Here is a 56,479-nt window from a genome sequence, read left to right as displayed (position 1 = left end):
ATGGGACATTCGCGGCGTCGAGAACCTGCGCAAAGACACCTCGTACCTGGCCGTGAGCAACCACCAGACCTGGGTCGACATCCCCGCGCTGATCGAAAGCCTCAACCGCCGCACGCCATTCTTCAAGTTCTTCCTGAAGAAAGAGCTGATCTGGGTACCGCTGCTGGGCCTGGCCTGGTGGGGGCTGGATTACCCGTTCATGAAGCGCTACAGCAAGGCCTTTCTGGAGAAGCACCCGGAGCTCAAGGGCAAGGACCTGGAAATCACCAAGGCCGCCTGCGAGCTGTTCAAGCGCCAGCCGGTGACCGTGGTGAACTACCTGGAAGGCACCCGGTTTACCGAGGCCAAGCGGCTGGAACAGCAGTCGCCGTATCGCTACCTGCTCAAGCCCAAAGCGGGTGGCGTTGCGTTTGTGCTGGCGGCGTTGGGTGAGCAGCTGGATGCCTTGCTGGATGTGACCATCGTGTACCCCGGCAACAAGGCACCGGGGTTCTGGGATTTGCTCAATGGCAGCATTAGCCAGGTGATTATCGACATTCAGGTGCGTGAGCTGGACCCGGCGTTGTGGGCGGGGGATTACGAGAATGATCCTGAGTTTCGACAGACGGTGCAGGCCTGGGTGAATCAGCTTTGGGTAGAGAAGGACCAGCGGATCGAGCAACTGCGGGCGGAAATGGGCTGAGATCTCATCGCCTGACCCAGGCGGACGGATTTGGCGGTGCTGACCGTTGGCTTGCGCTGAGCAGCGCGTCTGGTGGACTTCACCGAAACAGGCTGAGACCTGAAGCTGCTACTGATAAATCTGCCAGTTGTGCGTGGCCGCAGCGTGAACAAGACTGTCGCCCTTCTGTTTTTCGTGAGGCCAGGCCCAGTGTCGGTCATTCTGTTTGTTTATGGTCCTTATGGCCAACATGATTGCTCGACAGGCCAAACAGCTAAGTTGGGTTTCAACGGTGAGCGCTACGACCCGCTCACCCGCTCGTACGCACTGGGCCAAGGCTATCGCAACTATAGCCCGGCCTTGATGCGCTTCCAGAGCCCGGATGACCTCAGCCCGTTTGCACAAGGAGGGCTGAACGCCTATGCCTACTGCGTGAACGATCCCATCAATCTCTTAGACGCTACAGGGCATGCGCCCACCGCTGGGCAATTGCATGAGCGCATAAAGCAGATGGGGCTGAAGGTGCCTTCAGCCACCTCTCAAGTACACGGGCGTGCAAACGCATCGAAACGACAGAGTCTTCCGCGCCCCCTCTCAGCGTCAAGAGACGCCAAACCGAAAAAGACACTCCGCTTCAACGAAACCACAGAGACATTTTTCTACGAGGAAGAGCGGTCAAAATTCAAGCGCCAGCTCTACCAAGAGCGCAAGGCAATCATCAACTACATGGGAAGGGAATACAGGGTCTTTGAACTGTACCAGCGTGAATTGAACACGCTGCTGGCTCCCACTACCGAAGCCATGTTCAAACAATCCAAAAACCCCCGCGGGCATTTGGCGCTGATCACCTTTACCCAAAGCCAGTTAGATGATGCGCATGAGCGTCTCAGGCAGCTTAACAAGACGCTCAAAAGTATCCGTTTATAAGATAAGACGTGCGGCGGTTAACACCTCAATGGGTCAACGACTCATACCGACGGCATAACCGCAGGTGTCGGGGTAGTCCACAGGTTCCCCAGGTTCTGCAGCAACGACCCGGCAATCCCCTGCTGCCCCAGGTACTGCAGAATCAACGGCGCAAACTGCCCGATCATCCCGGTATCCATCCCCAGCGCTTTGAACGCAGTGTCCAGGTCGCTGCGGTTTTCCACGTTGCTGCCCAGCGCGTTGCTCAACGCCGACTGGCTTTCGCTGTTCTTGCCCAGTAACCCACCCAGCCCACTCAGCCCGCCCAGCGCATTGGCCCCGGCCAGCAGGTCCAGCCCCGGTACCGCCTTGGTCAGTTGGCCATAGTCCTCGCTGCTCAGGTTATTGCGCGCCAGCCCCAGCATCGCCCCTGCCCCACCCACGGCCTGTTCGGGAGTGATCTTGAGTTCGCTGCCCAGGGTGTTGAGCAAATTGGCCTGCGTCTCGGGCGCCTGCACCTGGCCTTGCTGATTCTGATGCTGGTTCTGCATGGCCGACACGGCGTTGGCAGCGTCGCTGAGGTTGAAGGCGAACACCGGGCTTGCGGCCAGGGTCATCAGGGTTGCCAGGGTAAATGCTTTCATCATCGGAAGAGGATCTCGTGGGCCGGGATGGCCTGTGAATCGAGCTATTTGACTCGTATTTTTGAAGTTTGTTCCCAGTCAACGGTCAAGACACAGAAACGGTGCCAAACCGACAAGAGGTCGATCATGAACTAGTAATTTTGCCAGTTGCGTAACAGCCAATGACACTCAAAACTGATTACCTGAGCCCAATCTTCGCATCACCGCTAAAAAAGGGATAATAAATGACAATCAATACCAAGCTTTCAATATTCTATCAAGCCAGAAATTTCCATACTATTATTAATGATGAGGACCACACGTCAATTTTCCAAGGCGATAGCAGGCCAATAGCGGAGCGCACTTCGAACGCTACAGATAACAACATATCGTTTTTTTCATTAGACACCTTGGGCACACCCGTAAACATCACCGGCAACGAGGGAACTTTAGAAAAGGTATTTTCTCCTTATGGATACACCGCTAAAAAACACCAAGAAAGCACTCTTATTGGTTTCGCAGGCGAACCTCTGATAATCACAGAAAAATATTTACTTGGCAGCTATCGATTATACAGTCCCGTTTTGATGCGTTTTCTTTCTCCCGACAGCCTCAGCCCGTTCGCTAAAGGTGGAGTCAACGCATTCTGCTACTGTGGAAACGATCCCATAAACTACTCAGATGCTTCAGGTTATTTTCGCATTCGTAGCTTCCTAGGGCATACATTCCGCCCCAAACTTCCAAAACTAACCTTTCCACAGAGCGACAATATAGCACCTCCGTCATATCAAGAAGCGATCAAGCCTATAGACAACTTTAAACCCCCAACTTACAAACAGGCACTGGCAATGTTCCCCGATGAGAGGTCTAATATAATCAGCACAGCTTCAAATTTATCTACGGAAAAATTTCAACCGCTCGTCAACCAGTACGAGTCTTATATAAAGCAACAGCAGGTAAAACAAAGCTTTGCAACTAATCAAGCCGCGGACCATTTTCGCAAGATGAACCGGTTAACCCACGGATCAGATTCATGGCTTTTTTACAATGTCGCGCGACAAAGAGAAATGGACAAAATTTGGCACTACGAACAAAAAATAGCAATCATCAAGAGTGAAAAACAAACACTTCAAGACTATCTAGCTACCCTTAGACACCGCTAACTCAAATTTGCCAGCGCCACAGCAAATTGCATTGCAGTCGATCAACTGGCTTGACTCTTCGCGAGCAAGCCCGCTCCAACACATGTGGCGAAAGGCTGGGGCTTGCTATTGGACAACAGCCATGAAAAAGCCCCTCGAATTGAGGGGCCTTTCTTGTTGGACGTTTATTACGCAGCACCCCACATCTTGTGCGGGTCAATCACAAACTTCTTCGGCACCCCCGCATCAAACTCACCGTATCCTTCCGGCGCCTGGTCCAGGTTGATCACCTGCACGCCCACCACCTCGGCGATGTTGATCCGGTCCCACATGATCGCCTGCATCAGCTGGCGGTTGTACTTCATGGTCGGAGTCTGACCGGTGTGGAAGCTGTGGGATTTCGCCCAGCCCAGGCCAAAGCGAATGCTCAGCGCGCCGATCTTGGCAGCAGCATCCACAGCGCCCGGGTCTTCGGTCACGTACAGGCCCGGAATACCAATACTGCCGGCCACGCGGGTAACCTGCATCAGCGAGTTCAGCACGGTAGCAGGGGCTTCGTGCTTGGCGCCCTCGTGGCCATGGCCACGGGCCTCGAAGCCAACGGCGTCGACGGCGCAGTCCACTTCCGGCTCGCCGAGAATATCGACGATCTGCTCATGCAGCGGGGTGTCCTTGGACAGGTCGACCACTTCAAAGCCCTGCGACTTGGCGTGGGCCAGGCGGGCCGGGTTCAGGTCGCCGACGATGACGCAGGCGGCGCCCAGCAAGCGAGCCGAAGCAGCGGCAGCCAGGCCGACCGGGCCAGCGCCCGCGACGTAAACGGTGCTGCCTGGGCCTACGCCGGCAGTCACGGCACCGTGGTAGCCGGTAGGCAGGATGTCGGACAGGCAGGTCAGGTCACGGATCTTTTCCATGGCCTTGTCGCGCTCGGGCAGTTTCAGCAGGTTGAAGTCGGCGTATGGCACCAGCACGTACTCGGCCTGGCCACCGGTCCAGTCGCCCATGTCGACGTAGCCGTAGGCACCGCCAGCGCGGGCCGGGTTGACGGTGAGGCACACGCCGGTGTGCATCTCTTTGCAGGAACGGCAGCGGCCGCAGGCGACGTTGAACGGCACCGACACCAAGTCGCCGATCTGCATGCGTTCGACGTCGCTGCCCTTCTCAACGATTTCACCGGTGATTTCGTGGCCCAGGACCAGGCCGACCTGGGCAGTGGTGCGGCCACGGACCATGTGCTGGTCAGAGCCGCAGATGTTGGTGGAGACCACCTTCAGGATTACGCCGTGCTCGATCTTCTTGCCGCGCGGGTCCTGCATTTTCGGGTAGTCGATCTTCTGCACCTCGACCTTGCCGGCGCCGAGATATACCACTCCACGATTGCCAGACATGCTCTTACCTCGCTTGATTTGTATTTATGCAGCGGTGGTTGAACGCGCCGCCATCCATGGGCGGCATGTGTTTCTGGAATGCAGGGAATTGTGGGCCGGATACGGCGGGATGCACTGACTGGGAGCGACAGGGAGATGCCTTTTAGCGGCAGGGGTGTCGCTGGAGGATATGGAGGAAAGTAACACAGGTGGTGACCTGCACCGGCCTCTTCGCGGGCTTGCCCGCGAAGAGGCCGGTGCAGGTGCTAGAGAACGACCGTCCGGTTGGCGTTCAGGAACACCCGCCGCTCGATGTGATAACCCACGGCCCGCGCCAGCGTCAGGCACTCGATATCACGCCCTTTGGCAATCAGGTCTTCCGGGTAATGGCTGTGGTCCACCACCTCCACGCCCTGGGCAATGATCGGCCCTTCATCCAGGTCGTTGTTGATGTAGTGCGCCGTGGCACCCACCATCTTCACGCCCTTGTTATACGCCTGGTGATAAGGCTTGGCGCCTTTGAACCCTGGCAGCAACGAGTGGTGAATGTTGATCGCCCAGCCATCCAGGCGCCTGCACAACTCGGGCGACAGCACCTGCATGTAGCGAGCGAGGATAACCAGCTCTGCGCCAGTCTCCTCGATCACCTGCAGCACCTTGCGCTCTTGCCCAGGCTTGTCCTTGGGGTCGAGCGCAAAGTGGTAGTAGGGAATCTTGTGCCAATGCGCCAGTGGCTCGAGATCAGGGTGGTTAGACACCACCGCAACCACATCCATGCCCAGCTGGCCGATGCGCTGGCGATACAGCAGGTCGTTCAGGCAGTGATCGGCCTTGGACACCATGATCACCACCTTGGGGCGGTGATTCGGTGCGGTCAGCTCGAACGCCATGCCGAACGCTTCGCTGCGCTCGGCAAGGCCGACCCGGAAGCCGGCCTCGTCGAAATCATCCGGCTGGCGGAACTCCACGCGAATGAAGAAGCGCCCCGACTGCCGGTCATCGAAGGAGTGGTGCTCCGTCACGTAGCAGCGCTGCTCGAAGAGGTAACGCGTCACCACGTCGACGGTGCCGAGCATGCTCGGGCAGTCGGCGGTGAGAATCCAGGTATCCGGTGCCCGACTCATGTTCTGCGCTCCTTAGGCTTCGATGCTCAGACCGTACTCGGCCGAAGCGTCCTGCAGCCACAGCCACCAGTAGTCGGCGAAGCTGCGGCGAATCACCAGTTCCCAGGTGTCTTCGGCGGTGCGGCGGATCACCAGTTGCGACTTGGCGAACACGGTGCCCACAGCCTTGCCCACCGGGAAGTTGTTCGGGTGAACATCATAGCTGGTGGATTTCATCAGCACTTCACGCACGTTGGGGCCGCGCAGTTCCAGCAGGCTTTGCCCGCCGCTCACGTTCACCACCTGGATGTGCTGGCCTTCAAGGGCTGCACGCAGCTTTTGTTCGACCGCCAGTTCCTGGCCACCGGGCACGATCAGCAGCCATTCATCCGGGCCGACCCATTGCAGCGACATGTCGTTGTTGGCGACCACGGTCAGGGCCACCGGCAGCTCCAGGCCCAGGGCCTTGTGCACGCCTGCGGCGAATTCCGGGTTGTGGCCATCGCCGCGAAGGGTGAGGTGGCCAAGGAACTTGCGTTCACGCAGGGTCACGCCTGCGTTCTTGCGGCCTTTGCCAACCAGGCTGGCCAGGTCGGCGTGGTGGAGGGGCGACTGGGCCTTGGCCTCGGCGCCGGGGTTTTGCTGGAAGACGTTGATAGCGCTCATTTCTTACCTGCCTTGAATTCTTGTTCGTCAGGGCAGCGCAGCACCGTTTTTTGGGCTGCGCCGCTATCCGGGGGCCTTTAGACGTTCTGCCGCTCACCCTTCGGATCGAAGAACACCGAAGACACGATCTCCGCCTCGATCACGCTGCCATCCGCCTGCGGCGAGTAAACGCGCTCGCCCATGCGCTTGAGGCCGCCTTTGACCACGCCCATGGCGAACGAGTAGCCCAGGGAGTTGGATGCGTAGCTGGAGGTCACGTGGCCAACCATGTCCATCGGGATCGGCTGTTTCGGGTCGAACACCAGCTGGGCGCCTTCCGGCAGCCACTTGGTCGGGTCGACCGGCTTCAGGCCTACCAGCTGCTTGCGGTTCTCGCGCACGCAGTCTTCACGGTTCATGCCACGCAGGCCGATCCACGAGAACGGCTTGTTGCGGCCCACGCACCAGCTCATGTTCAGGTCGTCCGGGGTCATCGAGCCGTCGGTGTCCTGGCCCACGATGATGAAGCCCTTCTCGGCACGCAGTACGTGCATGGTCTCGGTGCCATACGGGGTCAGGTTGTACTTCTTGCCTGCCTCGATGATCTTTTCCAGCACGCCCATGGCGTAGTTGGCCTGCACGTTCACTTCGTACGACAGCTCACCGGTGAACGAGATTCGGAACACACGGGCTGGCACGCCGCCCACGTTGCCCTCCTTCCAGGTCATGAACGGGAAGGCTTCCTTGTCCATGTCGATGTCGGTCAGCTCGCTCAGCAGCTTGCGGCTGTTGGGGCCGGACAGGGTCATGGTGGCCCAGTGGTCGGTGACCGAAGTGAAGTACACCTTCAGCTCTGGCCATTCGGTCTGGTGGTACAGCTCCATCCACTGCAGCACGCGGGCGGCGCCGCCGGTGGTGGTGGTCATGATGAAGTGGTTGTCGCCAACGCAGGCGGTTACGCCATCGTCGAAGACCATGCCGTCTTCCTTGCACATCAGGCCGTAGCGGGCCTTGCCCACGTCGAGCTTGGTCCAGGCGTTGGTGTAGATGCGGTTGAGGAACTCGCGCGCGTCCGGGCCCTGGATGTCGATCTTGCCCAGGGTGGAGGCGTCCAGCAGGCCCACGCTGTCGCGCACGGCCTTGCATTCGCGGGCCACGGCGGCATGGATGTCTTCACCGGCTTTCGGGAAGTACCACGGACGCTTCCACTGGCCGACGTCTTCGAACTCGGCGCCGTTCTTCACATGCCAGGCATGCAGGGCGGTGAAGCGAACGGGCTCGAACAGGTGGCCACAGTGACGGCCCGCTACGGCGCCGAAGGTAACCGGCGTGTAGTTGGGGCGGAACATGGTGGTGCCCATTTCCGGGATGGTGATGCCGATCGAACGGGCGGCGATGGCCAGGCCGTTGATGTTGCCCAGTTTGCCCTGGTCGGTACCGAAGCCCAGCGCGGTGTAGCGTTTGACGTGCTCGACCGACTCGAAGCCTTCACGGGTGGCCAGTTCGATACCGGCGGCGGTCACGTCGTTCTGTTGGTCGACGAACTGCTTCGGCCCCTTGGTGCCTTTGTCGTGCGGCACCAGGAACAGCGCCACGGTGGCCTCTTCCTTGCGTGCAACGGTTTTTGGCAGGGTGCCGACGGTTGCCTTGAAGCCTGCTTCGGTGGCTGCGCGTACGCCGCCTTCGAAACCATCGGCAATCACGTCGCCAAGGGCGTACACGCCATTGATCCCACCCACGCACTCGCGTTTCTGCGGCGCATCGCCCGGCACGAAGCCGAGGATATCGTCACGCCATACCGGGCGACCGCCCAGGTGCGAGGCCAAGTGAACGATCGGGCTGTAGCCACCGGAGCTTGCAATCAGGTCGCACTCAAGGGTTTCGCCTGGGCTGGTGACTTTGTGCGCCTGCACATCGATGGCGGCGACGCGGGCGCCAGTGACGTGCTTGCTGCCTTTGGCTTCGACCACAGCGCTGGAGGTAAGGATGCGAATGCCTTTGGCACGTGCCTCTTCAACCAGCGAACCACGTGGGTTGTGGCGGGCGTCGGCAATGGCGACCACTTGCAGGCCGGCGTCGTGCCAGTCCAGCGCGGCGCGATAGGCGTGGTCGTTGTTGGTCGACAGCACCAGCTTGCGGCCCGGGGCCACGCCGTAGCGGCGAACGTAGGTAGAAACAGCACCGGCCAGCATGTTGCCCGGCACGTCGTTGTTGCCGTACACCAGCGGGCGCTCGTGGGCGCCGGCAGCCAGTACCACGCGTTTAGCGCGTACACGGTGCACACGGTGGCGTACCTGGCCGATCGGGGCGCGGTCGCCGAGGTGGTCGGTGAGGCGCTCGTGAATGGTCAGGAAGTTATGGTCGTGGTAGCCGTTGACCGTGGCGCGTGGCAGCAGGGTCACTTCCGGCAGGCCTTCCAGCTCTTTGACCACAGCGCTGACCCAATCGGCAGCAGGCTTGCCGTCGAGGGTTTCGCGGGTGTCGAGCAGGCTGCCGCCGAACTCTTCTTGCTCGTCGGCCAGGATCACACGGGCACCGCTACGCGCAGCCGCCAGTGCAGCGGCCAGGCCAGCAGGGCCGGCACCCACGATCAGCACGTCGCAGTGCTGGTTCATGTAGTCGTAGCTGTCCGGGTCGTTCTGCAGCGGCGCGCGGCCAAGGCCGGCTGCCTTGCGGATGTACTTCTCGTACGTCATCCAGAACGATTTCGGGTACATGAAGGTTTTGTAGTAGAAGCCCGGCGGCATCATGCTGCCGCCCACCTTGCCCAGGATGCCCATGACGTCGTTGTTGACGTTCGGCCAGCCGTTGGTGCTGGTGGCAACAAGGCCTGCGTACAGCGCCTGCTGGGTGGCACGCACGTTCGGGATCTGGGTGGCTTCGCTGGAGCCGATCTGCAGGATGGCGTTCGGCTCTTCGGTACCCGAGGCGATGATGCCGCGTGGGCGCGAGTACTTGAAGCTGCGGCCAACGATGTCGACGCCGTTGGCCAGCAACGCGGCGGCCAGGCTATCACCGGCATAACCCTGGTAGGTCTTGCCGTTGAAGCTGAAGTTCAGGACCTTGCTGCGGTCGATACGGCCGCCGCTGGCGAGGCGATAGGTCTGGCTCATACTTTTTCCCCTTGGCCTTTGACGGTCGACGGTGCATTCGCGGCTTTACCGTTGGCGGTCACTTGCGGCTTCTCGCCAATCTTGTAGGTTTCCAGAATCTCGTAGGTCACGGTGTCGCGGGTGACGTTGAAGTACTGGCGGCAGCCGGCAACGTGGTCCCACAGTTCATGGTGAATCCCGCGTGGGTTGTCGCGGTAGAACATGTAGGTACCCCACTCCTCGTCGGAGCAGGCGTTAGGGTCCAGCGGGCGGGCGATGTGCGCCTGGCCAGAGGCGTGGAACTCTTCTTCGGAGCGCAGCTCGCCGCAGTGGGGACAGAAAATATGCAACATGACGGTGTCTCCGGTTAGTGGGCGACGGCGGCGGCGCCGTGTTCGTCGATCAGTGCGCCGTTGTAGAAACGGTCCATGGAGAACGGCGCGGCCAGTGGGTGCATTTCGCCCTTGGCCAGGCTCGCGGCGAAGACGTTGCCCGAACCCGGGGTCGCCTTGAAGCCGCCAGTACCCCAACCGCAGTTGAAGAACATGTTCTTGACCGGGGTCTTGGTGATGATCGGGCAGGCGTCCGGCGAGGTATCCACGATGCCGCCCCACTGGCGGTTCATGCGAACACGCGACAGGTTGGGGAACATTTCGACGATGGCCTGCAGGGTGTGCTCGATCACCGGGTACGAACCGCGCTGGCCGTAGCCGACCCAGCCGTCGATGCCGGCACCGATCACCAGGTCGCCCTTGTCGGACTGGCTGATGTAGCCGTGTACGGCGTTGGACATGATCACGCTGTCGATGATCGGCTTGATCGGCTCGGATACCAGCGCTTGCAGCGGGTGCGATTCCAGCGGCAGGCGGAAGCCGGCCAGCTTGGCCATGTGCCCGGAGTTACCGGCGGTGACCACGCCGACGCGCTTGGCGCCGATGAAGCCTTTGTTTGTTTCCACACCGATAACCGCGCCGTTTTCCTTGCGGAAGCCGATCACTTCGGTTTGCTGGATCAGGTCAACGCCCAGGGCGTCGGCAGCACGGGCGAAGCCCCAGGCCACGGCGTCGTGACGGGCCACGCCGCCACGGCGCTGTACGGTGGCGCCCAGGATCGGGTAGCGGGTGTTCTTGGAGCAGTCCAGGTACGGGATTTCTGCGGCAACCTGGGCGGTGTTCAGCAGCTCGCCATCCACGCCGTTCAGGCGGTTGGCGCTGACGCGGCGCTCGGAGTCACGCATGTCCTGCAGGGTGTGGCACAGGTTGTACACACCGCGCTGGGAGAACATGACGTTGTAGTTCAGGTCCTGGGACAGGCCTTCCCACAGCTTCATGGCGTGCTCGTACAGGTGCGCCGACTCGTCCCACAGGTAGTTGGAACGCACGATGGTGGTGTTACGGGCGGTGTTGCCGCCGCCCAGGTAGCCCTTCTCAATCACGGCGACGTTGGTGATGCCGTGCTCTTTGGCCAGGTAATAGGCCGTGGCCAGGCCATGGCCGCCACCGCCGACGATAACCACGTCGTACACCTTTTTAGGGGTGGGCGTGCGCCACATGCGCTGCCAGTTTTCGTGGTGGCTGAGGGAGTGTTTGAAAAGGCCGAAGCCCGAGTAGCGTTGCATGGTCGTTTACTCCACTCAGCGGTAAACAGGGAAATCGGCGCACAGGGCCGCGACGTTCTTCGCCACATCGGCTTCGACGTCTGCATCACCGAGGTTGTCGAGGATGTCGCAGATCCAGCCGGCCAGGGCCACACACTGGGCAACCTTAAAGCCACGGGTGGTGACGGCCGGGGTGCCGATGCGCAGGCCCGAGGTGACGAACGGCGACTGCGGGTCGTTCGGCACGGCATTCTTGTTGACAGTGATGTGCGCGCGGCCCAGGGCGGCGTCGGCGTCTTTGCCGGTGAGGCCCTGGCGAATCAGGCTGACCAGGAACAGGTGGTTGTCGGTACCACCGGAAACCACGTCATAGCCACGGTCGATGAACACCTGGGCCATGGCCTGGGCGTTTTCGATCACTTGTTGCTGGTACGCCTTGAAGCCTGGCTCCAGTGCTTCCTTGAAGCACACGGCCTTGGCGGCGATCACGTGCATCAGCGGGCCGCCCTGGGCGCCCGGGAATACGGCGGCGTTCAGCTTTTTTTCGATCTCTTCGTTCGACTTGGCCAGGATCAGGCCACCACGTGGGCCGCGCAGGGTCTTGTGGGTGGTGGTGGTCACCACGTCGGCGAACGGGATCGGGTTCGGGTACAGGCCAGCGGCAACCAGGCCGGCTACGTGGGCCATGTCGACGAACAGCAGCGCACCGACCTTGTCGGCAATGGCGCGGAAGCGTGGGAAGTCGAGGGTTTTGGAGTAGGCCGAGAAGCCGGCAACGATCATTTTCGGTTTGTGCTCGACGGCCAGGCGCTCGACTTCGTCGTAGTCGATCAGGCCGGTGTTGGTGTCGATGCCGTACTGAACAGCGTTGTACAGTTTGCCCGAGGACGACACTTTGGCGCCGTGGGTCAGGTGGCCGCCGTGGGCCAGGCTCATGCCGAGGATGGTGTCGCCGGCCTGCAGCAGGGCCAGGTAGACAGCGCCGTTGGCCGACGAGCCGGAGTGCGGCTGGACGTTGGCGTAGTCGGCGCCGAACAGCTGCTTGGCGCGTTCGATGGCCAGGGCTTCTACCTTGTCCACGTGCTCGCAGCCACCGTAGTAGCGCTTGCCCGGGTAGCCTTCGGCGTACTTGTTGGTCAGGCCGCTGCCTTGGGCCTGCATGACGCGCTTGCTGGTGTAGTTCTCCGAGGCGATCAGCTCGATGTGATCTTCCTGGCGCTGTTCTTCGGCATTCATCGCCGCCAGCAGTGCGTCGTCGTAACCCTGGATCTGGTCTTGCTTGCTGAACATCGTGTATCTCCCGGCAGCGATCGTTTTTTGTCGTGGGGCACTCTGGCCCTTTGTGGCGATGTTATGACTGGTCGGGGTGGGTCAGATGCCTGCGCACGCCTTGCAATGGCGCGTTTACGACATTCGTTTTTTTGCTGCTGCTGGCGGCCTCTTCGCGGGCAAGCCCGCTCGCACAGGTACGGCGGCGATCTGAAGGTTTGTGCTACCCCTGTGGGAGCGGGCTTGCCCGCGAAAAGGCCACCACCGACAACCCAAAATCGAGCCTGTGCACAGCTTGTATAGGCAACTGCTGAATCGATGGTTTAGAGTGCTGTTCTGCGTCGTTCACAGGACCGTGTCATGACAGATAAGAGCCAACAATTCGCCAGCGACAACTATTCCGGCATCTGCCCCGAAGCCTGGGCAGCAATGGAAAAGGCCAACCACGGCCACGATCGCGCCTACGGCGACGACCAGTGGACCGAGCGCGCCTCGGAATACTTCCGCAACCTGTTCGAAACCGACTGCGAGGTGTTCTTCGCCTTCAACGGTACCGCTGCCAACTCCCTGGCCCTGGCCTCGCTGTGCCAGAGCTACCACAGCGTCATCTGCTCCGAGACCGCCCACGTCGAGACCGACGAATGCGGTGCGCCGGAGTTCTTCTCCAACGGTTCCAAGCTGCTGACGGCGGCCAGCGTCAACGGCAAGCTGACGCCGGAATCCATCCGTGAAGTGGCCCTCAAACGCCAAGATATCCACTACCCCAAGCCGCGGGTGGTCACCATTACCCAAGCCACCGAAGTAGGCACCGTTTATCGCCCAGATGAGCTCAAAGCGATCAGCGCCACCTGCAAGGAGCTGGGCCTCAACCTGCACATGGACGGCGCGCGCTTTACCAATGCCTGCGCGTTTCTCGGCTGCAGCCCGGCCGAGCTGACCTGGAAAGCTGGTGTAGATGTGCTGTGCTTTGGCGGCACCAAGAACGGCATGGCCGTGGGTGAGGCGATTCTGTTCTTCAACCGCCAGCTGGCCGAAGACTTCGACTACCGCTGCAAGCAGGCCGGGCAACTGGCCTCTAAGATGCGCTTCCTGTCGGCACCGTGGGTGGGCCTGCTGGAAGATGGCGCCTGGTTACGCCATGGCAATCACGCCAACCATTGCGCGCAGTTGCTGGCGTCGTTGGTGAGTGACTTGCCAGGTGTGGAACTGATGTTCCCGGTGGAGGCCAACGGGGTGTTTCTGCAGATGCCGGAGCCTGCGATTGAAGCGCTGCGAGGCAAGGGGTGGCGGTTCTATACCTTTATTGGCAGCGGCGGGGCGCGGTTCATGTGTTCTTGGGATACCGAGGAAGAGCGGGTGCGCGAGCTGGCGGCGGATATCCGCAGCATCATCGGCGCCTGACCCACCGCATCGCGAGCTGCGCTCGCTCCTACGAGGATACGCATTCCCCTGTAGGAGCGAGCGCAGCTCGCGATGCATCCAACACCGATCTAAAGCTTGAATCCCCCCATCTGCCGCGCCAGGTCATCCGCCAGCCCACGCAACGCCTGGCATTCCTCGCGACAGCCCTGAACTTCGGCAGCCGTCTCCCGCGCCAGATCTGAAATCCCCTGCACCGTGCGGTTGATTTCTTCAGTCACCGCAGACTGCTCTTCCGTCGCCGTAGCCACCTGATGGTTCATGTCGCTGATGTGCTCTACCTGGTCAGTAATCGCCCCCAGCGAAGCCCCGGTGCGCTGGCTTGATGCCACACCACTGCCAGTCGCCTGCTGCCCCGCTTGCATCGAATTCACCGCCGAACCCGCACCCTGCTTCAGGCGCTGGATCATCTGCTGCACTTCGTCAGTAGACAGCTGCGTGCGCCGGGCCAGTGTGCGCACTTCGTCCGCCACCACGGCAAACCCACGCCCCATCTCCCCTGCCCGTGCAGCCTCGATGGCAGCATTCAGCGCCAGCAAATTGGTCTGTTCGGAAATACTGCGGATTACCGCGAGAACTTCATCGATTGAGGCGACTTCATCGGCCAACTGGCTAACTGCATCAGCTGCCTTGCCGATGTCGCCCGACATGCCCTCGATACCACGAATCGAGCGTTGCACCACCTCACGCGCCTGCAAGGCCTCGTCCCGTGCCGACTGCGAGGCCTGCGCTGCATCACCGGCATTGCGGGCTATGTCCTGCACCGTCAGGCCCATCTCGTGCACAGCGGTGGCAACCATCTCGGTCATTTCCTGCTGCCGCCCGGAACGCTCGGCGGTGTTGTCCACCACCTGGGTCACCTGCTCAACCGCCCTGTGCAGCCGTTCGGACGTCTGCAACACCTCACCAATCAGGCTGCGCTGGCTGTCGAGGAAGCGATTGAAGCCACGGGCCAGGTCACCCAGTTCGTCCTGGCGCGTGCCATCCAGACGATGGCTGAGGTCGCCCCCGCCGCTGCCGATTTGCACCAGTGCCGCGGTAACGCGGCGGATCGGCCGCACCAGACCACGCGCCAGTAGCACCACCAACAGCAGCGACACCAACGCTACAGCACCACCGATCAGACTGGTCAGCCAGACGGCCTGGTGCATTTGCGCGTAGATTTCCGACTCTGGCACTTCGGCCACCAGGGTCCAGTTGAGGTCGCGCAGGGGCAAACCAAGCGCCAGGTAGCGTTCGCCGTCACGGCTGAAGCGGCTGCTGCGCAGGCCTTCGCTTCCCGTCATGACACCCTTGGCTGCGTCCGCGCCAAGCTGCTCGGCAAGTTGGCGCTTGCCACTGAAGGCAGCGTCCGGATGCACCTGGATCAAGCCATCGTTACGCACCAGAAATACTTTGCCGTGTTCGCCGAAACTGAAGTCGTGAATCAGCTTCGACAGCTCGGTCATGCGCAGGCCCATGCCGGCCACGCCCACCAGTTGGCCGTGCTTTTCCACGCGGTAGTCGATGAACAACGCCAGCTCCCCAGTGGCACCATCGATGTCGATGTTGATGAACCGCTCGGCGCCGCTGTCGATGTAGCCGTAAAACCACTTGTCCTTGGGGTTGCTGCGGCTGAGGGTGCGGTCCAGGCCATTCTCGTTGTAATAGTGGCCGGTTTCGGTCGAGGCAAACAGGGTGGTGAAAGCCTTGTTGCGCTGCTTGGCGGCGGCCAGGTATTCGATGAATTGCGGGGCCTGGGCGGGGTCTTCGCCAGCAGCCAGCCAGTCGCGCAGCAGGGTGTTGCCGGCAATGTCTGCAGCAGCTACCAGCGGCTGGCCGAGCATGCGCTCGATGTCGTTGCGGATGGCTTCGATGCTGGCTGGCAGCGCAGTGTCGACCAGGTAGCGATCGGTGAGGCGATTGAGCGCCACGGTGAAAATGATGACCACCACCAGGATGCTGGCCAGCAGGGCGGCGCCCATGCTGGTGATCAACTGCCACTGGATGCTTTTACGCCAGATACGCATGCCCTACTCCCCGCACATTATTGTTTTGCGAGAAGTGTATACACTTGCGTATCCAGTTAATCCAGTGATCTGAAGCAATCAGATGTTCCCTGTGGGAGCGGGCTTGCCCGCGAATGCGTCAATGCATTCAGCATCGCATTCGCGGGTGAACCCGCTCCCACAGGGGGCGGTGCAAGGCTTTATTGCTCGGCAATGGTCCGCACGATGGCGTCCACCGTGGCGTCGATCTGCGCCTGGGTACGTGCCAGGGTTTGCTGGTGTTCTTTCTGCAGTTCAACCTGCCTGGAGCACAGGTTAAGGGCAGCCAGCACCAGCAGTTTGTCACCGATCAGGGTCGGATACTGACGCTTGGTCTCGTTCAGGGCGGTGTTGAGCATCCGCACCGCCTGAGCCAGGGTTTCTTCCTGGCCCTCTGGCGCCTTGATCGAATAGTCGATGCCGAGAATCGACACGACATTGACCGGCTGCTCGTGCAATCTCATGCGCCGACAGCGCTGGCGCGCTCAACCAGGGCCTGCAGGCGGGCGGCGGTGCTGCCGTTTTTCTCTTCCTGCTCCATCAGCGACAGTTGCAGGGTTTCGTTCTCTTCCTTGGCCTGCGCCAATTGCGTGCCGAGGGTAGCGTTCTGCTCGGTGAGTTGAGCGTTTTTCTGCATCAGGTCGCTGACCAGTTGCTCGATTTGATTCAGGGAAGCTTCCAGCATGGGTCTATCTCAGGTTGTTGCGAGGGGCGCACACGATAAAGAAAAGTGCCGCCCATCGCCATTAAATATCAGATTCATAAGGTGTCGAACCCGCAGATTGACAGGGTAACGGCCCCCTTGTTCCGACCTGCGTCAACCGCCGGTCAGGAAAAGGTTAGCCCCCTCACAATTTTCACCGGTCGCACTCAAGACTGGCCAGTCACGACCGATAGCCCGGCAAGTCATGTTTTGTCGCACTCTGCGCACCTTACTTCCCCTTGCCTGGACCCTCCTCTCCATGTCTCTACGCAACATGAACATTGCCCCGCGCGCGCTGCTGGGCTTCGCGCTGATCGGCCTGCTGATGCTTGGCCTTGGTGTCTTCTCGCTGATACAGATGGGCAACATCCGCCAGGCCGGCGTGGCTATCGAGCAGGTCAGCGTGCCCAGCATCAAGATCCTCGACGAGCTCACCGCGCTGAACCTGCGCATGCGCACCCTCTCCTACCGCCTGCTGCTCAACCGCGAGCCGGACACCCAGCGCGACACCCTCAACCTGCTGGACCAGCGCAACAGCCAGATCGACCGCGCACGCCAGGCCTACCTGCCGATGATCGGCGCCGCCGACGAACAGGCCGCGTTCGACCAGTATGGCCAGTTGCTCAACCAGTACCGCCAGCTGGAGTCGCGCATGCGCACCCTGAGCCAGGCCGACCGCCTGGACGAACTGCGCGACCTGCTGAACCGCGATCTGCTGGCCAACTCCGAGCAGATCAACAAGGTCATGGACACCCTGGTGCGCATCAACACCGACCAGACCCGCGCCACCAACGAGAAGGCTGCCAACCAGTACGCGGCGGCTTTTGCCCTGGTGATCGGCCTGCTGGTAGCCGCAACCGTGCTGACCTTCGCCTGCGCCTTCCTGCTGACTCGCAGCATCGTCAAACCGATCGAGGAAGCGCTCAAGAGCGCCGAGCAGGTCGCCGACGGTGACCTGACCCACATCATCCGCGCCGAAGGCACCGACGAAGCCGCCCGGCTGCTGCGCGCCATGGCCCGCATGCAGGACAAACTGCGCGACACCCTGCAGCAGATTGCCGGCTCGGCCACGCAGCTGGCCTCAGCAGCCGAAGAGCTGAATGCCGTCACCGACGAAAGTGCCCGTGGCTTGCAACAGCAGAACAACGAGATTGAACAGGCCGCCACAGCCGTTACTGAAATGACCAGCGCTGTCGAAGAAGTGGCGCGCAATGCCGTGAGCACTTCTGAAGCGTCCAGTGAAGCCAGCCGCTCCACCGGCGACGGTCGTGACCTGGTGATGGAAACCGTGGGTGCCATCGAGCGCATGAGCGGTGATGTGCAAGCCACTGCCAAACTGATTACCCACCTGGCCGAACAGTCGCGTGACATCGGCAAGGTACTCGACGTGATCCGTGGCCTGGCAGATCAGACCAACCTGCTGGCGCTGAACGCTGCCATCGAAGCAGCGCGAGCCGGTGAGGCGGGCCGTGGTTTTGCCGTTGTGGCAGATGAAGTGCGTGCGCTGGCCCACCGTACCCAGCAGTCGACCAGCGAAATCGAGCGCATGATCGGCAGCATCCAGGGCGGTACGGAAGAAGCGGTGGAGTCGATGCGCACCAGCACCGAACGCGCCGAATCCACCCTGAACATCGCCCGTGGTGCGGGCATGGCGCTGGATACCATTGCCGGGGCGGTGGCGCAGATCAACGAGCGCAACCTGGTGATTGCCAGCGCGGCGGAAGAACAGGCGCAGGTGGCGCGGGAAGTGGACCGCAACCTGGTGAACATCAATGACCTGTCGGTGCAGAGTGCAACCGGGGCACATCAGACCAGTGCGGCGAGTGCCGAATTGTCGCGGTTGGCCGTGGACCTCAATGGCCTGGTAGCCCGTTTCCGCACCTGAAAAGGAGCTACAAGCTTCAAGCTATAAGCCATAAGAAAAAGCAGGCCGCGCACAGGCCTGCTTTTTCTTGAAGCTTGAAGCTTGAGCTCAATAGTCGATCCGCACATCCCCTTTCGGCACGCTGCAGCACGACAGGATATATCCCTCGGCTTCATCCTCTTCGGTAATGCCGCCGTTGTGCTCCATCGCCACCTCACCACCCAGCTTGAGCACCTTGCAGGTGCCGCAAATGCCCATGCCGCAGGCTTTCGGGATCATCAAGCCAACCTTGGCCGCCGCCGCATGCACGGTCTCGCCCGGGGCGACGCGGATGCTTTTCTCGCTGCCGATGAACTCCACCAGATTGAGGTCGGAAACATCCAGCTCCGGTGCATCGGCCGCCTGCTCGGCGTGCTCCACTGCATCGGCCTTGGCCTCGGCCGGTGTCGCGCCGAACGACTCCTCGTGGTAGTTCTTCATGTCGAAGCCGACCGCTTCGAGCATGCGCTTGACCGCCGTCATGTAGGGCGTCGGGCCGCAGCAGAACACCACACGGTCCATGTAGTCCGGGGCAATCAGCTCCATCAGGCGCTGGTTCAGGTAACCGCGATACCCCGCCCACGGCTCGCCCAGGCCATGCTTCTCGCAAATGATGTGCAGGCTGAAGTTGGGGATTCGCGACGCCATCTGTTCCAGCTCGCGGTGGTAGATGATGTCCTTCGGCGAGCGGGCACTGTGCACGAATACCATGTCGACGTTGGCGTTGGTGTCGTAGAACCAACGTGCCATCGACATGACTGGGGTAATGCCCACGCCGCCCGACAGGTACAACACCTTGCCTGCAGGAAAATCGATGGCGTTGAACAGCCCCACCGGGCCATGCACCGGCAGCTCGGCGCCTTCGTGCATGGTGTCGTGCAGGAAATTGGACACCAGGCCGCCCGGCACACGCTTGACGGTGATCGAGAAGCTGTAGGGCACCGACGGTGAACTGGAGATGGTGTAGGAACGCATCACCGGCTTGCCTTCGATCTCCAGCTCCAGGGTGACGAACTGCCCGGGTTTAAAGAAGAACATGATCGGCTGATCGGCCATGAAGCAGAAAGTGCGCACGTCCCAGGTCTCCTGGATGACCTTGACGCAGCGCACGATGTGGCGGCCGTTGGCCCAGGTCTGGGTGGTGACCGGATTGAGGAAGGTATCGGACATGTTCATCTCCAGCAGCCGACTATTGGGCTTTTTATGGCTTGGATAATGCGCAAGCCGAGGGCGATGCACATTCCTGCCAGCGACATCGGCGTGCTTATCGCGACCAGCCCCGCGCTACAAGGGCTGGGGCGTCGTTATTCACATCGGCCATGTCGCCCATGGATACGGTTCGCGGCGGCTTCGGACGCACACTCCACGGCAAAACAACTAGCCTGCTGTTGAAACAAAGAGCCGTGAGAGCAGCCTTGCGGCAACAACAACGATTAGCCACCTTTTGCCGGCCGCACACGGCCCCGAGGAATACACGATGGACGTCACCGCAACCCTGAGCCTGGGCGATCCACTGGAACCTGCACGCAAGGCCACCGCCGAGATGCTGCAGACCCGCGAGCGCACCTACTCGCTGCCCCAGCCTTTCTACACCGACGAGCGTCTGTTCCAGATCGACATGCAGGAGATCTTCCAGAAAGAATGGCTGATCGCCGGCATGACTTGCGAAATTCCGGCGAAAGGCAACTACATCACCCTGCAGATCGGCAACAACCCGATCCTGGTGGTGCGTGGCGCCGAAGGTAAAGTGCACGCTTTCCACAACGTCTGCCGCCACCGCGGTTCGCGTTTGTGCGTCAGCGACAAGGGCAAAGTGGCCAAGCTGGTGTGCCATTACCACCAGTGGACCTACGAGCTGGACGGCCGCCTGCTGTTCGCCGGCACCGAAATGGGCGCCGACTTCGACATGAAGCAGTACGGCCTAAAGCCGGTGAGCGTGAAGGTGGCCGGCGGCTACATCTTCATCAGCCTGGCGGAAAACCCGCCTGCCATCGACGAGTTCCTGGCCACCCTGGAACACTACATGGAACCGTACGACATGGAGAACACCAAGGTGGCGGTGCAAACCACCTTGATGGAAAAGGCCAACTGGAAGCTGGTGCTGGAAAACAACCGCGAGTGCTACCACTGCAGCGGTTCGCACCCGGAGCTGCTGCAAACCCTGCTGGAGTGGGACGACACCAACGACCCGCGCGCCAGCCAGGAATTCAAGGACCACGTGGCCGCCTCGGCAGCTGCGTGGGAAGCCGAGAAAATTCCGTACCTGCACAAGAGCCACGGCCTGCGTAACCGCATCGTGCGCATGCCGCTGCTCAAGGGCACGGTATCGATGACCATGGATGGCAAGCAGGCCTGCCAGAAGCTGATGGGTCGCATCAAGAACCCGGACCTGGGCTCGATGCGCATCCTGCACCTGCCGCACTCGTGGAACCACTGCATGGGCGACCACATGATCGTGTTCACCGTGTGGCCGATCAGCGCTCAAGAGACCATGGTCACCACCAAGTGGCTGGTGCACAAGGACGCCGTGGAAGGCGTGGACTACGACCCGGAGCGTATGCGCAAGGTGTGGGACGCCACCAACGACCAGGACCGCCGTCTGGCGGAAGAGAACCAGCGTGGGATCAACTCCACAGCGTATCAGCCTGGGCCTTACTCGAAGACTTACGAGTTTGGTGTGGTGAACTTCATTGACTGGTACAGCGGGCGGATGCTGAATAATCTTGGGGCGGAGCCTGCGGCGTATCTTAAGGAAGTGCAGGCACAATAATGTGCGCCAACCAAGCCTGTGGGTAACTCACAGGCTTGGTTATTCTCACATTCCGCCCCGAATATTCACTACCTCATCCGTAGATGAAAATATATTAGGTGAACCCTTCGAGGTGGAATCCTTCCTGGCGACTTCATTCTCGACCGAATAAACCGACACCTTCGGTTTTTTTTCGGGGCTGTTTGGTGGCGTTTTCTTGTCCTTTTTCTTCTCGACTCGTCCCTTGAAAATCGTTCTAAGATTCGAGCTAACGTTTTTATTGACGCCCTGCCAGATCGCCGATCGATTGTCCCAGAGTGCCTTGACCACGCGAGTCCCCCCACCCGCAAGCAGCAGGGTGGTTCCAGCTGCAGAAACATAAGGGGCTACCGTGACCCCGGCAAAACCAAGCCCAGCCCCCACTACAGTGGTGGTAGACCCGAGCAATGCTAGCCGGGTGGCATTAACCGCAAGCCCCCCTTTCGGCGTTGGACCAATCATGAGCGCCGTAGGCGAGACAACATGTAGCGCCGTAGTCAGTGCGCGTTGCACCAGCGGTATCGGCACTTTGCCACTGGGATCAACATGGTTCACCGGATCGGCACCACAGTAGTTGTACGCATTGAGGCCGCCCTCACCGAACGGGCTCAATGCATCTGCCCCGTGAAAGCGCATGATCCCAGGATTGAACTGACGATGGCCATTCCCTAGGTGGTAACAACCCGTCAGGCTATCTCTCGGCTCACCGCAGAAAGCACTCATCGGACCACCCTGGATGGCAGCCTCCCCATAGGCTGTGTATGCCCTCCCGGTATCGACCGAATCCATGAGGACAGAACGCTGCAGATCAGTTGCTAACAAGCGTGCAAAACTCATGACGTAGCCCTCCAAAACCATTGATGGAACGCTAGTAGCCCTGACACCGATTAGAAACTGGCAAAAATGACAGGTGACAAAGAGTATTTTGTCCACAGGCCAATCCAAAGGCCCGTTAAAAAAGGGCTGCACAATAGACTGGTTGTTTGTGTCCATGGGTTGTCGATTTTTTGATCAAAATACTGGAAGCCCCATGGGTAGAGGCCTAGCGATCAATACGAACACTTTGTCCACAGAGACACCAACAAAGAATGTGGGAAAGAACAGTCCGAATCGAAGCAGGCTGTGGAAAAGTCCCCTGAAGCTTGAAATTCCAAGTGTTACAGAGACTTGGAGGGTACCTGATCAAAAAATGCTCAATTTCATCCACGTCAGAAAATTCAAAGCTTTCAGCGAAGGACAAACATATTATCCACAGACCGACTAACAACGGATGTGGGCAAATTTATCTAGGTAAGGAGCCTGCTGCTCCCACCATCCAGATTGGAGGGTGATCATTTTTCAACCAAAACCTTGCACAGCCCGTATTACATGGCCCCCAGCCATGCGCCAACACTTTATCCACACCTTGACGAACAGATTCCGTGGGCAAAACAAACGCGTACCTGGTATTTCTGCCAGTTCCGCCAAATCCAGTGAGGTGATTGGGTAGTAGCCACTACTTTGGCATTACTCAGGAGTGACTTATGCACAGCCGCCAGGAGGGCACTGTGAAGTGATTCGATGAAAAGCGGGGGATTGGGGTGATCAGCAGCAAAGGGCAGCGTAGGGATTACCTGGTTTTGCGCTGCGCCGCAGTGAATGTGGTGTTGTCGAAGGGGGAGCGGGTGTTATTCGATCCTGTGAGCGAGGCGCTGGGCTGTTGGGCGTTCAATGTGGTGAAGCGATAGCGATTGGTCAGACAAAAACGGGTGAAGGTTTGCGCAATCCCTGTGGGAGCGGGCTTGCCCGCGAACACCGGCCAAGCCGGTGCCATGCACTGCGTCAGGTTCTTCGCGGGCAAACCCGCTCCCACAGGGTGACCTACATCCCTTCAACTTCAGCGAAGTACGCCCTCTTCCACCAACAGCTTGAGAATGGCCTCGGCACCTTCCTGTGGCGAAACATCCTTCAGCACCTTGCCGCCGCCGCCACTGGCCTTGGCCGTCGCGGCCTTCATCCGGTCGGCACCACTCTTGGCCTTGATCACCTTCAGCCGCTTGGGCCGCGGGCGCGCCGGTTGCAGTTCGGCTTCAGCCAGCAGTTCGTCTTCGACGATGGCCACGTTGCGTGCCGCTAGCACACCCCGGCGCGCCGGCCCGAAGGCACTCTGGCGCGGCTTGGGCGCTGCGTTGTCCACAGTGGCCAAGAACGGCAGGCGCACTTTCAGCCGGCGCCGCTGACCACGTGGCAACGCTTGCAGCACCTGGGCGGTGCCATTGTCGATCGACTCCACCTCGGCCAACCCCACAATCAATGGCCAGCCGAGCTTTTCTGCCAGCAGGAAGGGCAACATACCCGACCCCTCACCCGTCTCTGCCTGGCTGCCGGTCAGCACCAGCTGCGCCCCAGCGTCGCGCAGGTAATCCCCGAGCACGCCCAGCACATCGGCGCCAGCCGGTTGCTCCAGCACGTCCAGGTGGTCCAGGCCCATGCCCAGATAAGCGCGCAGCGCCTCTTCGCGCGGGTCGCCGGCATGCACCACTTGCAAGTTATCCCCAGCCAGCTGCAACCCCAGTTCCACAGCACGGGCATCCTGCTCGGCGCGGCGGGCGCGGCCGGAGCTTGGGTGGGCACCGATGGAAACCAGGCTGATCACTTTCGTACTCATGCTCGTGCCCTTATGCCGCGTCGCGCTGGCCGCCGCTGCGGAAGTTGTCCACAGCCTCGATCAGTGCCTTGAGAATCGCCGAGCTGTCGCCAATCACCGACAGGTCGGCCCGTTTGATCATGTCGCAGCCAGGGTCCATGTTGATCGCCACCACCTTGTCGCAGGCGCCAATGCCCTGCAGGTGCTGGATCGCGCCCGAGATACCCACAGCCACATAAACCCGCGCGGTCACCCAGGTACCGGTAGCACCCACCTGGCGGTTGCGCGGCATGAAGCCGTCGTCCACCGCCACCCGCGAGGCGCCTTCGGTGGCGCCAAGGGCCGCGGTAGCCTTGTGGTACAGGTCCCAGTCCTTGACCCCGTTGCCGCCCGAGACGATGAATTCGGCTTCGGCCATGGCAATGGTGGCCGGGTCCACGGCCACCGAGCCGAGGTCTTCAATGCGCGAGAGGCTGCGCGCCACGCTTGTGGACAACTCCACCGGCAGCGCTTCGTGACGGGTTTCGCTGACCGGCTCGGCGCATTCGGCTGCGGCCAGGATCAAGCGTGGCACGGCGCGCTGCAGGTCTTGCTGGCCGGCACCGGCACGGCCGATGCACTGGCCATCCTTGACCTGCCACACCCGCGTCGCCGGGCGTTCGCCCAGTGCCGCGCCCAGGCGCCGGCCCAGCTCCCCGCCACCGGCGCGGCTGTCGGGCAGCAGCCAGTGGCGCGGGGTGAACTGGTTATCCACAGCCCGCAAGCCCTGCACCAGTTGCTCCGGTGCATAACCCTCGAATGCTTCGCCTTCGATGACCAGCAGGCGGTCGACGCCGGCTGTGGAAAAGTTGCTTTCCTTGTGTTCGTTGAACACCACCGCCAACACCGCACCATCGCTGCCAGCCAGGCTGTGGGCCAGACCAAGCAGGTCGCGGTCGTGGCTGCTGAGGCGGCCACCGACCATGTCGGGCACCACGGCAATGTAGAACGCCGGCGCCGGCACCTGGTGCAGCGGCAATTTGACTTCGGCTGCCGCCGTGCGCCGCCCGCCCACACCGGTGCCCTGCTGGGCGCCGCTGCGGTCGATGCGCTTGATGCCGGCCGGGCCGATAAAACCTGCGGTAATCGCATGGGGGTTCTTGCGGATGAGGCCGTTGGGCCCCATCCAGCTGGTCTGTTGTGTTTGCATGGCCGCGTGCAGCGGGTGCAGGCGGTTACGGGCGATCCACTCGGCGCGTGGGTCGCGGCGGATAATGTCGCTCATCAGTGCACCTCCGCAGGTTCACGTTTGGCCGCTTGCGGCTTTGGGGCAGAGGGTGCGTCCTCTTCGATCAGCACGTCGGCCACCAGCTCGGCCAGGTCCTTGATCTGTGGGCGCGGTTCGACCACACCTTCGAGCATGGCGGTGCACTGCGGGCAACCCACAGCCACCAGCTCGGCCTCGGTTTCGCGGATGTCGTCCATGCGCATGTCGGGGATGCGCTGCTTGCCCGGGATATCGGTGATCGGCGCACCGCCACCGCCGCCGCAGCAACGGGAACGGAAGCCCGAACGTTGCATCTCGCGCACTTCGATACCCAACGCCTTGAGCACTTCACGCGGGGCTTCGTACTCGCCGTTGTAACGACCCAGGTAGCACGGGTCGTGGTAGGTGACGCTGCCACCCTTGTGCTGGCCAAGGTTGAGCTTGTTGGCCGCGATCAGTTCGGCGATGTAGGTGCTGTGGTGCTGCACCTGGTACTCGCCGCCCAATGCATCGTATTCGTTCTTCAGCACATGGAAGCTGTGCGGGTCGCAGGTGACGATGCGCTGGAACTTGTACTTGGCCAGGGTCTGGATATTGCGTTTGGCCAGTTGCTGGAAGGTCGCTTCATCGCCCAGACGGCGGGCGACGTCGCCGCTGTCACGTTCTTCCAGGCCGAGCACGGCAAAGTCCACGCCCGAAGCCTTGAGCACTTTGACAAACGAACGCAGGGTGCGCTGGTTGCGCATGTCGAAGGCACCATCACCGACCCAGAACAGCACTTCGGTGGTTTTCACCTCGGACAACAGCTTCAGGTTGAGGTCGGCCGCCCAGTTCATGCGCCCGCCAGGGGCGAAGCCGCCAGGGTTGTCGGTGGCAATCAGGTTGTCCAGCACCTCGGCGCCCTTGTTCGGGGTAGCGCCTTTTTCCAGGGTGAGGTGGCGGCGCATGTCGACGATGGCATCGACGTGCTCGATCATCATCGGGCATTCCTCGACGCAGGCACGGCAAGTGGTGCAAGACCACAGCGTTTCGGCATCGACCAGGCCATTGACGATCGGCTGGTGCGGGTGGCCGCCGTGTTCGCCAATCGGCTTGCCCGGGTACGGGCTGCCGGCGAACTGGGCGTCGGTGCCACCGGCCAGGCCGATGACCATGTCCTGGATGAGTTTTTTCGGGTTCAGCGGCTGGCCGGCGGCAAAGGCCGGACACATGGCTTCACATTTACCGCACTGCACGCAGGCGTCGAAGCCCAGCAGCTGGTTCCAGGTGAAGTCCGCCGGTTTTTCAACGCCCAGCGGCGCGTTCGGGTCTTCCAAGTCCAGCGGCTTGAGGCCGGTGGAACGGCCTCCCCCGAAACGTTCGGCGCGGCGGTGCCAGGCCAGGTGCAGGGCACCGGCGAAGGCGTGTTTCATCGGGCCGCCCCAGGTCATGCCGAAGAACAGCTCCGATACGCCCCACAGCACGCCCAGGCCAAGGATGCCGACCATCACCCAGCCACCGGTGTTGGCAGGCAGGATGCCAGCGACCGGCAAGGTGGCGATGAAGAAGCTCACGGCGAACGCCATCAGGCTCTTCGGCAGACGCATCCACGGGCCTTTGGACAGGCGCGAAGGCGGGTTGAGGCGGCGCTTGAAGACAAAGATGGCGCCACTGAACATGATCACCGTGGCCACCAGCAACGCGTAGCCGAGGATTTTGCTTTGCAGGCCAAAACCGTGCACCACAATAGCCAGCACGGCCGACAGTACGAAGCCGCCTGCGGTGGCCACGTGGGTCTTGGACATGTACTTGTCGCGCTCGACCACGTGGTGCAAGTCCACCAGGTAGCGGCGCGGCATGGCCAGCAGGCCGCCGATCAGGTTGACCTTGCTTGGCCGGCCACGCCGCCACATGCGCACCCGGCGCAGGGCGCCGAGCACTGCCAGGCCAAGGGCAGCGAACAGCAGGATGGGTAGAAGGGTGTTCAACATGGGAGGCTCCCACAACAACAGCTGAATTCTTGCGCCGCCCCAAAGGCCGGCGCGGACCCCTGTAGGAGCGAGCGAAGCTCGCGATAGCGCCCGATCAGACAACCCGGGTGCCAAGGCTGACGCCATCGCGAGCTACGCTCGCTCCTACAGGGGGGCCAGTCCCGCCTCTAGAGAGGCGGTGCGATCAGAAGTCCTTGCACAGGCGCAAGGCGTCGTAGATCGCCGCGTGCACGTTGCGCTGGGCCACGCAGTCGCCAATGCGATACAGCAGGTAGCCTTCGCCCGGCTGGCTGAGAATCGGCTGTGGCTTGATGGCGAACAGCGCCTCCACGTCGATCTGGCCTTTGTTGCGCGAACCTTCCTTCAGGGCGTAATACAGCTGCTCGTCAGGGCGCACGCCGTTTTCCACTACCACCTGGTCGACCACGCGTTCTTCCTTGGCGCCGGTGTATTCGTTCTCCAGCACCGCCACCAGCTTGTCGCCTTCGCGGTAGACCTTTTCCAGCATCATGTCGCCGGTCATGATCACTTCTTTGGGGTACATGCTGCGGTAGTAGGTCGGGAACGTAGTACCGCCCATGGCCACGCCCGGCTTGATGTCGTCAGTGACGATTTCCACCTGGCTGCCCTTGTCAGCGATGAAGTCGGCCACCGACATGCCGGTGAATTCGCAGATGGTGTCGTACACCAGCACGTTCTTGCCCGGCGCAACCTTGCCGTCGAGCACGTCCCAGCTGCTGACCACCAGCCCTTCGGCAGCGCCCCAGTGTTCGTTCTGCTCCAGGAACGAATGGCCGCCCACTGCCAGCACGATCACGTCCGGGCGCAGGTCCTGGATGGTGGCCACGTCCGCCGCGGTGCCCAGGCGCAGGTCGACTTTCAGGCGGGCCAGCTCCAGCTGGTACCAGCGGGTGATACCGGCAATCTGGTCACGCTGCGGTGCCTTGGCGGCGATGGTGATCTGCCCGCCAATCTGGTCCTTCTTCTCGAACAGGGTCACGTCGTGGCCACGTTCGGCCGCGACCCGGGCAGCTTCCATACCGGCAGGGCCAGCGCCAACCACGACCACCTTGCGCTTCACGCCGGTGGTTTTCTCGATGATGTGCGGCACGCCCATGTATTCGCGGGAGGTCGCGGCGTTCTGGATGCACAGCACATCCAGGCCCTGGTACTGGCGGTCGATGCAGTAGTTGGCACCGACGCACTGCTTGATCTGGTCGATCTGGCCCATCTTGATCTTGGCGATCAGGTGCGGGTCGGCCATGTGCGCACGGGTCATGCCGACCATGTCCACGTAGCCGCCTTCCAGAATGCGTGTGGCCTGGTTCGGGTCCTTGATGTTCTGCGCGTGCAGCACCGGGACCTTGACCACTTCCTTGATGCCAGCCGCCAGGTGCAGGAACGGCTCCGGCGGGTAGCTCATGTTGGGGATAACGTTGGCCAGGGTGTTGTGGGTGTCGCAACCCGAGCCGACCACGCCGATGAAGTCGAGCATGCCGGTGGCGTCGTAGTACGCGGCGATCTGCTTCATGTCTTCGTGGCTGAGGCCATCGGGGTGGAACTCGTCACCGCAGATACGCATGCCCACGCAGAAGTCGTCACCGACCTCGGCACGCACGGCCTTGAGCACTTCCAGGCCGAACTTCATGCGGCCTTCGAAGGTGCCACCCCACTCGTCGGTACGCTTGTTGACACGCGGACTCCAGAACTGGTCGATCATGTGCTGGTGCACCGCCGACAGTTCCACGCCGTCCAGGCCGCCTTCTTTGGCGCGACGTGCCGCTTGCGCGTAGTTGCCGATCACCCGCCAGATCTCTTCCACCTCGATGGTTTTGCAGGTGGCACGGTGCACGGGTTCACGGATACCCGACGGCGACATCAGGGTCGGCCAGTTGAAGCCGTCCCAGCGCGAGCGACGGCCCATGTGGGTAATCTGGATCATGATCTTGGCGCCATGCTTGTGCATGGCGTCGGCCAGGTTCTGGAAGTGCGGGATGATGCGGTCGGTCGACAGGTTGACCGAAGCCCACCACTCTTGCGGGCTGTCGATGGCCACCACGGACGAACCACCGCAGATCGCCAGGCCGATACCGCCCTTGGCCTTTTCTTCGTAATACTTCACGTAGCGGTCGGTCGTCATGCCGCCGTCAGTGGCGTAGACCTCGGCGTGCGCAGTGCTGAGCACGCGGTTGCGGATGGTCAGTTTGCCGATCTGGATCGGCTGGAACATTGCTTCGAATGCCATGACGCTATCTCCGGCTTACAACGGCTTTGTAACGAACAGGCCATCTTCGTGGCCTTCTTCCGACCCGCCGTAGACCTGCTCGGCCACGGTGCGGATCTTGCTGCCGCGGGCAGCGAGAATCTGGTCCATGGCGCCGGCGAACCAGCCGGTGAACATGTAGTCGACCTTGCGGCCGCACTTGCCATAGACGTACACGAACGCAGAGTGCTTAAGCTTGACGCTGCAGGTGCCTTTGTCCAGATCGATGTCCTGGATTTCGAACAGGCCCCAGCCACGCTGGCTCAGGCGCTTCATGTAGTGCTCGAACACCGCCACGCCTTCCAGGCCATGGCATTCGGCTTCTTTTTCACACCAGTGCCAGGCGGACTTGTAGCCGGCCTTGTAGAGGATTTCGGCGTAGGCGTCGGCGCCCAGCACTTCCTCGATGCCAATGTGGTTGTTGACGAAGAAATGGCGCGGTACGTACAGCATCGGCAGGGCGTCGCTGGTCCAGACACCGGTCTCGCTGTCGACTTCGATTGGCAATTGCGGGGCGATCTTGGCCATGGAAACTCAACTCCATAAAATTTTTATGTGGGTGCCCCGGCGTTGCTGGCAGGGGCTATCAGGCTTGGAGAGCGGCTTACTCGCCCCAGACGTCCTTGAGGACGTTGACCCAGTTCTCGCCCATGATCTTGCGTACCACGCGCTCGGAATGGCCGCGCTTGAGCAGGGTTTCGGTGAGGTTGGGGAACTCGCCGACAGTGCGGATGCCGAGCGGGTTGATGATCTTGCCGAAGTTGGTCAGGCGACGGGCGTAGCCCTTGTCGTGGGTCAGGTACTCGAAGAAGTCCTGGCCGTGGCCCTGGGTGAAGTCGGTACCGATACCGATGGCGTCTTCACCCACGATGTTCATGGTGTACTCGATGGCTTCGGCGTAGTCGTCGATGGTGGAGTCGATGCCCTTGGCCAGGAACGGCGCGAACATGGTCACGCCAACGAAGCCGCCGTGGTCGGCGATGAACTTCAGCTCTTCGTCCGACTTGTTGCGCGGGTGCTCCTTCAGGCCCGAGGGCAGGCAGTGGGAGTAGCACACCGGCTTTTTCGATTCGAGGATGACTTCTTCAGAGGTTTTGGAACCCACGTGGGACAGGTCGCACATGATGCCGACGCGGTTCATTTCCGCCACGATTTCGCGGCCGAAGCCCGACAGGCCGCCGTCACGCTCGTAGCAACCGGTACCCACCAGGTTCTGGGTGTTGTAGCACATCTGCACGATACCCACGCCCAGCTGCTTGAACACGTCCACGTAGGCAATCTGGTCTTCGAACGCATGGGCGTTCTGGAAACCGAAGAGGATGCCGGTCTTGCCCAGTTCCTTGGCCTTGCGGATGTCGGCGGTGGTGCGCACCGGCATCACCAGGTCGCTGTTGTCGCGGATCAGCTTCTGGCTGGCGGCGATGTTGTCGACGGTTGCCTTGAACCCTTCCCAGACCGACACCGTGCAGTTGGCCGCAGTCAGCCCGCCTTTGCGCATGTCTTCGAACAGCTCGCGGTTCCACTTGGCAATGATCAGGCCGTCGATGACGATGCTGTCGGCGTGAAGTTCGGCTGGGCTCATCAGGCTGTCCCCTTTTATTGAGTTGGGCTGCGCCAAACCTTCTGCCGGCGCTTTGGGGCCAGCATATGCCTGTGCCCAGTGACGCCCCGATGCAAAAACGACAGGGGGTTTGCCGAAAGCGTCAATGCGCGACAACACGCCCTCTGGCATGCGGCGTGGCGATGAGAGGCAGTCTCGATAACGACGTTTCTGGCCGTTTTATGAACATTTCGTCAGAGAGCTACCGCCTTGCCTTCGGCTGAGCGAGAATCCCTGCGATTCGTCAGCCTGTTGAGGAGAAAACGGATGAAATCATTGGCATGGCTGGTACTGCTGGCTGTCGTATCGGGCGCCCAGGCCGGCGAGGAAGAAAGCACCCCGTGCGACAACGTCGAGACCGACCAGCAGACCTACGCGTGCGCTGCGTTCAACAAGCAGACTGCCGAGCGGGAGCTGAAAGCGGCATACGATGACTTGATCCAGCGTATTCGCGACCAGTATGCCGATGAGGGCGACCAGGCTACCGCGCTGGTGGGGCGTATGGATGCAGCAGAGAAGCTGTGGACGCAGTTGCGTGATGCCGATTGCAAGGTTGAGACGTATGCCGAGAAGCCAGGGAGCAAGGCGTTCCAGGCAGCTTGGGATACCTGTGTGGCGCAGCGCAGTGATGACCGGTCGGAGTATTTGCAGAGCATTGGTCAGCAGTAAGACTGCACCGGCCTCTTCGCGGGCAAGCCCGCTCCCACAGGGACCCCACATTCTTCTGCCCTGAGGTAATCCTGTGTGCGGGCTTGCCCGCGAAGAGGCCGGTACAGGCAACACTCATACAGCCCTGGCCAACCTGTCTTCTCGCGGGCAACGCTGATAGCGCGCCCGGTAACAGCGGGTAAAGTAGGAAGCCGACTCGAACCCGCAAGCCACCCCCACCTCAAGCACGCTCATGTCAGTCTGGCGCAACAACTGCCGCGCCTTGTCCAGCCGCAGCCGCAGATAGAACCCGCTTGGCGTGTCGTTCAGATGTACGCGAAACAGCCGCTCCAGCTGCCGCCGGGTCACCTGCACCGCCTCGGCCAGCACCTGGGTATTGAGTGGCTGTTCGGTGTTGCGCTCCATTTCCCCAATTACCTTCACCAGCTTCTTGTTGCTGATGCCATAGCGACTGGCGATCTGCATGCGCTGGTGGTCCTGTCGCTGACGGATACGCCCGAGCACGAACTGCTCCGACACCTGCACTGCCAGCTCACTGCCGTGGGCCTGGGCAATCAGGTCGAGCATCAGGTCGATCGAAGCAGTGCCGCCCGCGCAGGTGATGCGCCGACGGTCGATCTCGAACAACTCCTGGGTCGCCTGCAAGCTTGGGTAGTTTTCCTTGAACGCTTCCAGCGCCTCCCAATGCACGGTGGCGCGGTGGCCGTCGAGCAAGCCGGCCTCGGCCAATACGACGGCGCCGGTATCGATGCCACCCAGAATCACCCCGTCATGGTCCAGGCGCCTTAGCGCCTGCTGCAGTGTCGGCCCATAGCAGGCCAGGGGGTCGAAGCCAGCCACAATCAACAAAGTGCCGGCTGGCTCCCCTGCCGCCAACGCCGCATCGGCGTTCACCGACATGCCGTTGCTGGCCTGCACCGCCCCACCATCCAGGCTCAACACCTGCCAGCGATACGAAGGCCCCTTGAAGCGGTTGGCTACCCGCAATGGCTCCAGGGCACTGATGAAGCCCATGGCCGAAAAACCGGGTAACAGCAGGAAATGAATGATTTGCGGCATTGCATGCTCCACGGCAAAGGTGGTCGCCTCCGTGCAACTGTTGGTCGCCAGGGTGCGATTTTTCACCCTGCCAGCAGCGTAGCGTGTTCACACGGCCCAGAGAGGTCGGAACCCCATAACAATATGCACTGCCGATGGAGAGCCACCATGCACAGCTTGATCCGCCGCAGCCTGTTGACCCTTGCCCTGAGCAGCATCGCCACCTCCCCGCTTTACGCCGCTGAACCTGCGGCCTGCAAGAACGTCCGCCTGGGCGTGGTCAACTGGACCGACGTCATCGCCACCAGCGCCATGGCCCAGGTGCTGCTCGATGGCCTGGGCTACCAGACCAAACAGACCAGCGCCTCGCAGCAGATCATCTTCGCCGGCATCCGCGACAAACGCCTGGACATGTTCCTGGGTTACTGGAACCCGATCATGACCCAGACCATCACCCCGTTCATCGACGCCAACCAGGTCAAGGTACTGGAGAAACCCAGCCTGGAAGACGCACGCGCCACCCTGGCCGTACCGAAATACCTCTACGACAAGGGTTTGAAGACCTTCGCCGACATCCACAAGTTCGAGAAAGAGCTGGGCGGCAAGATCTATGGCATCGAACCGGGCTCCGGCGCCAACACCCAGATCAAGGCGATGATCACGAAGAACCAGTTCGACCTGGGCAAGTTCCAGCTGGTCGAGTCCAGCGAGGCCGGCATGCTCGCCGCCGTCGACCGCGCCGTACGCCGCCAGGAAGCCGTGGTGTTCTTCGGCTGGGCGCCGCACCCGATGAACGTGAACATCGACATGGCCTACCTGGGCGACAGCCAGGATGCGCTCGGCCCGGACGAAGGCCGCGCAACGGTATGGACGGTGACCGCGCCGGACTACGCCGAACGCTGCCCCAACGCCCACCGCCTGCTGGCCAACCTGAACTTCAGCGCCGAGGACGAGAGCCGCATGATGCAGCCGCTGCTCGACCACAAGGACGCGCTGGAATCGGCCCGCCAGTGGCTGAAAGACCACCCCGAGGACAAGGCCCGCTGGCTGGAAGGTGTGACCACCTTCGATGGCAAGCCGGCTGCGGACAACCTCAAGCTCACTGCCAACTGACTGGGCCCTTTCGCGGGCGCGCCCGCTCCCACAGGTACAGCTCCACACTCAGGATCACATTGATCCTGCGGGAGCGGGCATGCCCGCGAAAAGCCAAGCACAGACACCACAAGGAACACACCATGAACCACGACGTCATCATCACCTGTGCCCTCACCGGCGCTGGCGACACCGCCTCGAAAAGCCACCTGGTCCCGGTCACCCCCAAACAGATCGCCGAAGCCGCCGTAGAGGCTGCCAAAGCCGGCGCCACCGTCGTCCACTGCCACGTCCGCGACCCGCAAACCGGCCGTTTCAGCCGCGACGTGGCGCTGTACCGTGAAGTCATGGAGCGCATCCGCGAAGCCGACGTGGACATCATCGTCAACCTTACCGCCGGCATGGGTGGCGACCTGGAAATCGGCCCCGGCGAAACGCCGCTGGAGTTCGGCCCAGGCACCGACCTGATCGGCCCACTGGAACGCCTGGCTCACGTCGAAGCCCTGCTACCGGAAATTTGCACCCTCGACTGCGGCACGCTCAACTTCGGCGACGGCAACTCCATCTACGTTTCCACCCCGGCGCAACTGCGCGCTGGCGCCAAACGCATCACCGAACTGGGCGTGAAAGCCGAACTGGAAATCTTCGACACCGGCCACCTGTGGTTCGCCAAGCAAATGATGAAAGAAGGCCTGCTTGACGACCCGCTGTTCCAGCTGTGCCTGGGCATCCCGTGGGGCGCCCCGGCCGACACCACCACCATGAAAGCCATGGTCGACAACCTGCCAGCCAACGTCACCTGGGCCGGCTTCGGTATCGGCCGCATGCAAATGCCGATGGCGGCCCAGGCCGTGCTGCTGGGCGGCAACGTGCGGGTGGGCCTGGAGGACAACCTCTACCTGGACCGTGGCGTGCTGGCCAGCAACGGCCAGTTGGTCGAACGCGCCGTGGAGATCATCTCGCGCCTTGGCGCCCGTGTACTGACCCCAGCCGAAGGCCGGGAAAAAATGAACCTCAAGCGCCGCTGAAACCATCAGGAGAATTCGCATGCCCTTCATCACCGAGATCAAGACCTTCGCCGCCCTGGGTAGCGGCGTGATCGGCAGCGGCTGGGTCGCCCGCGCCTTGGCCCACGGCCTCGACGTAGTCGCCTGGGACCCGGCACCAGGCGCCGAACAGGCGCTGCGCAAGCGTATTGCCAATGCCTGGCCCGCGCTTGAGAAGCAGGGCCTGGCGGTCGGTGCATCACAAGACCGCCTGAAGTTCGTTGCCACCATCGAGGAGTGCGTGCGCGACGCCGATTTCATTCAGGAAAGCGCGCCAGAGCGGCTGGACCTCAAGCTCGACCTGCACGCCAAGATAAGCGCCGCTGCAAAACCTGATGCCATCATTGGCTCCAGTACTTCAGGCCTGTTGCCCAGCGAGTTCTATGAATCTTCCACCCACCCAGAGCGCTGCGTGGTGGGCCACCCGTTCAACCCGGTGTACCTGTTGCCGCTGGTCGAAATCGTCGGTGGCAACCGCACCGCGCCTGAAGCCATCGAGGCGGCAAAGACCATCTACACCACTCTTGGCATGCGCCCGCTGCATGTGCGCAAGGAAGTCCCCGGCTTCATTGCCGATCGCCTGCTCGAAGCGCTGTGGCGCGAGGCCCTGCACCTGGTCAACGACGGCGTTGCAACTACCGGTGAAATCGACGACGCGATCCGCTTCGGCGCGGGCCTTCGCTGGTCGTTCATGGGCACCTTCCTCACCTATACCCTGGCCGGTGGCGACGCGGGCATGCGTCACTTCATGTCGCAGTTCGGCCCGGCACTCAAACTGCCCTGGACCTACCTGCCAGCACCGGAACTGACCGACAAGCTGATCGACGATGTGGTGGACGGCACGGCAGAGCAACTGGGCGAACGCAGCATCGCCGCGCTGGAGCGCTATCGTGATGACACCCTGCTGGCGGTCCTTGAAGCCGTGAAGGCCAGCAAAGAAACGCACGGCATGTCGTTCAGCGATTGAGGAAACCTTGATGCCCGCACTCATCACTTACCGCACCCCAGTCCAGGAGGACTGGGTCGACTACAACGGGCATCTGCGCGATGCCTTCTACCTGCTGATCTTCAGCTATGCCACCGATGCACTGATGGAGCGCATCGGCCTGGATGCCGACAGCCGTGGGCAGAGCGGCAACTCGCTGTTCACCCTGGAAGCGCACATCAACTACCTGCATGAAGTGAAACTGGGCACCGAGGTATGGGTGCAGACGCAGATCATCGGCTTTGATCGCAAGCGTCTGCAGGTGTACCACAGCCTGCACCGGGCCGGGTTCGAAGAGGCGCTGGCGGCCAGTGAGCAGATGTTGCTGCATGTAGATCTGGCGGGGCCGACGTCGGTGCCGTTCAGCGAGCACAGCACGGGGTTACTACAGGGACTAGTGGACGAACAACGTCAACTTCAAGCGCCCGTTTATGTAGGCCGTGTGATCAGCCTTGCAAAAAAATAACCCCGGAAAGCCGTGAGCATCCGGGGCCAAGAGCGAGCAACATCCACTGTGCATGAATGAGGGTGACCAAACCCTCGGTTGCTGTAGATGGCTTGAGTGTGCGCAGTTCCCGCCAGGTGGATTTAGCCGTAAACGACCTGTTCTTAGCCAAAGCAGCCATGCCGGCATCTTGTTGTTGCGGGCATGTCGCCGTCGTCACAGAATCGGTCGTAAATCACAGCAGCACTCTCTTAGCGATAAAAGGGACAACAGCCATGATGCATGCGGATTTGATTGATCAGGACGACCTGGCAGGCCACCTGCGCGCACGCGGGTTCGAGATTCCGGCCGGGGCCAGTGCCGAACAGGCTTGCGAGGCGGTGGTGCGTGGGCTGACCGAGCCGAATGCGCGGGCGCTGAAGGGGATGGTGGAGCAGATGTATACCGGTAGCGCGACCATCCTGCCGGCGGTACGCCAGGCGATCGACAAACAGCTGTTACCCGCGCTGGCGCAATTCAACAAACGCGCTTAACTGATTTTTCCTGTACTGGCCTCTTCGCGGGCAAGCCCGCTCCCACAGGCACTGCACCGGATTCGAAAGCGGTGCGATACCTGTGGGAGCGGGCTTGCCCGCGAAGGGGCCCGCGCTGTTTCAGAGCCTTACGCTGGCAAATGTCGACTCGTTGCGCGCCTGGCTCAGAGCGGCCATAGGCCCACTGTGCGGCGACAGGGTCATGGCCTGTGGAATCGGCATCATCGCCACCTGTTGCGCGGTATTGGAGCCCACACGCTCGTCACGCGGCGGAATGCCGAAGTACTCGCGGTAGCACTTGGAGAAGTGTGGCGTAGACACAAAACCGCATACCGACGCCACTTCGATGATCGACATTGGCGTTTGCTTGAGCAACTGCCGTGCACGAATCAGGCGCAGTTTCAGGTAGTAGCGCGACGGCGAGCAATGTAGGTACTTCTGGAACAACCGCTCAAGCTGCCGACGCGAAACCGACACGTACACCGCCAGCTCGTCCAGGTCGATCGGCTCTTCGAGGTTGGCCTCCATGAGCGCGACGATTTCCTGCAGCTTCGGCTGGTTGGTGCCGAGCATGTGCTTGAGCGGCACACGCTGGTGGTCCTGCTCGTTGCGGATGCGCTCGTAAACGAACATCTCGGAAATCGCTGCCGACAGCTCGCGGCCATGGTCGCGGCTGATCAGGTGCAACATCATGTCCAGCGGCGCGGTGCCGCCAGAGCTGGTGAAGCGGTTGCGGTCGAGGGTGAACAGGCGGGTGCTCATGTTCACGCGTGGGAAGGCTTCCTGCATTGCCGCCAGGCATTCCCAATGCACGCTGCAATCGAAGCCGTCGAGCAGGCCGGCACAGGCCAGTGCCCAGCTGCCGGTGCACACCGCACCAAGACGGCGCGACTGACGAGCCTGAGCTTGCAGCCAGGTAACGTGCTCACGGGTGACCGAACGTTGAATGCCAACCCCCCCGCAGACAATCACGGTGTCGATGGGCGGTGCATTATTGATGGCGGCGTCCGGGGTGATCTGCAAGCCATCGCTGGCCCACACCTGGCCGCCATCGACGGTCAGGGTATGCCAGCGGTACAGCTCGCGGCCGGACAGCTGGTTGGCCATGCGCAGCGGCTCAACGGCTGATGCCAGGGAAATCAGGGTGAAATTGTCCAATAGAAGAAACCCGATGGACTGGGGTGTTGTGCGGTTCTGGGTTGGGTTCCCGGAGGTGTACGACGTCATCGCGATTTCTCCTCACACAAATGCAGGGTGTGCCTCAGGCGGGCACTGATTTCTTGTTATGGCCCCGGTTCATGTGCCGGGGCTTGGTTGCCAATCTCAACGCAAACGCCGTGCCTGAAATTGAACGGCTGTCCAAAAAAACCTGAAAACGACGCCTTTGTTCGGCAAATCAGGTGCTTTGATCGAGTTGGCCCGGTATACGCAAACGGGCGTGCTAGGCGCCGTGCGTGTAACGGCTGAGCAATTTGGTGACACGCGCAGTGTAAGTTGCCCAGAAACGACACTCTTGAGTGTCACCGACAACGCTAGCACCGATAACGACATCCGACGACCGGCACGCGACTGGCAGAAACACAAACGCCCCAGAATGGGGCGTCGTGTGGTAGCCAGATCAAAATCGGCGCATCAGCATTCGATAGCGCTGACCGCCAGGCCACCGCGGGAGGTTTCTTTGTACTTGTCGTGCATATCGGCGCCGGTGTCGCGCATGGTGCGGATCACCTGATCGAGGGAGATGAAGTGTTCGCCGTCACCGCGCAGGGCCATCTGCACTGCGTTGATGGCCTTTACTGCCGCAATCGCATTGCGCTCGATGCACGGCACCTGTACCAACCCGCCGACCGGATCGCAGGTCAGGCCAAGGTTGTGCTCCAGGGCGATTTCAGCGGCGTTTTCCACCTGTGGCGGGGTGGCGCCAAGCACCTCGGCCAAGCCAGCAGCGGCCATGGCGCAAGCGGAGCCAACCTCGCCCTGGCATCCCACTTCGGCACCGGAAATCGACGCGTTCTTCTTGCACAAGATGCCCACAGCGGCCGCCGCGAGGAAGTACTCCACCACATTGGACTCGTTTACCGCGTCGCTGAAGCGCATGTAGTAATGCAACACCGCCGGGATAATGCCGGCCGCGCCATTGGTAGGCGCGGTGACCATGCGCCCGCCGGCTGCGTTTTCTTCATTGACCGCCAGCGCGAACAGGTTGACCCACTCCATGGCGCTCATGGTCGAGCCGATCACATTGGGCTTGCCGGCTTCCTGCAGGCTGCGGTGCAGCTTGGCGGCGCGGCGGCGCACATTCAGCCCGCCGGGCAGCGTGCCTTCGTACTTAAGGCCATTGTTGACGCATTCCTGCATGGCTTCCCAGAGCTTGTGCAGGCCGGCGCGGATTTCTTCCTCGCTGCGCCAGACCTTCTCGTTGGCCATCATCAATTGCGACACGCTGAGGTCGTTTTGCTTGCACAGGCGCAGCAGCTCGGCGGCGCTGTTGAAATCGTACGGCAGCACCGTCTGGTCGGCGTCCAGCACGCCACTGGCGGCCTGGGCGGCATCGACCACGAAGCCGCCACCCACCGAGTAATAGGTATCGCGGTGCAGCTCGCCCTGCTCGCCTTCGGCAATCAAGGTCATGGCGTTGGGGTGGTACGGCAGATTCTCGTCCAGCAGCAGCATGTCGCGAGCCCAGACAAACTCGATGGGCAGGCGGTTATCCAGCTGCAGGGTGTTGGTTTCACGCAGGTCGGCGATACGCGGCACGATCTGGGTGGGGTCGATGGCGTCAGGCCATTCGCCCATCAGGCCCATGATGGTGGCGTTGTCGGTGCCATGACCGATACCGGTGGCCGACAGCGAGCCGTACAGGCGCACTTCGATCCGCTTAACACGCTCCAGCTCGCCGCGTTCGCGCAGGCCCTGGACGAACAGGGCGCCAGCACGCATGGGGCCGACGGTGTGGGAGCTGGAAGGCCCGACACCGATCTTGAACAGGTCGAACACGCTGATGGCCATTGTCGAATCACCTCTTGCTGGGCTTGTCTCTGCGCGCCATGCGCAGGGCGGGGCAGCTGCTAGGCTCAAACAGCGGGCCGCCTTGAATGCCAGCATCATCGGGCTTTTACCGCCCCCCTCGCCGTCTGCAACCGACGTACTTTTGTCCAGCAGCGCCGCGCGTTTTTTACAGGGCGAGCAGCGCTCACCTCGCCGTTTTCCGGCGGCCTGGTGACGTAAAAATGCGGCTGAAGGGGTGGAAAAATCCATAAGCGACATCGCCCATACTGGATACGACCCGTTCCGTACTGGTTACGACCCCACCAGTAGGCGATTGCCCGGCGCTGGAGGATTATCGAAAGCGACTCGTAAAGCACGGCCACGCATCCTGCCCTCTGCAGGCCTGGTCGACCGGACCCTGAGAAAGCCCGGCGACCCACGCGAACCCGAAGACAAAATCACAGGAGTCCATCCATGAAAGGTTCACCCTCGCTGTTGCTGGTTGCGTTGCTGTCCGCGCCGTTGCTGGCCCAGGCCGCAGAGCCCGAGCAGTGCCAGACGGTACGTTTCTCCGATGTCGGCTGGACCGACATCACGGTCACGACCGCCACCACCAGCGTTGTGCTTGAAGCACTGGGTTACAAGACCCACACCACCATGATCTCGGTACCGGTGACCTACAAGTCGCTGGCCACCGGCAAGGACCTGGACGTGTTTCTCGGCAACTGGATGCCGACCATGGAGAACGACATCAAGCAGTACCGCGACGCTGGCACGGTAGAAACCGTGCGCGCCAACCTGGAAAACGCCAAGTACACCCTGGCGGTACCCCAGGCGCTGTACGACAAGGGGCTTAAGGATTTCAGCGACATTCCCAAGTTCAAGAAGGAACTGGACGGCAAGATCTACGGCATCGAGCCCGGCAACGATGGCAACCGCACCATCCAGAGCATGATCGACAAGAACGCCTTCGGCCTGAAGGACGCCGGCTTCAAGATCGTGCAGTCGAGCGAGGCCGGCATGCTGTCGCAGGTCGACCGCGCGCAGAAACGCGGCGAGGCGCTGGTGTTCCTGGGCTGGGAACCGCACCCGATGAACACCCGCTTCAAGATGCAGTACCTGACCGGTGGGGACGAGTTCTTCGGCCCCGACTTCGGCAAGGCGACCGTGTTGACCAACACCCGCAAGGGCTATACGCAGGAGTGCAGCAACGTCGGCCAGCTGTTGAAGAACCTGTCGTTCGAGCTCAAGGATGAAAGCACCATGATGGGCTATGTCCTGGACGACAAGATGAAACCCGAGGCCGCCGCCAAGAAATGGCTCAAGGACAACCCGGGCAAGCTGGATGCCTGGCTGGCCGGCGTGACCACTGTGGATGGCAAACCGGGCCTTGAGGCAGCCAAGGCCAAACTCGCGCAATAACGTACTACGCAATAGCGCTACCTCGGGGCAGGACCGTGCCTGCCCCGGGTTGATTTCAATCTATGCAGGTGGAAGCTCGCTATCATGCTTATCGATCAGAAAATACCCCTGGGGCAGTACATCGCCTCATTTGTCGAGTGGTTGACCCAGAACGGCGCCAACTACTTCGATGCTATCGCCCAAGGCCTGGAATTCATGATCCATGGGGTCACCAGTGCCCTGACCTGGTTCAACCCATTCGTACTCATCGCGCTGTTCGCCGCCCTGGCGCACCTGATCCAACGCAAATGGGCGCTGACCGTGTTCGTTGCCCTGTCGTTCCTGCTGATCCTCAACCTGGGTTACTGGCAGGAAACCATGGAAACCCTGGCGCAGGTGACCTTCGCCACGGTGGTGTGCGTGGTGATCGGCGTGCCGCTGGGCATCCTTGCCGCACACAAACCCATGTTTTACACCGCCATGCGCCCGGTGCTGGACTTGATGCAGACGGTGCCCACCTTCGTCTACCTGATCCCTACCCTGACCCTGTTCGGCCTGGGTGTGGTACCGGGGCTGATCTCTACCGTGGTGTTCGCTATCGCCGCGCCTATCCGCCTCACCTACCTGGGCATCTGCGATGTGCCGCAAGAGCTGATGGACGCGGGTAAAGCGTTCGGCTGCTCGCGCCGCCAGCTGCTTACCCGTATCGAACTGCCGCACGCCATGCCAAGCATCGCTGCCGGCGTCACCCAGTGCATCATGCTGTCGCTGTCGATGGTGGTCATTGCCGCCCTGGTCGGCGCGGACGGCTTGGGCAAACCTGTGGTCAACGCACTGAACACCGCCGATATCTCCCTGGGCTTCGAAGCGGGCCTGGCGATCGTGCTGCTGGCGATCATGCTCGACCGTATCTGCAAGCAACCGGAACTGCCGGTAAGGGGTGAGGCATGAGCATCATTCGTTTCGAAGACGTCGACGTCATTTTCTCCAACAAGCCGCGCGAGGCGCTGTCGCTGCTGGATCAAGGCAAGACCCGCGAGCAGATCCTCAAGCAGACCGGCCTGGTGGTGGGCGTCGAAAAAGCCAACCTGGATATCAACAAGGGCGAAATCTGTGTACTCATGGGCCTGTCCGGCTCGGGCAAGTCGAGCCTGCTGCGCTGCATCAACGGCCTGAACACCGTCAGCCGCGGCAAGTTGTTCGTCGAGCACGAAGGCAAGCACATCGACATTGCCCACTGCACACCGGCCGAGCTGAAGATGATGCGCACCAAGCGCATTGCCATGGTGTTCCAGAAATTCGCCCTTATGCCCTGGCTGACGGTGCGCGAGAACATCAGCTTTGGCCTGGAAATGCAGGGCCGCCCAGAGAAAGAGCGGCGCAAGCTGGTCGACGAAAAGCTGGAGCTGGTGGGCCTGACCCAATGGCGCAACAAGAAGCCCGACGAGTTGTCTGGCGGCATGCAGCAGCGTGTAGGCCTGGCCCGGGCGCTGGCGATGGATGCCGACATCTTGCTGATGGACGAACCGTTCTCGGCCCTCGACCCGCTGATCCGCCAAGGCCTGCAGGACGAACTGCTGACCCTGCAGAGCAAGCTGAACAAGACCATCGTGTTCGTCAGCCACGACCTGGACGAAGCCCTGAAACTGGGTACCCGCATCGCCATCATGAAAGACGGGCGGATCATCCAGTACAGCAAGCCGGAAGAAATCGTGCTCAACCCGGCCGACGAATACGTGCGTACCTTCGTTGCCCACACCAACCCGCTGAACGTGCTGTGCGGTCGCAGCCTGATGCGCAGCCTGGACAACTGCAAACGGGTGAACGGCTCAGTGTGCCTGGACCCGGGTATCGATTCGTGGCTGGACCTGGGCGAAGGTGGCGCGCTCAAGCGTGCACGCCAGGGCCAAAACGGGCTGGACATGCAGAACTGGGCACCGGGGCAGGATGTGGAGCTGCTGCAGCGCAAGCCAACGGTGGTGCACGCCGACATCGGCATGCGCGAAGCGCTGCAGATTCGTTATCAGACGGGCAACAAGCTGGTGTTGCAGGATAACGACCGGGTGGTGGGGATTCTTGGGGATACCGAGCTTTATCACGCGCTGCTCGGCAAGAATCACGGGTGATGCAATTGGGGCCGCGTTGCGGCCCCAATCAATCTGTCAGCGAACGACGATGCCGCGCGAAGCCATGTAGGCTTTTGCCTCAGGCACCGTGTACTCACCAAAGTGGAAGATACTGGCCGCCAGCACCGCACTGGCATGCCCTTCCAGAATACCGTCAGCCAGGTGCTGCAGGTTACCCACACCACCCGAAGCAATCACCGGAATACCCAGCGCATCGCTGATGGCCCGGGTAACGCCCAGGTCAAAGCCGTTCTTCATGCCGTCCTGGTCCATGCTGGTCAGCAGGATCTCGCCAGCCCCCAGGCCTTCCATCTTCTTCGCCCACTCGACTGCATCCAGCCCGGTCGGCTTGCGCCCACCGTGGGTGAAGATTTCCCAGCGCGGTGCTTCACCCGGCCCGGACACCTTCTTGGCATCGATGGCGACAACGATGCACTGCGAGCCGAAACGGTCAGCGGCCTCGCCCACAAACTCCGGGTTGAACACCGCCGCCGTGTTGATCGATACCTTGTCGGCACCAGCGTTGAGCAGGTTGCGAATATCCTGCACGGTCCGCACGCCACCGCCCACGGTCAGCGGGATGAACACCTGGCTGGCCATGCGCTCGACGGTATGCAGGGTGGTGTCGCGGCCATCGACGCTGGCGGTGATGTCGAGGAAGGTGATTTCATCGGCACCCTGCTCGTCGTAGCGACGGGCGATTTCCACCGGGTCGCCAGCATCACGGATGTTCTCGAACTTGACGCCCTTGACCACCCGGCCGTTGTCCACGTCCAGGCAAGGGATGATGCGCTTGGCCAGTGCCATGGTTCAGTCCTCAGCCTTGGTAGTTGTCGCAGAAGGCCTGGGCCTCGGCGACATCGAGGGTGCCTTCGTAGATGGCACGGCCGGTAATGGCGCCGATGATGCCCGGGGCCTTGGCGTCCAGCAGGGCCTTGATGTCGCCCAGGTTGTGGATGCCGCCCGAGGCGATTACCGGAATGCGGGTGGCCTCGGCCAGTGCCTTGGTGAACGGCACGTTGCAGCCCTGCATCATGCCGTCCTTGGCGATGTCGGTGTAAACGATCGACGACACGCCATCCGCCTCGAAACGCTTGGCCAGGTCGATAACCTGAACCGCGCTGACTTCGGCCCAGCCATCGGTGGCAACGAAGCCGTCTTTGGCATCCAGGCCAACAATGACCTTGCCCGGGAAGGCCTTGCACGCTTCGGCCACGAACTCCGGCTCTTTGACCGCCTTGGTGCCGATGATGACGTAGCTGACGCCAGCCTTGACGTAGTGCTCGATGGTTTCCAGCGAGCGGATGCCGCCGCCGATCTGGATCGGCAGGGTCGGGTAGCGCTTGGCGATGGCGGTGACCACTTCACCGTTGACAGGCTGGCCTTCGAAAGCGCCGTTGAGGTCGACTAGGTGCAGGCGGCGGCAGCCACCCTCGACCCACTTGGCGGCCATGCTTACCGGGTCGTCGGAAAATACCGTGGAGTCTTCCATGCGGCCCTGGCGCAGGCGCACGCAGGCGCCGTCCTTCAGATCGATAGCGGGGATAATCAGCATCTTGGGAACCTGTCTGTTCTTAGGGTTTCAGGGCTTCTCGAGCGCCCACAGATCACTTTCGATGCTCTCGAACCGCTCCTTGAGGTGCAGCTGAACATCGGCAATCGCCCTGTTGTAGTAATGGGGTGCAATTTCTTTGCTGAACAGCTCGAGGACCTCGGCCACCTCGAACGACCCCAGCTGCAGCTCGAAACGGTCTTCGAGGAAGCGCTTGAGGGTGTCGAGCGCGTCGCGCTCCTGCTCGGGGGCCAGGGTAATGACCGGGGCCTTGGTCTTCGACCTGCTCATTTACCAGCGCCCGTCCCAGGCGACGAAGTTCTGCAGCAACTGCAGGCCATGGGTATGGCTCTTCTCCGGGTGGAACTGCACGGCAAAGCGCGAGCCATCGGCCAGCGCAGCGGCGAAATCGACACCGTAATGGCCGCGACCGACCACCTGGCCCGGCTTGCCGGCATTGATGTAGTAGCTGTGCACGAAGTAGAAACGCGCGCGGTCGGGGATGTCGTGCCACAGCGGGTGGTCGATGGTCTGGCCCACTTCGTTCCAGCCCATGTGCGGCACCTTCAGGTGCTCGCCGTCTTCTTTCAGGTCTTTGCCGAAGAAGCGCACCTGCCCGGGGAACAGGCCGATGCAGTCGACACCGTCGTTCTCTTCGCTGTGCTCCAGCAGTGCCTGCATGCCGACGCAGATGCCGAGGAACGGACGGTCTTGGCTCACTTCACGCACCAGGCTGTCGAAGCCCAGGCGGCGGATTTCGGCCATGCAGTCGCGGATCGCGCCTACACCCGGGAACACCACGCGGTCAGCTTCACGGATGACCGCAGCGTCGCTGGTGACCAGCACCTTGCCGGCGCCGACGTGCTCAAGCGCCTTGGCCACCGAGTGCAGGTTGCCCATGCCATAGTCGATTACGGCTACCGTCTGCATTTACAAGCACCCTTTGGTCGACGGCATTTGCCCGGCCATGCGCTCGTCGAGGGTCACGGCCATGCGCAACGCGCGGCCAAAAGCCTTGAACACGGTTTCGATCTGGTGGTGGGTGTTGTGGCCACGCAGGTTGTCGATGTGCAGGGTCACCAGGGCGTGGTTGACGAAGCCCTGGAAGAACTCCTGGAACAGGTCGACATCGAAGCCGCCGACGCTGGCACGGGTGTAAGGTACGTGCATCTGCAGGCCTGGGCGGCCGGAGAAGTCGATGACTACGCGCGACAGTGCTTCGTCCAGCGGCACGTAGGCGTGGCCGTAGCGGAAGATGCCTTTCTTGTCACCGATGGCCTGGGCGAATGCCATGCCCAGGGTGATACCGACGTCTTCGACGGTATGGTGATCGTCGATATGCGTGTCACCCTTGCACTCGATATCCAGATCGATCAGCCCATGGCGGGCGATCTGGTCCAGCATGTGTTCAAGGAAAGGCACGCCGATATCGAATCGGGCCTTGCCACTGCCATCGAGGTTGATCGAGCACTTGACCTGGGTTTCCAGGGTATTGCGCTCGACGGAAGCCTTACGTTCGACCATCACCAGCTCCGCAAAATCATGGGGCGAAAAGGGCTCCATTATAGGCCCAGAACGCGCCAGCTTGAAACGCGGATGACATATGGCAAAACGAGGAATTACGGGGGCTGGATGCAGTTACAAGTCTATACAAGCAAGTAATCGGGGCTGCTTTGCAACCCCGATGTCCGGGATCAGTGGAACAGCGCTGCAGTTTTCTGCAAGGTTACCCACACCCCCCAGACCAACGGCACAACCACCACCGCCCAGGCCAACAGCACCAGCGGCAGGCTGCCCGGTGCGGCTCTCCACTCCAGCGAACGCGCACCGTCGGCCCCTTTGTCATGGCTCAACGCTCGCTCGGCCGCCAGTTCGGCATCGCTCATGAAGTGCTTGTCGGCCACCGGCCGCACCAGCATGTTGCAGATAAAGCCCAGTACCAGCAGGCCGGCGAGGATGTACAGGGTCATGTCGTAGGCCGCCGCACGCTCAACCCCCGCCGCCAGTTGGTATTCGCGCAGGTAGGTGATCAACACAGGCCCCAATACCCCCGCCGCCGCCCAGGCGGTCAGCAGGCGACCATGAATGGCGCCGACCATCTGCGTACCGAACAGGTCGGCCAGGTAGGCCGACACCGTGGCAAAACCACCGCCGTACATTGAAAGGATGATGCAGAACGCCGCCACGAACAGCGCAACGTTACCCAGGTGCCCAATGTTCGGCACCAGGCTGTACAGGCCCACACCCAGGGCGAAGAAGGCGAAGTAGGTGTTCTTGCGGCCGATGTAGTCGGAGAACGACGCCCAGAAGAACCGCCCACCGATGTTGAACAGGCTCAACAGGCCGGTAAAGCCGGCAGCAATCGCGGCAATCTGCGCCAACTGAGCCGCATTCAGCTCACTGAACGTCAGCTCGTTGCCCAGCAATTTGCCCGCGAACACTTCCTGCAGGAGTGGCGATGCCATGCCGAGAATGCCGATGCCGGCCGACACGTTCAGGCACAACACCAGCCAGATCAAGGCGAATTGTGGGGTTTTCCAGGCCACACTGACGTGCACATGGCGGTCGGTGACCATGGCATTGCCAGCTTTTCTGGCCGGAGCGACCCAGCCTTCGGGCTTCCAGCCAGTCGGCGGCACGCGGTACGCCAGGGCGCCAGCGGTCATGAATACAAAGTAGATCGCCGCCATGGCGACGAAGCTCTGCCATACGCCCACTTCGTGCTCATTGCCAAAGTGCCCCATCAGCGCAGTGGCCAGTGGTGCCCCCACCATGGCACCGCCGCCAAAGCCCATGATCGCCATGCCGGTGGCCATGCCGCGTTTGTCAGGGAACCATTTGATCAGCGTCGACACGGGCGAGATATAGCCCAGCCCCAGGCCGATACCGCCAATGACACCGGAGCCCAGCCACATCAGCCACAGCTGGTGGGTTTTCACGCCAATGGCCGAGATCAGCATGCCGCCGCACCAGCACAGCGCCGAGACCAGGCCGGCCTTGCGCGGGCCGGCGTGCTCCAGCCACCCGCCCAGTACGGCCGCCGAGCACCCCAGGAAAACAAAGAACAGGGTGTACACCCAACTCAGCATCGAGATCGGCCAGTCGCATTCGGCGCTGAACATACGGGCCATGAAGCCCATGTCCGCTGCACAGGCGACAGGCGCGGTGATGCCGAGGGCTTGCGAAAGGGGCAACCAGAACACCGAGAAACCATAGGCCATGCCAATGCACAGGTGAATGGCCAGGGCGGCTGGCGGGACCAGCCAGCGGTTGAAGCCCGGGCGGGCGATGATGCGTTCCTTCGTCAGGAAGCCAGGCGCACTGGCCACAGAGCCGGTTGCGACGATACTGGTCATGGATCTGATCCTTTTTATGGGGAGGGTGCTCGCAAAGCGGCGCAAGGGTAGCAGAGCCAAGTAGCGCGAAAGCAGTCTGATATCGTTAATTCTTGCCCGGCTGAAACGGTCATATTTGCTTGTGGAAAGCCGTACCCTCTGCTGCAAGCGTAAGAAATGCCCTGTATCTCTGGTCGAATACGCAGGGACATCCACTGCGGCGTTATACTCTGCCGCCTGAATTTCACTAACGGACTACAAGGACTCGCCCATGAAAGCGTTCGGCAAAATCCTGGGACTGGGGCTTCTCGGGTTGCTGCTGATCATCGTGGCGCTGGGCTTCGCCCTGACCCACCTCTTTGATCCCAACGACTACAAAGACGAGATTCGGCAGCTGGCGCGCGACAAGGCTAACGTCGAACTGACACTCGACGGGGATATCGGCTGGAGCCTGTTCCCGTGGCTAGGCCTGGAGCTGCATGAGGCCAGCATTGCCACCCTGGCCAAACCCAAGGAACCGTTCGCCGACCTGCAAATGCTCGGCCTGTCCGTGCGTGTGCTGCCGCTGCTGCGCCGCGAAGTGCAGATGAGCGACGTACGCGTCGAGGGCCTGAACCTGACCCTGACCCGTGACGAACACGGCCACGGCAACTGGGAAGACATCGGCAAACCGCTGCCCGCGCAAAACGCCACCCCTGCCGATGCGCAGGCCAATGCCTCCGTTCAGGCACCCGCTGAACAGAAGCCGGCACCTGCCGAAGGCAACGAGCGCGCCGTCAAGCTGGACATCGACAGCCTGACCGTCAACAACGCCCGCGTGCAGTACACCGATGCCAAGACCGGCCAAAGCTATAGCGCCGAAAGCATCCAGCTAAGCACGGGCCCGGTCCACGAAGGCGCCAACATTCCGCTCAAGGCCAGCGCCTTCATCAGCGCCAGCGAGCCGAACATCAAAGCCCGCACCGAACTGGCCGGCGAGCTGCGCTTCGACCGCAAGCTCAAGCGCTACAACTTCGAAGACATGCGCCTGTCGGGCGAAACCTCGGGTGAACCCACCGGCGGCAAGACCGTGACATTCGCCGCCCAAGGCCAGCTGCTGGCCGACCTGGCTGCCAATGTCGCCTCCTGGAACGGCCTGAAAGTCTCGGCCAACCAGCTGCGAGCCCTGGGCGAGCTGAACCTGCGTGACCTGGACAAGGTGCCACAGCTGAGCGGCGGCCTGTCCATCGCCCAGTTCAACCTGCGCACCTTCCTCGACAGCATTGGCCGCCCGCTGCCGGCCACCAACGACCCGGCAGCCTTCGCCAAGCTGGAGCTGGTGACCCGATTGCAGGGCACAGCAAACAGTTTGGCCCTGGAAGACCTGGCCGTGAAACTGGACGACAGTACCTTCAGTGGCCGTGTGGCCGTGGAAGACTTCGCCAAGCAGGCCCTGCGCCTGCAACTGAAGGGCGATACCTTCGACGCTGACCGCTACCTGCCCGCCAAGAGCGAAGAGGCCAAGGGCGCCACTGCCGCGCGCCAAGCCGAGGTCAAGCAGCAAGAGGCCAGCGCCGTGGCCGGTGCCGGCACCACACCATTGCCCAACGCCCCGACCCAAGTGGCCTGGAGCGACGAAAAGCTGCTGCCGGTCGACCGCCTGCGCGCCCTCGACCTGCAAGCCGACCTGGCCTTTGGCTCGCTGACCGTGGACAAGCTGCCGATCGAAGACGCCCAGCTCAAGGCCATCGGCCAAGGCGGCCTGCTGACCCTGCAAACCCTGCGCGGCGAGCTGTACAACGGCACCTTCGAAGCCAAGGGCACGGTCGACGTGCGCCCTGCCGTACCGCAACTGGGTGTGAACACCAATATCCAGCGGGTGCCGGTAGAGCACTTCATCAAGACCGAAGGCAAGGACCAGGCACCACCGGTCAAAGGCCTGCTGACCCTGACCAGCGACCTGACCGCCAGCGGCAACAGCCAGAAAGCCCTGGTCGACACCCTCAACGGCAGCGCCAACTTCACCATCAATGATGGCGTGCTGGTCAACGCCAACCTGGAACAGCAGCTGTGCCAGGCCATCGCCACGCTCAACCGCAAGACCCTGAGCGGCGAGCCACGCGGCAAGGACACCCCGTTCCAGGAACTGCGTGGCAGCCTGGTGGTGCGCAATGGCGTTGCCAGCAACCCGGACCTCAAGGCACGCATCCCGGGCCTGACCGTGAACGGTAACGGCGACCTCGACCTGCGTGTGCTGGGCATGGATTACAACGTGGGCGTGATCGTCGAAGGCGACCAACGCGCCATGCCGGACCCAGCCTGCCAGGTCAACGAACGCTACGTTGGCGTTGAAGTGCCGCTGCGCTGCCGTGGTCCGCTGGAGCTTGGTGCCAAGGCCTGCCGTCTGGACCAGAACGGCCTGGGCAAGGTCGCTGCCAAGCTGGCCGGCAACCGCCTGAAAGACAAGATTGACGAAAAGCTCGATGAAAAACTTGGAGACAAAGTGAGCCCGGAAGTGAAAGACGCGCTCAAGGGGCTGTTCAAGCGATGAGCCCCGAGCAGTTCTCCAGCGCTGTGCTGGATTGGTATGACGAGCACGGCCGGCACGACCTGCCCTGGCAACAGGGCATCACCCCGTACCGAGTGTGGGTGTCGGAAATCATGTTGCAGCAGACCCAGGTCAGCACCGTGCTCAACTACTTCGACCGCTTCATGCAGGCGCTGCCGACCGTGCAGGCCCTGGCCGAAGCGCCGGAGGACGAAGTGCTGCACCTGTGGACGGGGCTGGGCTATTACACCCGTGCACGCAACCTGCAAAAGGCCGCCAGGATCGTCGTCGAGCAACATGGCGGCGAATTCCCACGCAGTGTCGAGCAGCTCACCGAGCTGCCCGGCATCGGCCGCTCCACCGCAGGCGCCATCGCCAGCATCAGCATGGGCATTCGTGCGCCGATTCTGGATGGCAACGTCAAGCGCGTACTGGCCCGCTACACCGCCCAGGCGGGCTACCCCGGCGAACCTAAGGTGGCCAACCAGCTGTGGGCCACGGCCGAGCGCTTTACCCCGCAGCAGCGCGCCAACCACTACACCCAAGCGATGATGGACATGGGCGCCACGCTGTGCACGCGCAGCAAGCCCAGCTGCCTGATCTGCCCGCTGCAGCGCGGCTGCGAAGCGCACCTGCACGGTGAAGAAACCCGCTACCCCGAGCCCAAGCCGCGCAAGGCACTGCCGCAGCGGCGTACGCTAATGCCACTGCTGGCCAACCACGAAGGCGCCATCCTGCTTTACCGCCGCCCCTCCAGCGGGCTGTGGGGAGGGTTGTGGAGCCTGCCGGAACTGGACGACATCGCCCAACTCGATGACCTGGCCTACCAGCATGGCCTGCGCCTGGCTGACAGCCGCGCCATGGACAGCCTGACCCACACCTTCAGCCACTTTCAGCTGGCCATCGAGCCTTGGCTGGTGCGCGTCGACCCGGTCGGTCAGCACATGGCCGAGGCCGACTGGCTCTGGTATAACCTCGCCACCCCGCCGCGCCTGGGCCTTGCCGCCCCGGTGAAAAAGCTGCTTAAACGCGCGGCCGACGAACTGATTGCAGGAGACACCCGATGACCCGCACCGTGATGTGCCGCAAGTACCAAGAAGAACTGCCAGGCCTGGAACGCCCGCCCTACCCAGGCGCCAAGGGCCAGGACATCTTCGAACACATCTCGCAGAAGGCCTGGGCCGACTGGCAGAAGCACCAGACCATGCTGATCAACGAAAAGCGCCTGAACATGATGAACGCCGAAGACCGCAAATTCCTCCAGACCGAGATGGACAAGTTTTTCGCCGGCGAAGAATACGCGCAGGCGGAAGGCTACGTTCCACCGGCCGAATGACCCCAAAAATCGTAAGCGACGGAATTAATTTAAAATTTTTTCAAAAAGTCGTTGACGAGCGGTCCGGAAATCTATTTAATTCACCTCGTCGCCCAGATAGCTCAGTCGGTAGAGCAGAGGATTGAAAATCCTCGTGTCGGCGGTTCGACTCCGTCTCTGGGCACCACCTTCAAGCTTCTGGTGGTTGCAAAGTTACCCGAAGCGACACAAGAAACCCGCCCAGTGCGGGTTTTTTGTTGTCTACAGTTTTCTTATTGACCAACATCAAATAGCCATTATCCGCTCACCTTCAAAATCGAGGATGGACATCCGACTCGACTTACAAGGACCTCCATGAGCGAAGAATCCCCCCTCCTGCTCCCTGCCCCAAGTGAACCCGCTATTACCCCGGCCCGCACGCGCCGCCCACGCCAGCGCAAGCCGGAGCCGACGATTACCAGCATCAGCCAGCAGCCTGCTGCACTGGAAGTGGCCACTGCCCCCAGGGGCAGCAACGAAGACAGCACAAGTGCGCGACTGCCGGCCAGCTACCCATACCGCACCCGCTTGCGCCGCCAGGAATACGAGAAAGCCAAGCATGAACTGCAGATCGAGTTGTTGAAGGTGCAGAGCTGGGTGAAGGAAACCGGCCAGCGCGTCGTGGTCCTGTTCGAAGGGCGCGATGCTGCAGGCAAGGGCGGCACCATCAAGCGCTTCATGGAGCACCTCAACCCTCGCGGTGCGCGCATCGTTGCCCTGGAGAAGCCTTCCGAGCAGGAACAGGGCCAGTGGTATTTCCAGCGCTATATCCAGCACCTGCCCACAGCGGGGGAAATGGTGTTCTTCGACCGTTCCTGGTACAACCGCGCCGGGGTCGAGAAGGTGATGGATTTCTGTACACCGCTGCAGTACCTGGAGTTCATGCGCCAGGCGCCGGACCTTGAGCGCATGCTGTGCAACAGTGGCATCCTGTTGTTCAAGTACTGGTTCTCTGTAAACCGCGAAGAGCAGCTGCGCCGCTTCATCTCTCGCCGCGACGACCCGCTCAAGCACTGGAAACTTTCGCCCATCGACATCAAGTCGCTGGACAAGTGGGACGATTACACCAGCGCCAAGGAAGCGATGTTCTTCCATACCGACACCGCCGATGCGCCATGGACGGTGATCAAGTCCGATGACAAGAAGCGTGCGCGGATCAACTGCATCCGGCATTTTCTGCACTCGCTGGATTATCCAGGCAAGGACCTCAGCGTGGCGCATGCACCGGATGAACTGCTGGTCGGGCGGGCTTCGCGCGGTTTTGAAGAAGACGAAGCCACCCAGCCGGCAGCCTGAAGACTTAACCTGCCCTCGAAAAACCCCGCAGCCCGAAGACGGGCTGCGGGCAAACCTTATTCATCCTCCATGGAACGAAGGTGCTCGAAAGCGTCCTCTGTCATGTGGCCCAGATAGGAAACACTGTGCAGGTTCAGCGAAAACTCACTGTCGTTTTTGGCTTTTTCCATAATTGCGAGAATGTCGGCCTTTGTAATCAACTGCAGCTTGCACTTGGCGAAGCCAGTAGCATAGAAAAGGTCACCCTCTTCGTCGTAGCCATACAGGGTCACAAGATAGAAATGCTTCATGGTTCTCTCCTTAAGCGCAACTGTGCTCATTCTGAAAACGCCGATTTGGCGTAGTGAGCCCCCCAAAAAATGGGTGGCAGCGAGAGAGAGGTTACGCAGGGCAAGCTGTGGGCATAATCTGGATACGCCTCCTCATCAACTGGCACCAGCCTGCACTGCGCCAGCACACGGCTTGGGTTTCTCGGGCAATTGCGCTTCAATACGCACTTTTCAGCCCCCCCAAGGATTGCCCCATGGCCACCCCTACCAAGCAACAGAAACGCGCCAAGCGCGCCGCCAGCAAGGCCAAGCAGAACCGCATGGTACGCAGCGGCCAGGCGGTCAAGGCCAGTGCCGGTGACAGCGCCAGCGTCGAGCAGGTGTACAACAAGGCCATGGAGTCGGGCAGCTACGACGCGATGTTCAACAAGATGAAGGAAGCCCAGGAGAGCGGCGGCCTGGTACCGATGATTTCGGTGTTCCTGGTAGACCCGCTGCTGGCCCTGGTGCTGAAGGGGCACAAGGAAGAACACGCCACCGACTACATCGTGCTGGTGTTCAACGCCTATCGCAAATGGCTGGACGGCGCTGATGAAGAGGCCACCATGGCCTGGCTGGAGAGCGATGAGTTCCAGGAGGCTTATATCGCCGCTTCCGAGCTGGTGGCCAAGCAGCAGCAACAGCAGAAGCAGTTTGGCTGACAGAACCATGTAACCTGCCCGCGAAAGGGCCGGCACAGGCAACAAAAAAGGCCGCGCCCTTCACAGGGCGCGGCCTTTTCGTTACAGCCAGCGCGGATCAGTTGTCCAGCGCTACCCGCCCGGCAGCTTCACGCTTGCGGTGCACCAGCAAGCCAGCCGCCACCACGCCAATGCTCAGCAGCGCAGTCGCAATGATCTCAGCACGGTGATCCTCACGCAGCGCCATCACCACCAGAATGGCAATGATGAAGGCAATGGTCGCCCAGGTCAGGCCCGGGAACAGCCACATCTTGAAGGTAATCTTCTCGCCGCGGGCTTCACGCTGGGCACGCATGCGCAGTTGCGACACGGCAATCACCAGGTACACCAGCAGCGCAATGGCGCCGGAGCTGGCCAGCAGGAACTCGAACACCTGAGCCGGTGCCACGAAGTTGGCGAACACACAGAGGAACGCCGCTGCAGTGGACAGCAATACCGCCACATGCGGGGTCGCCGACTTGGTGGTGCGCTGGGCAATGGCCGGGGCATCGCCACGCTTGCTCAGCGAGAACAGCATGCGCGAAGAGGTGTACAGCGCCGAGTTCAGGCAGCTGGTCACGGCAATCAGCACGACGATGTCGACGATCAGCTTGGCATTCGGCACGCCGATGCGGCTCAGCACGGTCTGGTAGGAACCGGTCTCGGCCAGGGCCGGGTCGTTCCATGGCACCAGGGCCACCACCAGGAAGATCGACACCAGGTAGAACAGGCAGATACGCCAGATCACCGAGTTGGTGGCGCGGCTGATCTGCTTGCCCGGGTCCTTCGACTCGGCAGCAGCGATGGTGACGATTTCAGTACCCATGAACGAGAACATGGTGGTCAGCATGGCTGCCAGCACTGCGCCCAGGCCGTTGGGCATGAAGCCTTGGGTATCGAACAGGTGGCTGGCACCGCTCACTTGGCTGCTTGGCACGAAGCCGAACATGGCAGCGCAACCCACGGCGATGAAGCCGATGATCGCCAACACCTTGAGCAGGGCGAACCAGAACTCGAACTCGCCGTAGTTCTTCACGCTGCACAGGTTGGTCAGGGTCAGCGCCAGGGTAATGATGAGGGAGAACGCCCACAGGTCGACCGCAGGGAACCAGGCGTGCAGGATGGCGGCGGCAGCGTTGGCCTCCAGCGGAATCACCAGCACCCAGAACCACCAGTACAGCCAGCCAATGGTGAAACCGGCCCAACGCCCGATGGCGCGGTCGGCGTATGTAGAGAACGAACCGGTGTCTGGCGAAGCGACCGCCATTTCACCCAGCATGCGCATCACCAGCACGACCAGCGTACCGGCAGCAGCGTAAGCCAGCAGCACGGCCGGGCCGGCCGCTGCGATGGCGTGGCCAGAGCCTACGAACAGGCCGGCACCGATGACGCCAGCGATGGACAGCATGGTGACATGCCGTTGTTTGAGCCCCTGAGCGAGGTCATTGGAATTGTTACCGCTCATTGAAACTACCTTTGTAAGGAGTGGACCACTCCGACTGCGGGTACGGAGCGCGCCAAGGGTTGACCTAGGCGTCGCTGCAATCGGCGGTTTCCTACTGGCAATAAGCAGGCCATGTGCTGAATGCATTCGCCAGAAACTTCTGCAGGCCTTTTAGGACAAGGTTTGGAGGGCTTTCAGCCACACCTTGACCGAAAGGGCGCCAAATCATCGGATTACTGAAATACCCACTTACAAACGCACCAAAGGTGCTCCACGGTAACACCTGTGCACCACTGCAATGCGAAAAAGTGCAACCTATGGGTACAACCTCAAAAGCGCCTGACGCATTCGCGGGTAAACCTGCACCCACTGCAAACGTTTGACCTAAAGGTCGGGTTTACCCCTTCAATGGGCCAAAACCGCTTCCATGAGCGGGCCAAAGCTGGCACCATCGCGCCTTTTTTCATCAAGGCTCTGGTGCTGGGCGACACCTTCGCGGACATCTGCGCGACGTTACGCTGTAGCGATGCGACAAACTGCCCCACCAGTGCCCACAGTCCCCGGCGACCCTGTTGGCCGTCATAATGCCGCTATGCTAGCTTGGCGCACGCCAGGAAGGCCGCCAACAGCTGGGAACGCACCCGAACACATGAGGACCGCACATGGCTCAGGCCACGCCCGCGCTGGAAATCCGCAATCTGCACAAACGC

General features: G+C 61.5%; 52 protein-coding genes, 1 tRNA gene and 1 pseudogene (2 of these 54 cut by a window edge). 22 read left to right on the top strand and 32 right to left on the bottom strand.

All coding sequences use genetic code 11. The annotated features are described in order from the left end of the window. Both ACF8MI_RS05850 and ACF8MI_RS05845 read left to right on the top strand, forming a co-directional pair. On the top strand, window positions 1-682 hold the 3' portion of the coding sequence (locus ACF8MI_RS05850) for an acyltransferase (protein ID WP_060499128.1). It extends 206 nt beyond the left edge of the window; the window shows 682 of its 888 coding nt (coding positions 207-888); its start codon lies off the left edge, out of view; it ends in the stop codon at window positions 680-682. Window positions 683-826: 144 nt separating this feature from the next. Then, window positions 827-1,588 carry an RHS repeat-associated core domain-containing protein gene (locus ACF8MI_RS05845; protein WP_392517432.1) on the top strand — a complete coding sequence of 254 codons (762 nt, stop codon included), beginning with the start codon at window positions 827-829 and terminating at the stop codon, window positions 1,586-1,588. A gap of 41 nt (window positions 1,589-1,629) precedes the next feature. Here ACF8MI_RS05845 and ACF8MI_RS05840 read toward each other — a convergent pair whose 3' ends face one another. Next, window positions 1,630-2,211, bottom strand: a complete 582-nt coding sequence (locus tag ACF8MI_RS05840; RefSeq protein ID WP_060499169.1) for a DUF2780 domain-containing protein — start codon at window positions 2,209-2,211, stop codon at window positions 1,630-1,632. Between the two features lie 224 nt (window positions 2,212-2,435). On the opposite strand from ACF8MI_RS05840, the gene ACF8MI_RS05835 reads away from it, so the two are divergent. After that, window positions 2,436-3,353, top strand: a complete 918-nt coding sequence (locus ACF8MI_RS05835; RefSeq protein ID WP_104833582.1) for an RHS repeat-associated core domain-containing protein — start codon at window positions 2,436-2,438, stop codon at window positions 3,351-3,353. 167 nt (window positions 3,354-3,520) lie between these two features. On the opposite strand, the gene fdhA is transcribed toward ACF8MI_RS05835, so the two are convergent. From fdhA to ACF8MI_RS05800, 7 genes are all read right to left on the bottom strand, one after another. Next, the gene (gene fdhA / locus ACF8MI_RS05830; protein ID WP_012270123.1) at window positions 3,521-4,720 is read right to left on the bottom strand and encodes a formaldehyde dehydrogenase, glutathione-independent; all 1,200 of its coding nucleotides are present in this window, start codon (window positions 4,718-4,720) and stop codon (window positions 3,521-3,523) included. Between the two features lie 245 nt (window positions 4,721-4,965). Then, complete coding sequence (gene purU, locus ACF8MI_RS05825; RefSeq protein WP_060499132.1) at window positions 4,966-5,823, bottom strand: formyltetrahydrofolate deformylase; 858 nt, start codon at window positions 5,821-5,823, stop codon at window positions 4,966-4,968. Window positions 5,824-5,835: 12 nt separating this feature from the next. After that, the gene (locus ACF8MI_RS05820) at window positions 5,836-6,468 is read right to left on the bottom strand and encodes a sarcosine oxidase subunit gamma (RefSeq protein WP_016484539.1); all 633 of its coding nucleotides are present in this window, start codon (window positions 6,466-6,468) and stop codon (window positions 5,836-5,838) included. 77 nt (window positions 6,469-6,545) lie between these two features. Then, the gene (locus ACF8MI_RS05815; RefSeq protein WP_060499133.1) at window positions 6,546-9,560 is read right to left on the bottom strand and encodes a sarcosine oxidase subunit alpha; all 3,015 of its coding nucleotides are present in this window, start codon (window positions 9,558-9,560) and stop codon (window positions 6,546-6,548) included. Then, on the bottom strand, window positions 9,557-9,892 hold the full coding sequence (locus ACF8MI_RS05810; protein WP_012270119.1) for a sarcosine oxidase subunit delta: 336 nt from the start codon (window positions 9,890-9,892) through the stop codon (window positions 9,557-9,559). The genes ACF8MI_RS05815 and ACF8MI_RS05810 overlap by 4 nt, the downstream gene beginning before the upstream one ends. 14 nt (window positions 9,893-9,906) lie before the next feature. Then, window positions 9,907-11,157 carry a sarcosine oxidase subunit beta family protein gene (locus ACF8MI_RS05805; RefSeq protein WP_003255680.1) on the bottom strand — a complete coding sequence of 417 codons (1,251 nt, stop codon included), beginning with the start codon at window positions 11,155-11,157 and terminating at the stop codon, window positions 9,907-9,909. Between the two features lie 15 nt (window positions 11,158-11,172). After that, window positions 11,173-12,426: a serine hydroxymethyltransferase gene (locus ACF8MI_RS05800; RefSeq protein WP_003255681.1), complete on the bottom strand. Its 1,254-nt coding sequence runs from the start codon at window positions 12,424-12,426 to the stop codon at window positions 11,173-11,175. A gap of 339 nt (window positions 12,427-12,765) precedes the next feature. On the opposite strand from ACF8MI_RS05800, the gene ACF8MI_RS05795 reads away from it, so the two are divergent. Then, window positions 12,766-13,806 carry a low specificity L-threonine aldolase gene (locus ACF8MI_RS05795; protein WP_060499134.1) on the top strand — a complete coding sequence of 347 codons (1,041 nt, stop codon included), beginning with the start codon at window positions 12,766-12,768 and terminating at the stop codon, window positions 13,804-13,806. A gap of 89 nt (window positions 13,807-13,895) precedes the next feature. Here ACF8MI_RS05795 and ACF8MI_RS05790 read toward each other — a convergent pair whose 3' ends face one another. From ACF8MI_RS05790 to ACF8MI_RS05775, 4 genes and pseudogenes are all read right to left on the bottom strand, one after another. Continuing rightward, window positions 13,896-14,624 (bottom strand): methyl-accepting chemotaxis protein, encoded by a 729-nt coding sequence (locus ACF8MI_RS05790; protein ID WP_376753282.1) that lies wholly within the window; start codon window positions 14,622-14,624, stop codon window positions 13,896-13,898. A gap of 135 nt (window positions 14,625-14,759) precedes the next feature. Then, window positions 14,760-15,788 (bottom strand): annotated as a pseudogene (gene mcpH, locus ACF8MI_RS05785) (methyl-accepting chemotaxis protein McpH); the annotation flags it as partial. Window positions 15,789-16,012: 224 nt separating this feature from the next. Further along, complete coding sequence (locus ACF8MI_RS05780; RefSeq protein ID WP_060499136.1) at window positions 16,013-16,315, bottom strand: cell division protein ZapA; 303 nt, start codon at window positions 16,313-16,315, stop codon at window positions 16,013-16,015. After that, window positions 16,312-16,536: a hypothetical protein gene (locus ACF8MI_RS05775; RefSeq protein ID WP_060499137.1), complete on the bottom strand. Its 225-nt coding sequence runs from the start codon at window positions 16,534-16,536 to the stop codon at window positions 16,312-16,314. Before ACF8MI_RS05775 ends, ACF8MI_RS05780 begins: the two co-directional genes overlap by 4 nt. 277 nt (window positions 16,537-16,813) lie before the next feature. Between ACF8MI_RS05775 and ACF8MI_RS05770 the strand changes: the two genes are divergently transcribed. Continuing rightward, window positions 16,814-18,439, top strand: a complete 1,626-nt coding sequence (locus ACF8MI_RS05770) for a methyl-accepting chemotaxis protein (protein WP_104833584.1) — start codon at window positions 16,814-16,816, stop codon at window positions 18,437-18,439. A gap of 87 nt (window positions 18,440-18,526) precedes the next feature. On the opposite strand, the gene gbcB is transcribed toward ACF8MI_RS05770, so the two are convergent. Next, window positions 18,527-19,627: a glycine-betaine demethylase subunit GbcB gene (gbcB, locus tag ACF8MI_RS05765; protein ID WP_060499139.1), complete on the bottom strand. Its 1,101-nt coding sequence runs from the start codon at window positions 19,625-19,627 to the stop codon at window positions 18,527-18,529. Window positions 19,628-19,934: 307 nt separating this feature from the next. On the opposite strand from gbcB, the gene gbcA reads away from it, so the two are divergent. Next, window positions 19,935-21,227: a glycine-betaine demethylase subunit GbcA gene (gene gbcA / locus ACF8MI_RS05760; protein WP_060499140.1), complete on the top strand. Its 1,293-nt coding sequence runs from the start codon at window positions 19,935-19,937 to the stop codon at window positions 21,225-21,227. A gap of 45 nt (window positions 21,228-21,272) precedes the next feature. On the opposite strand, the gene ACF8MI_RS05755 is transcribed toward gbcA, so the two are convergent. The 8 genes from ACF8MI_RS05755 to ACF8MI_RS05720 form a co-directional block, all read right to left on the bottom strand. Then, the gene (locus ACF8MI_RS05755) at window positions 21,273-22,238 is read right to left on the bottom strand and encodes an RHS repeat-associated core domain-containing protein (RefSeq protein WP_186723141.1); all 966 of its coding nucleotides are present in this window, start codon (window positions 22,236-22,238) and stop codon (window positions 21,273-21,275) included. Window positions 22,239-22,854: 616 nt separating this feature from the next. Continuing rightward, window positions 22,855-23,085, bottom strand: coding sequence for a hypothetical protein (locus ACF8MI_RS05750; protein ID WP_200928999.1), 231 nt, complete (start codon window positions 23,083-23,085; stop codon window positions 22,855-22,857). Between the two features lie 36 nt (window positions 23,086-23,121). Beyond that, window positions 23,122-23,892: an electron transfer flavoprotein subunit beta gene (locus ACF8MI_RS05745; RefSeq protein WP_200928998.1), complete on the bottom strand. Its 771-nt coding sequence runs from the start codon at window positions 23,890-23,892 to the stop codon at window positions 23,122-23,124. 10 nt (window positions 23,893-23,902) lie between these two features. Beyond that, window positions 23,903-25,135: an electron transfer flavoprotein subunit alpha/FixB family protein gene (locus ACF8MI_RS05740; RefSeq protein WP_060499143.1), complete on the bottom strand. Its 1,233-nt coding sequence runs from the start codon at window positions 25,133-25,135 to the stop codon at window positions 23,903-23,905. After that, window positions 25,135-27,087, bottom strand: a complete 1,953-nt coding sequence (gene dgcB, locus ACF8MI_RS05735; RefSeq protein ID WP_200928997.1) for a dimethylglycine demethylation protein DgcB — start codon at window positions 27,085-27,087, stop codon at window positions 25,135-25,137. The genes ACF8MI_RS05740 and dgcB overlap by 1 nt, the downstream gene beginning before the upstream one ends. Before the next feature lie 184 nt (window positions 27,088-27,271). Next, window positions 27,272-29,332 carry a dimethylglycine demethylation protein DgcA gene (gene dgcA, locus ACF8MI_RS05730; RefSeq protein WP_019096852.1) on the bottom strand — a complete coding sequence of 687 codons (2,061 nt, stop codon included), beginning with the start codon at window positions 29,330-29,332 and terminating at the stop codon, window positions 27,272-27,274. A 15-nt stretch (window positions 29,333-29,347) separates the two neighbouring features. Next, window positions 29,348-29,878, bottom strand: a complete 531-nt coding sequence (locus ACF8MI_RS05725; RefSeq protein ID WP_008091518.1) for a DUF5943 domain-containing protein — start codon at window positions 29,876-29,878, stop codon at window positions 29,348-29,350. Between the two features lie 76 nt (window positions 29,879-29,954). Then, window positions 29,955-30,932 carry a dipeptidase gene (locus tag ACF8MI_RS05720; RefSeq protein WP_003257506.1) on the bottom strand — a complete coding sequence of 326 codons (978 nt, stop codon included), beginning with the start codon at window positions 30,930-30,932 and terminating at the stop codon, window positions 29,955-29,957. Window positions 30,933-31,217: 285 nt separating this feature from the next. Here ACF8MI_RS05720 and ACF8MI_RS05715 point away from each other — a divergent pair, with 285 nt between their 5' ends. Beyond that, window positions 31,218-31,619: a lysozyme inhibitor LprI family protein gene (locus ACF8MI_RS05715; protein ID WP_104833586.1), complete on the top strand. Its 402-nt coding sequence runs from the start codon at window positions 31,218-31,220 to the stop codon at window positions 31,617-31,619. Between the two features lie 114 nt (window positions 31,620-31,733). On the opposite strand, the gene ACF8MI_RS05710 is transcribed toward ACF8MI_RS05715, so the two are convergent. Next, window positions 31,734-32,678: a GlxA family transcriptional regulator gene (locus ACF8MI_RS05710; RefSeq protein ID WP_104833588.1), complete on the bottom strand. Its 945-nt coding sequence runs from the start codon at window positions 32,676-32,678 to the stop codon at window positions 31,734-31,736. Window positions 32,679-32,825: 147 nt separating this feature from the next. Between ACF8MI_RS05710 and choX the strand changes: the two genes are divergently transcribed. The 5 genes from choX to ACF8MI_RS05685 all read left to right on the top strand — a co-directional run bounded on the left by choX (window position 32,826) and on the right by ACF8MI_RS05685 (window position 36,758). Beyond that, window positions 32,826-33,770 carry a choline ABC transporter substrate-binding protein gene (gene choX, locus ACF8MI_RS05705; protein ID WP_060499147.1) on the top strand — a complete coding sequence of 315 codons (945 nt, stop codon included), beginning with the start codon at window positions 32,826-32,828 and terminating at the stop codon, window positions 33,768-33,770. A 122-nt stretch (window positions 33,771-33,892) separates the two neighbouring features. Next, window positions 33,893-34,777, top strand: coding sequence for a 3-keto-5-aminohexanoate cleavage protein (locus ACF8MI_RS05700; protein ID WP_060499148.1), 885 nt, complete (start codon window positions 33,893-33,895; stop codon window positions 34,775-34,777). Between the two features lie 19 nt (window positions 34,778-34,796). Then, window positions 34,797-35,762 (top strand): L-carnitine dehydrogenase, encoded by a 966-nt coding sequence (locus ACF8MI_RS05695; RefSeq protein WP_060499149.1) that lies wholly within the window; start codon window positions 34,797-34,799, stop codon window positions 35,760-35,762. Window positions 35,763-35,772: 10 nt separating this feature from the next. Beyond that, window positions 35,773-36,246 (top strand): thioesterase family protein, encoded by a 474-nt coding sequence (locus tag ACF8MI_RS05690; protein ID WP_200928996.1) that lies wholly within the window; start codon window positions 35,773-35,775, stop codon window positions 36,244-36,246. Between the two features lie 254 nt (window positions 36,247-36,500). After that, window positions 36,501-36,758 carry a hypothetical protein gene (locus ACF8MI_RS05685; protein WP_012270100.1) on the top strand — a complete coding sequence of 86 codons (258 nt, stop codon included), beginning with the start codon at window positions 36,501-36,503 and terminating at the stop codon, window positions 36,756-36,758. Window positions 36,759-36,878: 120 nt separating this feature from the next. On the opposite strand, the gene ACF8MI_RS05680 is transcribed toward ACF8MI_RS05685, so the two are convergent. Then, entirely contained in the window at window positions 36,879-37,985 is a 1,107-nt protein-coding gene (locus ACF8MI_RS05680; RefSeq protein WP_019096860.1) for a GlxA family transcriptional regulator, read from the bottom strand. A gap of 405 nt (window positions 37,986-38,390) precedes the next feature. After that, window positions 38,391-39,767, bottom strand: coding sequence for an L-serine ammonia-lyase (locus ACF8MI_RS05675; protein WP_104833592.1), 1,377 nt, complete (start codon window positions 39,765-39,767; stop codon window positions 38,391-38,393). Between the two features lie 453 nt (window positions 39,768-40,220). Between ACF8MI_RS05675 and ACF8MI_RS05670 the strand changes: the two genes are divergently transcribed. The 3 genes from ACF8MI_RS05670 to choV all read left to right on the top strand — a co-directional run bounded on the left by ACF8MI_RS05670 (window position 40,221) and on the right by choV (window position 43,273). Continuing rightward, a complete protein-coding gene (locus ACF8MI_RS05670; protein ID WP_060499152.1) occupies window positions 40,221-41,168 on the top strand; it encodes a choline ABC transporter substrate-binding protein in 948 nt (315 codons plus the stop codon). Between the two features lie 81 nt (window positions 41,169-41,249). After that, entirely contained in the window at window positions 41,250-42,098 is an 849-nt protein-coding gene (choW, locus tag ACF8MI_RS05665) for a choline ABC transporter permease subunit (RefSeq protein WP_174244689.1), read from the top strand. Next, window positions 42,095-43,273: a choline ABC transporter ATP-binding protein gene (gene choV, locus ACF8MI_RS05660; RefSeq protein WP_060499153.1), complete on the top strand. Its 1,179-nt coding sequence runs from the start codon at window positions 42,095-42,097 to the stop codon at window positions 43,271-43,273. The genes choW and choV overlap by 4 nt, the downstream gene beginning before the upstream one ends. A 36-nt stretch (window positions 43,274-43,309) precedes the next feature. Here choV and hisF read toward each other — a convergent pair whose 3' ends face one another. From hisF to ACF8MI_RS05630, 6 genes are all read right to left on the bottom strand, one after another. Further along, the gene (gene hisF, locus ACF8MI_RS05655; RefSeq protein ID WP_003255729.1) at window positions 43,310-44,080 is read right to left on the bottom strand and encodes an imidazole glycerol phosphate synthase subunit HisF; all 771 of its coding nucleotides are present in this window, start codon (window positions 44,078-44,080) and stop codon (window positions 43,310-43,312) included. A gap of 10 nt (window positions 44,081-44,090) precedes the next feature. Continuing rightward, on the bottom strand, window positions 44,091-44,828 hold the full coding sequence (hisA, locus tag ACF8MI_RS05650; RefSeq protein WP_016714501.1) for a 1-(5-phosphoribosyl)-5-[(5-phosphoribosylamino)methylideneamino]imidazole-4-carboxamide isomerase: 738 nt from the start codon (window positions 44,826-44,828) through the stop codon (window positions 44,091-44,093). Between the two features lie 27 nt (window positions 44,829-44,855). Further along, a complete protein-coding gene (locus tag ACF8MI_RS05645; RefSeq protein WP_016714500.1) occupies window positions 44,856-45,116 on the bottom strand; it encodes a DUF2164 domain-containing protein in 261 nt (86 codons plus the stop codon). After that, window positions 45,117-45,755 (bottom strand): imidazole glycerol phosphate synthase subunit HisH, encoded by a 639-nt coding sequence (gene hisH / locus ACF8MI_RS05640; RefSeq protein ID WP_016714499.1) that lies wholly within the window; start codon window positions 45,753-45,755, stop codon window positions 45,117-45,119. After that, the gene (gene hisB / locus ACF8MI_RS05635; protein WP_009682881.1) at window positions 45,756-46,349 is read right to left on the bottom strand and encodes an imidazoleglycerol-phosphate dehydratase HisB; all 594 of its coding nucleotides are present in this window, start codon (window positions 46,347-46,349) and stop codon (window positions 45,756-45,758) included. A 170-nt stretch (window positions 46,350-46,519) separates the two neighbouring features. Next, the gene (locus ACF8MI_RS05630; RefSeq protein ID WP_200928995.1) at window positions 46,520-48,181 is read right to left on the bottom strand and encodes an OFA family MFS transporter; all 1,662 of its coding nucleotides are present in this window, start codon (window positions 48,179-48,181) and stop codon (window positions 46,520-46,522) included. Window positions 48,182-48,431: 250 nt separating this feature from the next. Here ACF8MI_RS05630 and ACF8MI_RS05625 point away from each other — a divergent pair, with 250 nt between their 5' ends. The 5 genes from ACF8MI_RS05625 (at window position 48,432) to ppk2 (ending at window position 53,337) form a co-directional block, all read left to right on the top strand. Continuing rightward, window positions 48,432-50,690: an AsmA family protein gene (locus ACF8MI_RS05625; protein WP_060499155.1), complete on the top strand. Its 2,259-nt coding sequence runs from the start codon at window positions 48,432-48,434 to the stop codon at window positions 50,688-50,690. Next, the gene (gene mutY / locus ACF8MI_RS05620; protein WP_060499156.1) at window positions 50,687-51,754 is read left to right on the top strand and encodes an A/G-specific adenine glycosylase; all 1,068 of its coding nucleotides are present in this window, start codon (window positions 50,687-50,689) and stop codon (window positions 51,752-51,754) included. Before ACF8MI_RS05625 ends, mutY begins: the two co-directional genes overlap by 4 nt. Then, window positions 51,751-52,023, top strand: coding sequence for an oxidative damage protection protein (locus ACF8MI_RS05615; protein ID WP_060499157.1), 273 nt, complete (start codon window positions 51,751-51,753; stop codon window positions 52,021-52,023). The genes mutY and ACF8MI_RS05615 overlap by 4 nt, the downstream gene beginning before the upstream one ends. Window positions 52,024-52,113: 90 nt before the next feature. Beyond that, window positions 52,114-52,189, top strand: a tRNA-Phe gene (locus ACF8MI_RS05610). A gap of 167 nt (window positions 52,190-52,356) precedes the next feature. Beyond that, window positions 52,357-53,337, top strand: a complete 981-nt coding sequence (ppk2, locus tag ACF8MI_RS05605) for a polyphosphate kinase 2 (RefSeq protein ID WP_060499158.1) — start codon at window positions 52,357-52,359, stop codon at window positions 53,335-53,337. Between the two features lie 56 nt (window positions 53,338-53,393). On the opposite strand, the gene ACF8MI_RS05600 is transcribed toward ppk2, so the two are convergent. Beyond that, on the bottom strand, window positions 53,394-53,627 hold the full coding sequence (locus ACF8MI_RS05600) for a hypothetical protein (RefSeq protein WP_060499159.1): 234 nt from the start codon (window positions 53,625-53,627) through the stop codon (window positions 53,394-53,396). A 233-nt stretch (window positions 53,628-53,860) separates the two neighbouring features. Between ACF8MI_RS05600 and ACF8MI_RS05595 the strand changes: the two genes are divergently transcribed. Next, window positions 53,861-54,307 carry a hypothetical protein gene (locus tag ACF8MI_RS05595; RefSeq protein WP_060499160.1) on the top strand — a complete coding sequence of 149 codons (447 nt, stop codon included), beginning with the start codon at window positions 53,861-53,863 and terminating at the stop codon, window positions 54,305-54,307. Window positions 54,308-54,404: 97 nt separating this feature from the next. Here the strand turns inward: ACF8MI_RS05595 and gabP are convergent, their stop codons facing one another. Further along, on the bottom strand, window positions 54,405-55,790 hold the full coding sequence (gene gabP, locus ACF8MI_RS05590; protein ID WP_060499161.1) for a GABA permease: 1,386 nt from the start codon (window positions 55,788-55,790) through the stop codon (window positions 54,405-54,407). 641 nt (window positions 55,791-56,431) lie between these two features. On the opposite strand from gabP, the gene ACF8MI_RS05585 reads away from it, so the two are divergent. Continuing rightward, window positions 56,432-56,479 carry the 5' portion of an ABC transporter ATP-binding protein gene (locus ACF8MI_RS05585; RefSeq protein ID WP_003255746.1) on the top strand. 726 nt of this gene lie beyond the right edge of the window, so 48 of the gene's 774 nt are visible here — the first part of the coding sequence; the start codon lies at window positions 56,432-56,434; its stop codon lies beyond the right edge, outside the window.

Origin of the sequence: Pseudomonas sp. yb_9 (genome assembly GCF_043103635.1) — a bacterium.
GTDB classification, from domain to species: domain Bacteria; phylum Pseudomonadota; class Gammaproteobacteria; order Pseudomonadales; family Pseudomonadaceae; genus Aquipseudomonas; species Aquipseudomonas monteilii.
This window is presented reverse-complemented; position numbering and strand designations above follow the sequence as displayed.

Bases quoted from the DNA above. Each gene is read 5' to 3' on its own strand.
- ACF8MI_RS05840 (WP_060499169.1), bottom strand. From the start codon at position 2,211: ATGAAAGCATTTACCCTGGCAACCCTGATGACCCTGGCCGCAAGCCCG.
- ACF8MI_RS05835 (WP_104833582.1), top strand. From the start codon at position 2,436: ATGACAATCAATACCAAGCTTTCAATATTCTATCAAGCCAGAAATTTC.
- fdhA (WP_012270123.1), bottom strand. From the start codon at position 4,720: ATGTCTGGCAATCGTGGAGTGGTATATCTCGGCGCCGGCAAGGTCGAG.
- purU (WP_060499132.1), bottom strand. From the start codon at position 5,823: ATGAGTCGGGCACCGGATACCTGGATTCTCACCGCCGACTGCCCGAGC.
- ACF8MI_RS05820 (WP_016484539.1), bottom strand. From the start codon at position 6,468: ATGAGCGCTATCAACGTCTTCCAGCAAAACCCCGGCGCCGAGGCCAAG.
- ACF8MI_RS05815 (WP_060499133.1), bottom strand. From the start codon at position 9,560: ATGAGCCAGACCTATCGCCTCGCCAGCGGCGGCCGTATCGACCGCAGC.
- ACF8MI_RS05810 (WP_012270119.1), bottom strand. From the start codon at position 9,892: ATGTTGCATATTTTCTGTCCCCACTGCGGCGAGCTGCGCTCCGAAGAA.
- ACF8MI_RS05805 (WP_003255680.1), bottom strand. From the start codon at position 11,157: ATGCAACGCTACTCGGGCTTCGGCCTTTTCAAACACTCCCTCAGCCAC.
- ACF8MI_RS05800 (WP_003255681.1), bottom strand. From the start codon at position 12,426: ATGTTCAGCAAGCAAGACCAGATCCAGGGTTACGACGACGCACTGCTG.
- ACF8MI_RS05795 (WP_060499134.1), top strand. From the start codon at position 12,766: ATGACAGATAAGAGCCAACAATTCGCCAGCGACAACTATTCCGGCATC.
- ACF8MI_RS05790 (WP_376753282.1), bottom strand. From the start codon at position 14,624: ATGGTTGCCACCGCTGTGCACGAGATGGGCCTGACGGTGCAGGACATA.
- ACF8MI_RS05780 (WP_060499136.1), bottom strand. From the start codon at position 16,315: ATGAGATTGCACGAGCAGCCGGTCAATGTCGTGTCGATTCTCGGCATC.
- ACF8MI_RS05775 (WP_060499137.1), bottom strand. From the start codon at position 16,536: ATGCTGGAAGCTTCCCTGAATCAAATCGAGCAACTGGTCAGCGACCTG.
- ACF8MI_RS05770 (WP_104833584.1), top strand. From the start codon at position 16,814: ATGTCTCTACGCAACATGAACATTGCCCCGCGCGCGCTGCTGGGCTTC.
- gbcB (WP_060499139.1), bottom strand. From the start codon at position 19,627: ATGTCCGATACCTTCCTCAATCCGGTCACCACCCAGACCTGGGCCAAC.
- gbcA (WP_060499140.1), top strand. From the start codon at position 19,935: ATGGACGTCACCGCAACCCTGAGCCTGGGCGATCCACTGGAACCTGCA.
- ACF8MI_RS05755 (WP_186723141.1), bottom strand. From the start codon at position 22,238: ATGGACACAAACAACCAGTCTATTGTGCAGCCCTTTTTTAACGGGCCT.
- ACF8MI_RS05745 (WP_200928998.1), bottom strand. From the start codon at position 23,892: ATGAGTACGAAAGTGATCAGCCTGGTTTCCATCGGTGCCCACCCAAGC.
- ACF8MI_RS05740 (WP_060499143.1), bottom strand. From the start codon at position 25,135: ATGAGCGACATTATCCGCCGCGACCCACGCGCCGAGTGGATCGCCCGT.
- dgcB (WP_200928997.1), bottom strand. From the start codon at position 27,087: ATGTTGAACACCCTTCTACCCATCCTGCTGTTCGCTGCCCTTGGCCTG.
- dgcA (WP_019096852.1), bottom strand. From the start codon at position 29,332: ATGGCATTCGAAGCAATGTTCCAGCCGATCCAGATCGGCAAACTGACC.
- ACF8MI_RS05725 (WP_008091518.1), bottom strand. From the start codon at position 29,878: ATGGCCAAGATCGCCCCGCAATTGCCAATCGAAGTCGACAGCGAGACC.
- ACF8MI_RS05720 (WP_003257506.1), bottom strand. From the start codon at position 30,932: ATGAGCCCAGCCGAACTTCACGCCGACAGCATCGTCATCGACGGCCTG.
- ACF8MI_RS05715 (WP_104833586.1), top strand. From the start codon at position 31,218: ATGAAATCATTGGCATGGCTGGTACTGCTGGCTGTCGTATCGGGCGCC.
- ACF8MI_RS05710 (WP_104833588.1), bottom strand. From the start codon at position 32,678: ATGCCGCAAATCATTCATTTCCTGCTGTTACCCGGTTTTTCGGCCATG.
- choX (WP_060499147.1), top strand. From the start codon at position 32,826: ATGCACAGCTTGATCCGCCGCAGCCTGTTGACCCTTGCCCTGAGCAGC.
- ACF8MI_RS05700 (WP_060499148.1), top strand. From the start codon at position 33,893: ATGAACCACGACGTCATCATCACCTGTGCCCTCACCGGCGCTGGCGAC.
- ACF8MI_RS05695 (WP_060499149.1), top strand. From the start codon at position 34,797: ATGCCCTTCATCACCGAGATCAAGACCTTCGCCGCCCTGGGTAGCGGC.
- ACF8MI_RS05690 (WP_200928996.1), top strand. From the start codon at position 35,773: ATGCCCGCACTCATCACTTACCGCACCCCAGTCCAGGAGGACTGGGTC.
- ACF8MI_RS05685 (WP_012270100.1), top strand. From the start codon at position 36,501: ATGATGCATGCGGATTTGATTGATCAGGACGACCTGGCAGGCCACCTG.
- ACF8MI_RS05680 (WP_019096860.1), bottom strand. From the start codon at position 37,985: ATGACGTCGTACACCTCCGGGAACCCAACCCAGAACCGCACAACACCC.
- ACF8MI_RS05675 (WP_104833592.1), bottom strand. From the start codon at position 39,767: ATGGCCATCAGCGTGTTCGACCTGTTCAAGATCGGTGTCGGGCCTTCC.
- ACF8MI_RS05670 (WP_060499152.1), top strand. From the start codon at position 40,221: ATGAAAGGTTCACCCTCGCTGTTGCTGGTTGCGTTGCTGTCCGCGCCG.
- choV (WP_060499153.1), top strand. From the start codon at position 42,095: ATGAGCATCATTCGTTTCGAAGACGTCGACGTCATTTTCTCCAACAAG.
- hisF (WP_003255729.1), bottom strand. From the start codon at position 44,080: ATGGCACTGGCCAAGCGCATCATCCCTTGCCTGGACGTGGACAACGGC.
- hisA (WP_016714501.1), bottom strand. From the start codon at position 44,828: ATGCTGATTATCCCCGCTATCGATCTGAAGGACGGCGCCTGCGTGCGC.
- ACF8MI_RS05645 (WP_016714500.1), bottom strand. From the start codon at position 45,116: ATGAGCAGGTCGAAGACCAAGGCCCCGGTCATTACCCTGGCCCCCGAG.
- hisH (WP_016714499.1), bottom strand. From the start codon at position 45,755: ATGCAGACGGTAGCCGTAATCGACTATGGCATGGGCAACCTGCACTCG.
- hisB (WP_009682881.1), bottom strand. From the start codon at position 46,349: ATGGTCGAACGTAAGGCTTCCGTCGAGCGCAATACCCTGGAAACCCAG.
- ACF8MI_RS05630 (WP_200928995.1), bottom strand. From the start codon at position 48,181: ATGACCAGTATCGTCGCAACCGGCTCTGTGGCCAGTGCGCCTGGCTTC.
- ACF8MI_RS05625 (WP_060499155.1), top strand. From the start codon at position 48,432: ATGAAAGCGTTCGGCAAAATCCTGGGACTGGGGCTTCTCGGGTTGCTG.
- mutY (WP_060499156.1), top strand. From the start codon at position 50,687: ATGAGCCCCGAGCAGTTCTCCAGCGCTGTGCTGGATTGGTATGACGAG.
- ACF8MI_RS05615 (WP_060499157.1), top strand. From the start codon at position 51,751: ATGACCCGCACCGTGATGTGCCGCAAGTACCAAGAAGAACTGCCAGGC.
- ppk2 (WP_060499158.1), top strand. From the start codon at position 52,357: ATGAGCGAAGAATCCCCCCTCCTGCTCCCTGCCCCAAGTGAACCCGCT.
- ACF8MI_RS05600 (WP_060499159.1), bottom strand. From the start codon at position 53,627: ATGAAGCATTTCTATCTTGTGACCCTGTATGGCTACGACGAAGAGGGT.
- ACF8MI_RS05595 (WP_060499160.1), top strand. From the start codon at position 53,861: ATGGCCACCCCTACCAAGCAACAGAAACGCGCCAAGCGCGCCGCCAGC.
- gabP (WP_060499161.1), bottom strand. From the start codon at position 55,790: ATGAGCGGTAACAATTCCAATGACCTCGCTCAGGGGCTCAAACAACGG.